This window comes from Pontibacillus litoralis JSM 072002, from assembly GCF_000775615.1.
GTDB classification, from domain to species: domain Bacteria; phylum Bacillota; class Bacilli; order Bacillales; family BH030062; genus Pontibacillus; species Pontibacillus litoralis.
In genome coordinates, this window is the sequence record NZ_AVPG01000021.1 from 1 (window position 1) to 56,815 (window position 56,815).

Annotated in this window: 53 protein-coding genes and 1 pseudogene; 16 read left to right on the forward strand and 38 right to left on the reverse strand. The window is 38.2% G+C overall.

Features of this window, described 5'->3' with window-relative positions:
* Nucleotides 1-152 precede the first annotated feature (152 nt).
* Nucleotides 153-845 carry a DUF3298 domain-containing protein gene (locus tag N784_RS12125; protein WP_036835283.1) on the forward strand — a complete coding sequence of 231 codons (693 nt, stop codon included), beginning with the start codon at nucleotides 153-155 and terminating at the stop codon, nucleotides 843-845.
* Nucleotides 846-915: 70 nt separating this feature from the next.
* Here the strand turns inward: N784_RS12125 and N784_RS12130 are convergent, their stop codons facing one another.
* The 5 genes from N784_RS12130 to N784_RS12150 form a co-directional block, all read right to left on the reverse strand.
* A complete protein-coding gene (locus N784_RS12130; protein WP_036835285.1) occupies nucleotides 916-2,055 on the reverse strand; it encodes a DEAD/DEAH box helicase in 1,140 nt (379 codons plus the stop codon).
* 116 nt (nucleotides 2,056-2,171) lie between these two features.
* Nucleotides 2,172-3,365 carry an ABC transporter permease gene (locus N784_RS12135; RefSeq protein WP_036835288.1) on the reverse strand — a complete coding sequence of 398 codons (1,194 nt, stop codon included), beginning with the start codon at nucleotides 3,363-3,365 and terminating at the stop codon, nucleotides 2,172-2,174.
* Nucleotides 3,362-4,048 (reverse strand): ABC transporter ATP-binding protein, encoded by a 687-nt coding sequence (locus tag N784_RS12140; RefSeq protein ID WP_036835290.1) that lies wholly within the window; start codon nucleotides 4,046-4,048, stop codon nucleotides 3,362-3,364. The genes N784_RS12135 and N784_RS12140 overlap by 4 nt, the downstream gene beginning before the upstream one ends.
* Nucleotides 4,045-5,166 carry an efflux RND transporter periplasmic adaptor subunit gene (locus N784_RS12145; protein WP_036835292.1) on the reverse strand — a complete coding sequence of 374 codons (1,122 nt, stop codon included), beginning with the start codon at nucleotides 5,164-5,166 and terminating at the stop codon, nucleotides 4,045-4,047. Before N784_RS12145 ends, N784_RS12140 begins: the two co-directional genes overlap by 4 nt.
* Entirely contained in the window at nucleotides 5,167-5,847 is a 681-nt protein-coding gene (locus N784_RS12150; RefSeq protein WP_036835294.1) for a YIP1 family protein, read from the reverse strand.
* Between the two features lie 265 nt (nucleotides 5,848-6,112).
* On the opposite strand from N784_RS12150, the gene katA reads away from it, so the two are divergent.
* Both katA and N784_RS12160 read left to right on the forward strand, forming a co-directional pair.
* Nucleotides 6,113-7,555: a catalase KatA gene (gene katA, locus N784_RS12155; protein ID WP_156965251.1), complete on the forward strand. Its 1,443-nt coding sequence runs from the start codon at nucleotides 6,113-6,115 to the stop codon at nucleotides 7,553-7,555.
* Nucleotides 7,556-7,683: 128 nt separating this feature from the next.
* The gene (locus N784_RS12160; protein WP_036835296.1) at nucleotides 7,684-8,004 is read left to right on the forward strand and encodes a hypothetical protein; all 321 of its coding nucleotides are present in this window, start codon (nucleotides 7,684-7,686) and stop codon (nucleotides 8,002-8,004) included.
* A 100-nt stretch (nucleotides 8,005-8,104) separates the two neighbouring features.
* On the opposite strand, the gene N784_RS12165 is transcribed toward N784_RS12160, so the two are convergent.
* From N784_RS12165 to N784_RS12180, 4 genes are all read right to left on the reverse strand, one after another.
* Nucleotides 8,105-8,563 carry a GNAT family N-acetyltransferase gene (locus N784_RS12165; RefSeq protein ID WP_052127298.1) on the reverse strand — a complete coding sequence of 153 codons (459 nt, stop codon included), beginning with the start codon at nucleotides 8,561-8,563 and terminating at the stop codon, nucleotides 8,105-8,107.
* Between the two features lie 131 nt (nucleotides 8,564-8,694).
* Nucleotides 8,695-9,216, reverse strand: a complete 522-nt coding sequence (locus tag N784_RS12170; RefSeq protein WP_036835298.1) for a hypothetical protein — start codon at nucleotides 9,214-9,216, stop codon at nucleotides 8,695-8,697.
* Between the two features lie 156 nt (nucleotides 9,217-9,372).
* Entirely contained in the window at nucleotides 9,373-10,020 is a 648-nt protein-coding gene (locus tag N784_RS12175; protein ID WP_036835299.1) for a putative bacteriocin export ABC transporter, read from the reverse strand.
* A 2-nt stretch (nucleotides 10,021-10,022) separates the two neighbouring features.
* Nucleotides 10,023-12,047: a hypothetical protein gene (locus N784_RS12180; protein WP_036835300.1), complete on the reverse strand. Its 2,025-nt coding sequence runs from the start codon at nucleotides 12,045-12,047 to the stop codon at nucleotides 10,023-10,025.
* Nucleotides 12,048-12,367: 320 nt separating this feature from the next.
* Here N784_RS12180 and N784_RS12185 point away from each other — a divergent pair, with 320 nt between their 5' ends.
* The 3 genes from N784_RS12185 (at nucleotide 12,368) to N784_RS12195 (ending at nucleotide 15,104) form a co-directional block, all read left to right on the forward strand.
* Nucleotides 12,368-13,222, forward strand: coding sequence for a DMT family transporter (locus tag N784_RS12185; RefSeq protein WP_036835303.1), 855 nt, complete (start codon nucleotides 12,368-12,370; stop codon nucleotides 13,220-13,222).
* 119 nt (nucleotides 13,223-13,341) lie between these two features.
* Nucleotides 13,342-13,950 carry a pyroglutamyl-peptidase I gene (locus N784_RS12190; protein WP_036835304.1) on the forward strand — a complete coding sequence of 203 codons (609 nt, stop codon included), beginning with the start codon at nucleotides 13,342-13,344 and terminating at the stop codon, nucleotides 13,948-13,950.
* 104 nt (nucleotides 13,951-14,054) lie between these two features.
* Nucleotides 14,055-15,104 (forward strand): class I fructose-bisphosphate aldolase, encoded by a 1,050-nt coding sequence (locus N784_RS12195; RefSeq protein ID WP_036835306.1) that lies wholly within the window; start codon nucleotides 14,055-14,057, stop codon nucleotides 15,102-15,104.
* A gap of 144 nt (nucleotides 15,105-15,248) precedes the next feature.
* Here the strand turns inward: N784_RS12195 and N784_RS12200 are convergent, their stop codons facing one another.
* Nucleotides 15,249-16,349 carry a DEAD/DEAH box helicase gene (locus tag N784_RS12200; protein WP_052127299.1) on the reverse strand — a complete coding sequence of 367 codons (1,101 nt, stop codon included), beginning with the start codon at nucleotides 16,347-16,349 and terminating at the stop codon, nucleotides 15,249-15,251.
* 154 nt (nucleotides 16,350-16,503) lie between these two features.
* Here N784_RS12200 and metA point away from each other — a divergent pair, with 154 nt between their 5' ends.
* Nucleotides 16,504-17,433 carry a homoserine O-acetyltransferase MetA gene (gene metA / locus N784_RS12205; protein ID WP_036835307.1) on the forward strand — a complete coding sequence of 310 codons (930 nt, stop codon included), beginning with the start codon at nucleotides 16,504-16,506 and terminating at the stop codon, nucleotides 17,431-17,433.
* A gap of 49 nt (nucleotides 17,434-17,482) precedes the next feature.
* Here the strand turns inward: metA and N784_RS12210 are convergent, their stop codons facing one another.
* On the reverse strand, nucleotides 17,483-22,858 hold the full coding sequence (locus N784_RS12210) for a 5'-nucleotidase C-terminal domain-containing protein (RefSeq protein ID WP_052127300.1): 5,376 nt from the start codon (nucleotides 22,856-22,858) through the stop codon (nucleotides 17,483-17,485).
* A 176-nt stretch (nucleotides 22,859-23,034) separates the two neighbouring features.
* Here N784_RS12210 and N784_RS12215 point away from each other — a divergent pair, with 176 nt between their 5' ends.
* Nucleotides 23,035-23,616, forward strand: a complete 582-nt coding sequence (locus tag N784_RS12215; RefSeq protein ID WP_156965249.1) for a class D sortase — start codon at nucleotides 23,035-23,037, stop codon at nucleotides 23,614-23,616.
* A gap of 116 nt (nucleotides 23,617-23,732) precedes the next feature.
* On the opposite strand, the gene N784_RS12220 is transcribed toward N784_RS12215, so the two are convergent.
* Entirely contained in the window at nucleotides 23,733-24,650 is a 918-nt protein-coding gene (locus N784_RS12220; RefSeq protein WP_052127301.1) for an EamA family transporter, read from the reverse strand.
* A 97-nt stretch (nucleotides 24,651-24,747) separates the two neighbouring features.
* The gene (locus N784_RS12225; RefSeq protein WP_036835310.1) at nucleotides 24,748-25,851 is read right to left on the reverse strand and encodes an NAD(P)/FAD-dependent oxidoreductase; all 1,104 of its coding nucleotides are present in this window, start codon (nucleotides 25,849-25,851) and stop codon (nucleotides 24,748-24,750) included.
* A 147-nt stretch (nucleotides 25,852-25,998) separates the two neighbouring features.
* Here N784_RS12225 and N784_RS16670 point away from each other — a divergent pair, with 147 nt between their 5' ends.
* On the forward strand, nucleotides 25,999-26,172 hold the full coding sequence (locus N784_RS16670; RefSeq protein WP_156965250.1) for a hypothetical protein: 174 nt from the start codon (nucleotides 25,999-26,001) through the stop codon (nucleotides 26,170-26,172).
* A 329-nt stretch (nucleotides 26,173-26,501) separates the two neighbouring features.
* Nucleotides 26,502-27,503: a zinc-binding dehydrogenase gene (locus N784_RS12230; RefSeq protein WP_036835311.1), complete on the forward strand. Its 1,002-nt coding sequence runs from the start codon at nucleotides 26,502-26,504 to the stop codon at nucleotides 27,501-27,503.
* Nucleotides 27,504-27,538: 35 nt separating this feature from the next.
* Here N784_RS12230 and N784_RS12235 read toward each other — a convergent pair whose 3' ends face one another.
* The 4 genes from N784_RS12235 to N784_RS12250 form a co-directional block, all read right to left on the reverse strand.
* A complete protein-coding gene (locus tag N784_RS12235) occupies nucleotides 27,539-27,751 on the reverse strand; it encodes a hypothetical protein (RefSeq protein WP_036835314.1) in 213 nt (70 codons plus the stop codon).
* A gap of 160 nt (nucleotides 27,752-27,911) precedes the next feature.
* Nucleotides 27,912-28,814: a hypothetical protein gene (locus tag N784_RS12240; protein ID WP_036835316.1), complete on the reverse strand. Its 903-nt coding sequence runs from the start codon at nucleotides 28,812-28,814 to the stop codon at nucleotides 27,912-27,914.
* A 115-nt stretch (nucleotides 28,815-28,929) separates the two neighbouring features.
* Nucleotides 28,930-29,289 (reverse strand): hypothetical protein, encoded by a 360-nt coding sequence (locus N784_RS12245; protein WP_036835318.1) that lies wholly within the window; start codon nucleotides 29,287-29,289, stop codon nucleotides 28,930-28,932.
* A 503-nt stretch (nucleotides 29,290-29,792) separates the two neighbouring features.
* Complete coding sequence (locus N784_RS12250) at nucleotides 29,793-30,017, reverse strand: DUF3892 domain-containing protein (RefSeq protein ID WP_036835319.1); 225 nt, start codon at nucleotides 30,015-30,017, stop codon at nucleotides 29,793-29,795.
* Between the two features lie 95 nt (nucleotides 30,018-30,112).
* On the opposite strand from N784_RS12250, the gene N784_RS16030 reads away from it, so the two are divergent.
* Nucleotides 30,113-30,853 carry a DUF7662 domain-containing protein gene (locus N784_RS16030; RefSeq protein WP_052127302.1) on the forward strand — a complete coding sequence of 247 codons (741 nt, stop codon included), beginning with the start codon at nucleotides 30,113-30,115 and terminating at the stop codon, nucleotides 30,851-30,853.
* A gap of 59 nt (nucleotides 30,854-30,912) precedes the next feature.
* Here the strand turns inward: N784_RS16030 and N784_RS12260 are convergent, their stop codons facing one another.
* On the reverse strand, nucleotides 30,913-31,887 hold the full coding sequence (locus N784_RS12260) for a sodium:calcium antiporter (RefSeq protein WP_036835320.1): 975 nt from the start codon (nucleotides 31,885-31,887) through the stop codon (nucleotides 30,913-30,915).
* Between the two features lie 405 nt (nucleotides 31,888-32,292).
* Here N784_RS12260 and N784_RS12265 point away from each other — a divergent pair, with 405 nt between their 5' ends.
* From N784_RS12265 to N784_RS16365, 3 genes and pseudogenes are all read left to right on the forward strand, one after another.
* Nucleotides 32,293-33,351, forward strand: coding sequence for an NAD(P)/FAD-dependent oxidoreductase (locus N784_RS12265; protein ID WP_036835321.1), 1,059 nt, complete (start codon nucleotides 32,293-32,295; stop codon nucleotides 33,349-33,351).
* A gap of 137 nt (nucleotides 33,352-33,488) precedes the next feature.
* A complete protein-coding gene (locus N784_RS12270; protein WP_036835323.1) occupies nucleotides 33,489-33,674 on the forward strand; it encodes a 2-hydroxymuconate tautomerase in 186 nt (61 codons plus the stop codon).
* A gap of 434 nt (nucleotides 33,675-34,108) precedes the next feature.
* Nucleotides 34,109-34,192, forward strand: a pseudogene (locus tag N784_RS16365) (YjcZ family sporulation protein); the annotation flags it as partial.
* A 127-nt stretch (nucleotides 34,193-34,319) separates the two neighbouring features.
* On the opposite strand, the gene N784_RS12275 reads toward N784_RS16365, so the two are convergent.
* From N784_RS12275 to trhO, 15 genes are all read right to left on the reverse strand, one after another.
* A complete protein-coding gene (locus N784_RS12275; protein ID WP_036835325.1) occupies nucleotides 34,320-35,147 on the reverse strand; it encodes an aldo/keto reductase in 828 nt (275 codons plus the stop codon).
* Nucleotides 35,148-35,243: 96 nt separating this feature from the next.
* Nucleotides 35,244-35,678: a DUF5392 family protein gene (locus N784_RS12280; RefSeq protein ID WP_036835332.1), complete on the reverse strand. Its 435-nt coding sequence runs from the start codon at nucleotides 35,676-35,678 to the stop codon at nucleotides 35,244-35,246.
* Between the two features lie 380 nt (nucleotides 35,679-36,058).
* Complete coding sequence (locus N784_RS12285) at nucleotides 36,059-36,277, reverse strand: hypothetical protein (RefSeq protein WP_036835333.1); 219 nt, start codon at nucleotides 36,275-36,277, stop codon at nucleotides 36,059-36,061.
* A 134-nt stretch (nucleotides 36,278-36,411) separates the two neighbouring features.
* The gene (locus tag N784_RS12290; RefSeq protein ID WP_036835334.1) at nucleotides 36,412-36,879 is read right to left on the reverse strand and encodes a flavin reductase family protein; all 468 of its coding nucleotides are present in this window, start codon (nucleotides 36,877-36,879) and stop codon (nucleotides 36,412-36,414) included.
* A 141-nt stretch (nucleotides 36,880-37,020) separates the two neighbouring features.
* Nucleotides 37,021-37,386 carry a VOC family protein gene (locus N784_RS12295; RefSeq protein ID WP_036835336.1) on the reverse strand — a complete coding sequence of 122 codons (366 nt, stop codon included), beginning with the start codon at nucleotides 37,384-37,386 and terminating at the stop codon, nucleotides 37,021-37,023.
* 63 nt (nucleotides 37,387-37,449) lie between these two features.
* Nucleotides 37,450-37,881 (reverse strand): ferritin-like domain-containing protein, encoded by a 432-nt coding sequence (locus N784_RS12300; RefSeq protein ID WP_036835337.1) that lies wholly within the window; start codon nucleotides 37,879-37,881, stop codon nucleotides 37,450-37,452.
* Between the two features lie 87 nt (nucleotides 37,882-37,968).
* Nucleotides 37,969-38,679, reverse strand: a complete 711-nt coding sequence (locus tag N784_RS12305; RefSeq protein ID WP_036835348.1) for a LutC/YkgG family protein — start codon at nucleotides 38,677-38,679, stop codon at nucleotides 37,969-37,971.
* On the reverse strand, nucleotides 38,679-40,106 hold the full coding sequence (locus N784_RS12310) for a LutB/LldF family L-lactate oxidation iron-sulfur protein (protein WP_036835351.1): 1,428 nt from the start codon (nucleotides 40,104-40,106) through the stop codon (nucleotides 38,679-38,681). Before N784_RS12310 ends, N784_RS12305 begins: the two co-directional genes overlap by 1 nt.
* Nucleotides 40,107-40,121: 15 nt before the next feature.
* Nucleotides 40,122-40,838, reverse strand: a complete 717-nt coding sequence (locus tag N784_RS12315) for a (Fe-S)-binding protein (protein WP_036835353.1) — start codon at nucleotides 40,836-40,838, stop codon at nucleotides 40,122-40,124.
* A gap of 99 nt (nucleotides 40,839-40,937) precedes the next feature.
* On the reverse strand, nucleotides 40,938-41,645 hold the full coding sequence (locus tag N784_RS12320; RefSeq protein ID WP_036835359.1) for a FadR/GntR family transcriptional regulator: 708 nt from the start codon (nucleotides 41,643-41,645) through the stop codon (nucleotides 40,938-40,940).
* 82 nt (nucleotides 41,646-41,727) lie between these two features.
* The gene (locus tag N784_RS12325) at nucleotides 41,728-43,314 is read right to left on the reverse strand and encodes an L-lactate permease (protein ID WP_036835361.1); all 1,587 of its coding nucleotides are present in this window, start codon (nucleotides 43,312-43,314) and stop codon (nucleotides 41,728-41,730) included.
* Nucleotides 43,315-43,632: 318 nt separating this feature from the next.
* A complete protein-coding gene (locus N784_RS12330) occupies nucleotides 43,633-45,159 on the reverse strand; it encodes an AbgT family transporter (RefSeq protein ID WP_036835364.1) in 1,527 nt (508 codons plus the stop codon).
* Nucleotides 45,160-45,563: 404 nt separating this feature from the next.
* Nucleotides 45,564-46,532, reverse strand: a complete 969-nt coding sequence (gene dapF / locus N784_RS12335) for a diaminopimelate epimerase (RefSeq protein ID WP_036835366.1) — start codon at nucleotides 46,530-46,532, stop codon at nucleotides 45,564-45,566.
* 108 nt (nucleotides 46,533-46,640) lie between these two features.
* Nucleotides 46,641-47,198: a GNAT family N-acetyltransferase gene (locus N784_RS12340; protein WP_036835368.1), complete on the reverse strand. Its 558-nt coding sequence runs from the start codon at nucleotides 47,196-47,198 to the stop codon at nucleotides 46,641-46,643.
* Between the two features lie 180 nt (nucleotides 47,199-47,378).
* Nucleotides 47,379-48,344, reverse strand: a complete 966-nt coding sequence (gene trhO / locus N784_RS12345; protein WP_036835370.1) for an oxygen-dependent tRNA uridine(34) hydroxylase TrhO — start codon at nucleotides 48,342-48,344, stop codon at nucleotides 47,379-47,381.
* A gap of 188 nt (nucleotides 48,345-48,532) precedes the next feature.
* Here trhO and ytzI point away from each other — a divergent pair, with 188 nt between their 5' ends.
* On the forward strand, nucleotides 48,533-48,676 hold the full coding sequence (gene ytzI, locus N784_RS16370; RefSeq protein ID WP_198134426.1) for a YtzI protein: 144 nt from the start codon (nucleotides 48,533-48,535) through the stop codon (nucleotides 48,674-48,676).
* Nucleotides 48,677-48,697: 21 nt separating this feature from the next.
* On the opposite strand, the gene N784_RS12350 is transcribed toward ytzI, so the two are convergent.
* The 5 genes from N784_RS12350 to N784_RS12370 all read right to left on the reverse strand — a co-directional run bounded on the left by N784_RS12350 (nucleotide 48,698) and on the right by N784_RS12370 (nucleotide 54,329).
* Nucleotides 48,698-49,657 carry an ABC transporter ATP-binding protein gene (locus N784_RS12350; RefSeq protein WP_036835373.1) on the reverse strand — a complete coding sequence of 320 codons (960 nt, stop codon included), beginning with the start codon at nucleotides 49,655-49,657 and terminating at the stop codon, nucleotides 48,698-48,700.
* An 18-nt stretch (nucleotides 49,658-49,675) separates the two neighbouring features.
* Nucleotides 49,676-50,665 carry an ABC transporter ATP-binding protein gene (locus N784_RS12355; RefSeq protein WP_036835375.1) on the reverse strand — a complete coding sequence of 330 codons (990 nt, stop codon included), beginning with the start codon at nucleotides 50,663-50,665 and terminating at the stop codon, nucleotides 49,676-49,678.
* Between the two features lie 18 nt (nucleotides 50,666-50,683).
* On the reverse strand, nucleotides 50,684-51,613 hold the full coding sequence (locus N784_RS12360; protein WP_036835377.1) for an ABC transporter permease: 930 nt from the start codon (nucleotides 51,611-51,613) through the stop codon (nucleotides 50,684-50,686).
* Complete coding sequence (locus tag N784_RS12365) at nucleotides 51,613-52,542, reverse strand: ABC transporter permease (protein ID WP_036835379.1); 930 nt, start codon at nucleotides 52,540-52,542, stop codon at nucleotides 51,613-51,615. Before N784_RS12365 ends, N784_RS12360 begins: the two co-directional genes overlap by 1 nt.
* A gap of 80 nt (nucleotides 52,543-52,622) precedes the next feature.
* On the reverse strand, nucleotides 52,623-54,329 hold the full coding sequence (locus N784_RS12370; RefSeq protein ID WP_036835381.1) for a peptide ABC transporter substrate-binding protein: 1,707 nt from the start codon (nucleotides 54,327-54,329) through the stop codon (nucleotides 52,623-52,625).
* 213 nt (nucleotides 54,330-54,542) lie between these two features.
* On the opposite strand from N784_RS12370, the gene N784_RS12375 reads away from it, so the two are divergent.
* Nucleotides 54,543-56,726: an FUSC family protein gene (locus tag N784_RS12375; RefSeq protein ID WP_036835383.1), complete on the forward strand. Its 2,184-nt coding sequence runs from the start codon at nucleotides 54,543-54,545 to the stop codon at nucleotides 56,724-56,726.
* The last annotated feature ends 89 nt before the right edge of the window (nucleotides 56,727-56,815 follow it).

Consider the following 56,815-nt stretch of genomic DNA (forward strand, 5'->3'; position numbering starts at 1 on the left):
CAAGTTTCCGCCCATGCAGGGCGCACATCCAAAAAACACCTTCAAGATTTTGGAGGTGTTTTTTGGTATTATAATTTTTTATATAGTCGGTTCATAATATATAAACAGTAAACAAATACTACAACGTAACAAATGAAAAAAGGGTGAAGGCAATGATTTTAGCAATGGTATTATCCGTATTAGTTTCTTCTGTTCATATCCCTATAGAAAAGGCAGTCACGATTGAGAAAAACACGTTACAACAAAAAGAGGATTGGTATGATATCAAGGTTGAATATCCGATCATGACCTCTAATGAATACGGAACTTACGCTTCACAAATGAATACCATGTTTCACAACAAAGCGAAAGAGCACATGGAAGGTAGCATCCAACATGCAGAAGTGTATCGCTATTTAGCTCAAAAACGAGATGCTCCATTACAATACCAATATACATACGACATCACCTACAACGAGAAACCACTCGTAAGCATCCTGTATACACATTATGAATTATCAAGTGGACCGAAAGACTTCTCTTATCATTATGCCAAGACGTTTCATATGCAAGAAGGTAAAGAACTCAAGCTAGATGACTTCTTTGTGCCTTCTTCCACGTTCCGAACGTTTTTAACAAAGTATGTAAAAAGCGAACTTAACAAACAAACAGACACCGTTTACTTTGAACAATTAGAATCTAGGCCTAAATTTTATTTAGATAAAAATGATCTCGTCTTATTCGCCCTGCCTGGTGATTACGTTCCGCCTGAAGAACATGCCCCGCACATTAGAATTCCATACGAACAGCTCCGGCCATATTTGAAAGAGCAATACAAGAGCATCTTCCTTTCCTCCATGTACTAACACAACGAAGTCGTAAAAGAAGCTGTCTGAACAATGTAAAGCTAGACTACTTCAAGACAGCTATCTATTTCTATTCTTTTACATCTATTAAAGCACCTTTATACATGTTCGTTTGTTGCAATGGAGCGTGCATCGTTTTGGTGTGCTTTTTCAACTGTTTTTCTTCACCTTTTGCTATAATGGCTAATACAGTACCCTCATTAGATCCTAAGCGCCCTGTACGTCCGGAGCGGTGAACAAATGTCGCTAAGTCATCAGGGATATCCATATGAATGACATGGGTAATACCCGAGATATCAAGTCCTCTTCCCGCCACATCAGTCGCTAATAACACATTCACGTGTCCATCACGGAAATCGTTTATTGCTTGCGTGCGATCTTGCTTTTTCGTATCACCATGTAAAACCGCTATATTCACCTTTCGATATGCTAACTTTTCCGCTAACACTTGTAGGTTACCAACATCTCGAACAAATACTAACGCTTTGCCGTTAATGGCGTGCAACACTTTGCGAAGGGTTGCTTCTTTTTCCCGCACTTCACACAGGATGTAACGATGCTCTACTTCTGGTTGATTGTCTTCTTCCCTCTTTACTTGAACCATCTGTGGCTCAACCATTAATTCACGGGCTTTCTCCACAACTGAGTCAGATAATGTTGCCGAAAATAAAAGTAGTTGACGATCTCGTAACGTGCTTTTTACAATTTGTTCAATCGTTTGTTGGTGCTCAGGAACGAGTAATTGATCCCCTTCGTCTAAAACGATGGTTTGTATTTCATGCATTTTTAGTTTCTTTTGTTTAATTAACTCCAACAAGCGCCCAGGTGTACCGATTATAATGTGTGGCTTTTTCTTAAGCTTTTCGATTTGTCGTTTGACATTTGCTCCCCCAATTAAAGTTGTGCTTTTTATCGAGGTTCCTTCTGCCCACTTTTGTACTTCTTGATGAATTTGCATCGCTAACTCATGAGATGATGCTAGAATGACTGCTTGAGCTTGCTTTTTGTCTACATCAATCTTTTGTAATATTGGCATAAGGTACGCTAACGTTTTGCCACTTCCTGTCGGTGCTTCTGCCATTACATCATGTCCTGCTATAATATACGGTATTACTTCTCGTTGAATTGCAGTTGGTTCTTTAAACCCGGCCTTGTCCCAAACGGCTTGGATAAATGATGGGAGGGTATTGTAAAAGGTTTCATGTGACATAGTGAATTATTTCCTTTCTTCCGTTAAATAAATGATGTCCTTAAGTATACCTTATTTACGGAACAAAAAAAATGCCCTTAACCAAGTGTTTCACTTGATCAAGAACACTTTCTTATTTATTCATATCGCAAAGATTCGATAGGGTCTAATTTGGACGCTTTGTTTGCAGGTAATAGTCCGAATATAATACCAATTACCATCGAGAATAGTAATCCGCCTACTACCACTTGCCATGAAATGAGAGATGGCCAACCAGCAATAGCTGATACAATAGATGCTATCCCCCAGCCAATGAGAATACCTAATATACCACCTACTAGCGTTAGTGTGATTGACTCAATTAGAAATTGAATTAATACTTGGTGTCTTGTCGCCCCTAACGCCATTCGAATACCGATTTCTCTCGTTCGTTCTGTAACGGATACGAGCATAATATTCATTACACCAATTCCACCAACAAATAACGATATACCAGCAACGCTTCCAATAATTAACGTCATAATCTGTGTAACCTTACCGATTCCCTCTGCCATTTCTTCAATGTTAAACACTTGGTAGGATTCTTCGGTATTGTGTGCGTTATTCAGTAAAGTTGTTGCTTGTTCACCGGCTGATTCAATATTTTCTGTATCATCAATTTGCAATGTAATTTGGGTAATGTCATTTGATCCATAAATCGTTTTCCACGTATTAAATGGAATGAACATTTGTACCGCTCCAAAATCAAACATACTTGAAGGTGGTTCAAGTACCCCTATTATTTCTACAGGCTGCGCACCAATCCGTACAATTTTACCAAGTGCAGATTCTCCATCTAATAGCTCTTCTTCCATTGACTGACTTACGATGGCGACTCTACGCCCGCCGATAAAGTCAGCAGACGACAAGCCTCGACCGTCCTGTACATGTAGCCCATTTACATCGACATATGCTTGATTAATACCAGAAACAGAAGTATCTAACGTTTGGTCACGATACCTTACAGTAGAGCTTTGCGAGCTAGATGTGACAATATTACTTACCTCAGGTATAGTTTCTAACAAGCGCAAATCCTCTTGGTTAAACGCCGCTTCATTCCAAATATTTGGGTTGGACTGCATTTCCTCTTCCGACGGTTGATAGAATACCTCCACTGTATTACCAGGTCCAGCAATTTGCGACTTTAACATCGCTTCCCCGCCTTGCCCAATCGCGACAACAATAATTACAGCTGCAACGCCAATAATAATTCCTAACATCGTAAGGATCGATCGCATTTTGTGAGCCATTAAAGAAGAAAGGGCCATTTTTATATTTTCCATAAAGCTCATCGAACAGCCCCCCTCACTTCTTCGTCCACAATTAACCCGTCTCGAACGAGTATGGTTTTGCTCGCATATGCCGCTATTTCTGGTTCATGCGTAACTAATATAATGGTCGTTCCCTCTTGATTAAGCATAGAGAAGATGTCCATAATAGCATCACTCGTCTTCGTATCTAATGCACCAGTTGGCTCATCAGCTAAAATTAACTGCGGTTGATTCACTAACGACCGTGCGATTGCCACGCGTTGCTTCTGTCCTCCTGATAACTCGCTAGGAAGGTGATCAACTCTGTCTTCCAGCTCTACCTTCCGCAACGCTTCAAAAGCCCGTTCTTCTCTTTCCTTCTTCTTTACACCGGCATAGATCATCGGTAACTCGACATTTTTTTTGGCTGTTAATCGTGGAAGCAATTGAAATTGTTGAAATACAAACCCAATGGATTCGTTTCTTACTTTGGCTAAATCCATTTCTTTATATTGAGCAATATCCTGGTTTTCCAAATAATAAGCGCCAGAAGTTGGTTTATCCAGACAACCAATTATATTCATTAACGTTGATTTACCAGATCCAGATGGGCCCATAATAGCACTAAAATCACCCTTATGAATTGTTAAGTCAATGCCCTTTAATACATCTAGTTGTTCAGATCCCGTCATATAACTTTTCTTTATTTGTTCTAGTCGGATCATTGGATCGTCACTTCCATCCCATCTACCGCATTGTCTGGTAACTGTTCGGCGACTTTATCTTCTTTCGTTACTCCTTCTACTACTTCCATTTTGTCGCCTGTTGTTAATCCAACTTCTACTTTCTTTTTCTTCAAGACGTTGTTATCAATAATAAACACAAAGTAGTCTTCTCCATCTTGTTGAATGGCGGTAATAGGAAGTGTATTTGTCTTTTTGGCATTTGTTTCAATCTCCATTGTCAATTGAAACCCAGGCTTTACATTCATTTTTTTGCTCGTTACGTTCACTTCAACAGGATACTGTACCGCTTGACTTTCGTTCCCTAACCCTTCTGCTTGTTGCTTAGGTAGCGTACCAATGCTCGCCACTTCTCCTTGCCATTTCTTTTCTGGATAAGCATCTGACGTAAGGATAACGCTTTGCCCTTCTTTCACTTCAATCGTGTCATATTCAGACAAAGTGCCTTCTACAACGAAATCAGACATATCCCCGACATATACAATTGGCTGAGAACTTTCACCGGAAATAAACGACTCTGGTTCATTTCTTTGTAAAACGGTTCCATTCACATCGCTTGTCACCGTTAACTCATTTGTTCTTTTTTCGAGCATATCTTTTTGCAATAATTGCTGTTCTAACTCGCTATTGGCTGTGCGCTTCTCTAAATCTAATTGTTCCCGTTGTTCTTCTATTTGCTTTTCTGCTTCTTTTTCCCCTACTTGCTTCTGTAAATCTTTCTTCGTATCCTCAAGACGCTCCACCTGCTTATCAATATGATTAATACGGTAATAACTGTTATTGATCGCCGTTTGATTTTGCTGCTTCTCTAAATCTAATTGCTCATTCTCATACTCAACGAGAACGTCACCTTTTTTTACTTTATCTCCTTGTTGCACTGGAATAGATTTTACTTCTCCTTGTTCAGGTGAGGGATAGACGACGTGCTTAGACCCTAGCTTAAGTGTGCCAGGAATAATGATATCAGATGATAACGTTTCTTTTTTTATTTTGGTAACTTTCACGCTTGGAGCTACTGCACTAGCTTGACGATAAACTCCAATTCCAATTGTTGCAACAATTAGTATCACAACCCCAGCTATAATAAAGCTTTTTTTCATCTATAATGCCCCCAGTAAATAGCCTAAATTGCCAATTAATAACCCAATTACATAAATTACGATTGCCGTTGTATAAGCAACACCTTTCGATAACCCGGCCACTTTATGAAGACCTAAGCCAACTAAAAGCATTTGCCATATAGCAAATAATTCAATACTGTTTAACAACATATTGTCAGAGTTTAACACACCGGCAAGACTCGTCATTAAGAAAAGGGAATTCCCACCAATCGCCATAACTATACCGTAGTTTAACAACGCACCAATTGCCCCAATAAAAATAATAAATGTATTCATAGAAAATAGTTGCTTAAAAGTAACAGAAGAACCGGCTATTTTTGTTACGATTAAGTGAAGGACTGAATAAATAAATACCATGAGAACAGCTGTAACGATTCCCCAAATAACCATAAAAATTCGGGTGAATAACAGCATCCCCTCCCATTCAGCTTCCGAAATCCCTTCTGTACCTTGCGTTCCCATAAGAACTTGAATGTCCATCGATATAGCTGCCATGGACATACTTACCAAAAACATAAGACTTACTATAATAAGCGGGACAAGGATACGTGGGTTTTGTTTCATTCGTTCGAATTGCTGTCCTGGATTTAATATCATTCCAAATAAAGACGGCTTCCTTTCCTTTGTAACATTTGTGTTCGTTTCCACATTCGATTCCATTCCATCACTTCCCCTTCTTTTGATTTATTTCCATTACAAATACGAAGCATCTGTCCAATAGGTTTCAAGAATATACGAAACATTTTAAAGTTTACCATGAGACGGATAAGGGAATGGAACATATACACCATGCAAATCACTATATTTAATATTAAATTAAAATTATTTTAATTAAGCATTGATTTTTATTCATTCTCTATTTATAATAATTATTGTTAGATATTATTTATTATGAGGTGATTCTATGAAACAACAAAAACAATACATGACAAACCAAGCTGGCGCACCAGTTGGAGATAATCAAAATTCAATTACTGCAGGATCAAGAGGTCCGACATTAATACAAGATGTTCATTTATTAGAAAAGCTGGCCCATTTTAATCGCGAGCGTATTCCAGAACGCGTCGTTCATGCGAAAGGCGCAGGTGCTCATGGCTATTTTGAAGTAACGAATGATGTAACAGCATATACGAAAGCAGCATTCTTATCTGAAGTTGGCAAACGCACTCCTATGTTTGCACGCTTCTCAACAGTTGCAGGGGAAAAAGGTTCCGCTGATTCTGTTCGTGATCCACGTGGCTTCGCCTTAAAATTTTATACAGAAGAAGGAAACTATGATTTAGTAGGAAATAATACACCCGTTTTCTTCGTTCGTGATGCCATTAAGTTTCCTGATTTCATTCATACGCAAAAACGAAATCCAGCAACAAATTTAAAGGATCCGAATGCAGTATGGGACTTCTTCTCCCTATCACCTGAATCATTGCATCAAGTAACCATTTTGCATTCAGACCGCGGCATTCCTGCTACATTCCGTCACATGAACGGCTATGGTAGCCATACATTTAAATGGACAAACGCTCAAGGAGAATCGTTCTGGGTAAAATACCATTTTAAAACAGAACAAGGCATTAAGAATATGGATGAAGCAACTGGGCAGAAATTGGCTGGGGAAAATCCTGATCACGCAACAGAAGATTTATATGTATCTATTGATAATGGCGACTTCCCTACCTGGAAACTATACGTACAAATCATGCCGCTTGAAGACGCAGATACGTATCGTTTTGACCCATTTGATGTAACGAAAGTATGGTCTCATAAAGACTATCCGTTAGTAGAAGTTGGTCGTATGGTACTTGATCGAAATCCAGACAACTACTTTGCTGAAGTAGAACAAGCTGCTTTCTCTCCTGGCACTTTAGTACCTGGTATCGACGTTTCACCTGATAAAATGTTACAAGGAAGATTATTCGCTTATTCCGATGCCCACCGTTACCGCGTAGGAGCAAATCACGAAATGCTTCCAATCAACAGGCCGCGTGCAGATGTAGAAGTACGAAACTATCAACGCGACGGTGCAATGCGCTTTGATCAAAATGGTGGCGGTTCGGTAAATTATGAGCCTAATAGCTTTAACGGACCACAAGCAACACCAGAAAATAAACAAGCAGCTTACCCTGTTTCAGGAATAGCTGACAGTGTAGCGTATGATCACCATGATCACTTCACACAAGCTGGGGACTTGTATCGCCTTATGCCAGAAGATGAAAAAACAAGATTAATTGACAATATTGTAGGATCTATGAAAGGTGTTGCTAGTGACGAAATTAAGTTACGTCAAATTGAGCACTTCTACAAAGCAGATCCTGAATACGGACAACGTGTCGCCGACGGTTTAGGTTTATCTGTACCAGCAAATGCATAATTAGCATAAAAAAGCAAGAGCCTCATTCTTTTCATAAACGAAGAATGAGGCTTTTTTTGTATGGAACGTAGGATCAATGGTATAATATACATTCCATTATGGACATTACATAGACTGAAGGTGATGAAATGAAAAAAATCGTCCGTAACAGTTTCATTGGAGTTTTAATAGTCGTGGGACTTATTTTTTATTTCGATGGAAAACACGTTCATACGAAACAACTGCAAGGCGTTGAAATTCAAGAGAAACACGAAAACCAACATAACGGCAAAGTTCAGTATACGATTGTAGCAGGGAATGAAGAATTAATTGTCGATCATCAAGCAACGTGGGACTTGATTGAAGAAGGCGAAGTGTACAACATTGAATATGAATACGCAAAAAGTATTGACCCAACTGTTCTTTCTATTGTTGACGAATCACAGTCGTTAAAAGGAAGTGGGCATTAAATTTGAGTTTTAGTATGAATGACGAAAATAAAACCGCACGAGATCGGTTCCTATAACCGATGTCATGCGGTTTTTTCATACAAGAGTTTTGCCCCTTTTTTCACGTTTCTTCTACAAAGGACGTCTCATACACTAAAACACCTTTTATTTCACAGACAAATGTAAAGCCAAGAGAACGCCAAAATATTTCCGCCCTCTTATTTGTCGGTAATATCCCTAAACGTAAAGCACGCATTCCTTTGTCTTGTATCTGTTGACGAAATGTCAAGTAAGCTTGCGTACCAAACATATACCCTTGATAATCACGATGAATCATTAGTAGCCCGAGCCACGGATAGCCATCATTCGGATTATTGTCCATATAATTTATGATGCCAATGTAAGTGTCATCTAATTTAACAAACAAACTAGTCGTGTCGTGATGAAGCAACTCTTCTTCTATTTGTTCAGATGTTCGATAGCTCTCTCCATGCTCTACCTCTATATATTCTGGATTAGAGTTCCATATTTCTTCTGCAATATACAAAGTATCATGCGCTACTCGTTCGAAATGAATCACGGCCTATTCCCCTTTTCATCAAAAAAACCCGACATCAAGCGTCAGGCTTTGTTTATCCTTTCTCTAACATGAATATACCGTAATATCGACGGACAATCCATTCTTTTCATCTCATGAAATTTCTATTTATACTAAGAAGACTTGATGGATATATGTTCTTCATTTGGCCAGAATAAAAGCCTTTGTCCCGTTGATAAAATGATTGCTTCTATAACGTCCGGTACTCTTTGGAACATTTGCTTCGAGCACTCGACTACTTTACGTTGAAATTGTTGAAGTTGCACACCAGCACATTCCACGAAATACTTCTGCACGCTAAATAATGCATCAGACTGTTGAATGACGACATGATCTAATATGACTTCTTCTCCAGTATCTTCATCAAATTTATTCCAAAAAGCACAATACCATGCCTCTTTATTCGTAAGTTGTTCGTATGTAAGTTGCTGCATTAAATGATCCATAACTTGAGCTAATTTAATATAATAACACCCATGAGAAAATACGTGTTCATTTAGTTGTTCTTGTTTGTTGTTAATTATTTCAAGCGTTGCAAGCATACTTCGCTCCGTCTGTGGAAGATAGTACAAATCTTGAATGACATCATCAACGAAACGCTGGAGATCTCGTTTCCAATCGAATTGATGCTCCATTACATTCCCTCCTTGTATGTCTAGATACAACCATTATAATTGAAAATGATTATCAAAGTCAATGATTGGCAAATAAAGAAAGGTCTATCTCATTGCCGAACCCATCAAAAAACGTATTCGTCTAACAAAATTAGGGACGAATACGTTCACACACACTTAATGCAATTCATGCAAGCTTATTACTCGAGTAAAGTAGTCTAAAATCGCTCGATTATGTGTCACAACCACAATCGTTTTACCTTGCTGATGTAACTGCTGCAAATAATCTAGTATCATTTTTTCGTTGTCATCATCTAGGCTAGCTGTTGGTTCATCAGCTAAAATCAAATCACTTTCCTGTAAAATGAGTCTTATAACCGCAATACGTTGTTGTTCCCCGCCACTTAACTGATAGACGTACTTATCTTTTAAATGACATAAATTAAACTGCTTTAACAAGTTATCAATTTGCTCTAGCTTCTCTTTTTTCGATAATTTCTTGTATTCAAGCGCCAATTGTAAATTCCATTTAACGGATTCATCTTCAACTAAACCGTAATTTTGAAACAAATAACCGATTTTCTCTCTTCTTAATAACATACTAGTTTTGGAGTGAATAGGAGGGTTTTTCTCATTAAATAACCACAAATCCCCTTCATCTTTCTTCGTAATTAACCCTATAATATTAAGTAATGTCGTTTTTCCACTTCCGCTGTCACCAGTAATGGCTACCATTTCGCCTGCTTCTATCTGTAAATAAACATTAGATAAAATGGCTTCTTTATTAAAATATTTACATACTTGTTCAAGCTTAATAACAGACATAATTATCCACATTTAACTATTTTGTGAATATGACGTTTTATAACGACGTTGTATAGCAACAATAGAATAAAGAAATCTATGACTAGAATAAAAATATAAAACAGCACGTTAAATTCTATGAATAAAGTTATTAAAGAACCACTCAGTAATAGCACATACGTAACGAGATGGGATTTAAACGTTTTAAACATGCTGTACCCGTATACATATTGATATGCGTACCGTCTACTGTTCGTAGTGACATCAACATAATTCGAAATATACATAATGAATAGTAGTGTAAATAGAAAAAGAATGGTAAAAACCAAAGAATGGTACATAATAAATTCCGCATTATGTATGCTCGTCATAAATGGCGTTAATAACGTACCGACATGAACAAGTTCGGTTAGATTATACTCTCCTAATATATTAATCAATGCTTCCCTTTCTTCTAATTTAAAGATAAGATCTCCATTATTTAATACATTATAATAATATAAGCTATCAAAATCCCCTGTATCTATTATTATAATCGGATCTTTTAACCTAATTTTCGAACCATCATATTCCATGTCTTTCCCTAACATTTCAAACTCATGGTTATTTTCTGTATAAATAATCTGCAATTCATCTATCTTATTTGAATTAGCTGTTGGTATACCGTTCCATTTGTTATATTGCAACATATCATTGTAGCGCTCGGTATATATTTCTTGTATCTTTGCGTGTTGTGATTGATACTTCATTGGAACTAATATCGTGGGCTTTTTTAATGAAATATTGTTTAGGTCATTACCATCTTCATCACGTAGATGCAGGAAATCTTGCACATACCGTTCGTTAACGACTATATAGTTTTCCTCTATATTAGAATAGATATCCTCTATACCATCACCTGAGTAAGAAGAAATCGCTAATGCATCAATTAGATGAGTAACACGATGTACATATAGTTGTCCAAGCTCATCAAAATATTGATAGACTTGCTTAATGCCGTCACCATATGCTTCCAGTTGTTGTGGATTATTCATAGCTTTATCATCTGCATCAGCGTTATATCCTGCCGCAGTAAAATAATGTTCCAGTTTTTTATATTCCTCTAACTGTCGAGTCTTTTCTTGATAATCTTCATAGTTTGCGAAAAACAACGATACAGACACCGTAATCGCTAACATCAGAAGAATTTTCACCATATAGAGAAAATAATTCAGTCGATTCGAGTACACGTTGTTTTTAATCATTGAATGAATGTCAATAAATCTTAAACTAATTTGCGTACATAGTAACATCACAACATTTAGGACAACCATACAAATTAAAAAAGCAAAAAGCAAATAAATATAGCGTGAAACGAAATGGTCCGTGTACAAGTAATATAGACCATGAATACTAATAGTAGTAACAACGATCATTAATTCCATTGTTAGAAATTGTTTTAACGAAGCACGTACCATCTTCCCGTTAGAATAACCTAGCACTTTTTTTATGGCATTAACCTTTATTCGAGTAAACGTGTAAATAAACAAAACTAACTGAGAAATAATAAGGAGAATGCCGAAATTCAATGCGTTATATAGAATAATCTGTTTATAATTAATCATACTTTGATACGGTTTAATACTAATGCCAACTTGGTTAGCGATTTGATCTAACACCTTAGAGTCAAGGTCCGTATAAAACACTCCATTACTGTCCACAAATTCTTCGTTTGTTAACGGAAAATACCGAAATGTTTTATTAGCTGCAATGGCTTTTGGCTGTTCTATACTTGCTACTTCCGAATGGTACACATCATAGACAATATGTTGATCCGAAACTGGTGTTTTAATTAATTGCAATTGGCAATCATTTTCACCAAAACACTCCTCACTAACTTGTTCATAAATCGCCAGCAAATGATCAGACGAAGCATCTTCAGCTATGTACCCATCAAGAGAAGAATCCCCCAAATGATTCAATTCAAAGATTGCATAGATTGATTGGTTAAATATATAGGACAGCAGCATTAGTTGTCCTAATAAAAAAATAAATAATAGTTTTTTCATACGTACCACCCACGTATTATTTGAATAAATTTACTGAGAAGAATACTGCGCAGATTACGTACCTCTGTTTTTGTTGTACTCCATAAATATTCCTACATTTCATCCTTCTCCCAAAATAAATAATAACACACTAAAAAAAGGATTTAAAACACCAAAAAAAAGAATTATTTAGAAATAATTAATAGTAAATACCAAATGAGAGTTAATTTAATAAAACGTAACCATATTCGTTGACAAGCAACTCGCAATGCTTTATTGTATCAATTTAGTTTCTATTTCTAATAATAAACTAGAGTTTTTCAAAAAGTTGGAGGTCCATCATGAACAACACGACGAAAGGCATACTATTATTGTTAGCATCAGCGTTCGGATTCGCGATGATGTCGATGTTTATAAAGCTATCTGGCGACTTGCCTACTGTGCAAAAGACGCTATTTCGTAATCTAGTAACAGCTATCATTGCACTAGGGTTTGTATTAAAAAATCAAGAACGTATTTTTGGTGAAAAAAAGAACCAAAAGTATTTACTGCTTCGTTCGTTGTTAGGTACGTTCGGTATCGTTCTGAACTTTTATGCTATTGATCACTTAGTGCTATCTGATGCGGATATGTTAAACAAACTTAGTCCATTTTTATTAATTATATTCTCAGCTATATTCCTAAAGGAGAAGGCGAGAAAATTCCAAGTTGTCGCTGTATTCATTGCCTTTATTGGAACATTATTTGTAATTAAGCCTTCTTTCTCTGTAGAGGTAATTCCTTATGCTGCTGGCTTAACATCAGCAGTATTCGCAGCAGGAGCCTATACCGTATTACGTTTCCTTGGAGATAAGGAACAATTTTATACGATTGTATTTTACTTCTCCTTCTTCTCAACTGTTGTACTATTACCGTTTGTTCTATTTATGTACGAACCAATGTCACTACAACAAACGATTTATTTATTACTAGCAGGATCCTTTGCGACCATCGGACAATTCGGGATTACTGTCGCCTATAAATATGCACCTGCCAAGGAAATTTCGATTTATTTTTATTCTACTATTATCTATACATCCATCATAAGCATGGTCGTGTTCGGACAATTCCCAGACATGTATAGCATAATCGGTTACTTCATTATTTTTGGAGCATCTTTTTATATGTATATCCAAAATAAAAAACAAATGAGCTAAGCAAAAGTAGCATTCGTCCATTCGAATGCTACTTTTTCTATTGTGGCTTAGAAATTGTTACTCCTCGCATGTATCCTAAAATGTGCGTATGATAGAGGTATAGGAGAGGAGTTTTTACCATGAAGTTATTGTTAACAGGATTTGAGCCTTTTTTGAATTATTCCATCAATCCGACCGTGACGATTGTAGAGAACTTACATGAGCAAAAACTAGAAGATTTTTCAGTAGAGGGCCGGCTTTTCCCTGTTGAATTTCGGGAGGCGCATCAACAAATGATTAGCGCTATTCAAGAGATGCAACCGGATGTTGTTTTATCCCTTGGGCTTGCGGCAGGTCGAAATAAAATAACCCCCGAACGGATTGCAATTAATTGTCAAGATGGAGATGCAGATAATAGTGGTTTTAAACCTGTAAACCAGCCGATTATTCCAGGTGGAGATGCGGGTATTTTCAGCACGCTTCCAACTACAGAAATCGTTCAGACTCTTACAAACGCTGGTTTTCCAGCTGCTATCTCCAATACTGCAGGTACATATGTATGCAATACGGTAATGTACGCTGCGTTACGTCACATCCAGGAGTACTCATTACCAATCCAAGCAGGGTTTATTCACATTCCTGCTTCCCATGAACTGGCGATTGAACATGGTAATCTCCCAAGTTGGTCACAGGAAGACTTAATAGACGGTGTAAAACATTGTATACAAGCTTTAACAAAAAATTCATAACCTTTTCACTAAACCATGTAGCCATTATTTGCTATAATACAATTAGACATCACGATTTCCCATCATGAGCAGAAAAATCTGTACATATGAGGAGGAAATGAATCATGAAGTCTGTAACCGAAATGCTTGGCCAAGAAGCGGAATATCTACTGGAGCATAGGTCAAATACGATTCCGAAAGAAAGGCTATACGCCCCTAGTCCTAATTTTGTCGATGAGGTGTACAAATCAACTGATCGTTCACCTGTCGTGCTTCGTAACTTACAAACGTTATTTAATCATGGGTATTTAGGTGGCAGTGGTTACTTATCTATCCTTCCTGTCGACCAAGGGATCGAACATTCCGCAGGTGCTTCTTTTGCTCCCAATCCGTTGTATTTTGATCCAGCTAACATTGTGAAACTCGCCATGGAAGCAAATTGTAATGCTGTTGCTTCTACACTAGGCGTCCTTGGTGCAGTAGCTAGAGATTACGCTCACAAAATTCCATTTATCGTGAAATTAAATCATAACGAATTATTATCGTATCCAAATAGCCATGACCAAATTATGTTTGCTTCTGTACAACAAGCATATGACATGGGGGCAATTGCTGTCGGAGCAACCATTTATTTCGGTTCAGAAGATAGTGACCGACAAATTCAAGAAGTTGCGCATTGCTTTCAACACGCTCATGAGCTAGGAATGGCAACGATACTTTGGGCATATCTTCGCAACCCTGCTTTTAAAACGCACGAAAAAGACTACCATTTGGCAGCCGATTTAACAGGACAAGCGATTCATCTAAGTGCAACACTACAAGCGGATATCGTCAAACAAAAACTCCCAACGACAAATGGCGGATATACAGCACTGCAATTTGGCAAGACGCACGAAAACGTATATACGAACCTAACGAGTGACCACCCCATTGACTTAACACGCTATCAAGTCGCCAATTCCTTTATGGGACGAGCTGGTCTCATTAACTCCGGTGGAGGCTCAGCAGATAATGATTTGAAAGAAGCAGTAAGAACCGCCGTTATCAACAAACGCGCCGGGGGGATGGGGCTTATAATGGGACGAAAAGCATTTCAAAAACCGATAGAAGAAGGCATTGAAATCATTCGTGCTGTCCAAGAAGTGTATGCTAATAAACATATTACATTAGCCTAACATAAACGAGGTTAGGACATAACCTAGCAAAAATTAAAAAAGCGCATGAAATCAAATTTAAAAACCTTGATTTCATGCGCTTTCTATTTTGGGAAAATCAGAAATTTCATTAATACCTTAACTTCTGTCCCAGCGTCGCTTCCCTTATAACCTCGTTCTAGGAAGTTTCTTGTTGATACCACGCTCAATCATCGTAAGCATCTGCATATCTTTTGCTGCAACAAACGTAACTGCCACACCATCTTCACCAGCACGGCCTGTTCTTCCAATTCGGTGTATGTAGCTTTCCACATCTTGGGGAATATCATAATTATACACGTGCGTCACACCTTCAACATCTAGCCCTCTAGCAGCTACATCGGTCGCAATTAACAATTGGACCTTTGCCTCTCGAAAAGCGTCCATAACCTTCTCCCGTTTTTTCTGCGAAAGATCCCCGTGCAACTCATCTACTAAATACCCTTGCGCTTTCAAATCACCGTACAATCTACTTACACGTCGTTTCGTTCTGCAGAAAATAATCGCTAAAAATGGACGATTATCTTTTAACACTTTACGTAAGGCATCTTGTTTTTGCCGATCGGTTGTTTCGACTACATACTGCTCAATTTCTTCTACCGTTGTTGTAGTTGATTGAATGTGTACTTTGTGAGGATGACGCATATGCTTATAGGCTAATTTATTTACTTCTGAAGCCATTGTTGCCGAGAATAATGCCGTTTGTCTCGTAGATGGTGTTTGTTGAATAATCGCTTCTACCTCGTTTAGAAAGCCAATATGCAGCATTTGATCTGCTTCATCTAACACAAGCATGGAAACATGAGATAAATCCAACGTTCCTCGACGAATATGATCCAATAATCGGCCCGGTGTCCCAACCACAATATTGATCTTTTGCTTCATTTTTTTCAATTGTTGTTGTACATCTTGCCCACCATATACTGCAAGCATATTGTTCTGGTTAGATAGTTGCTTTAATTCGGCCGTTAATTGAATAGCTAACTCTCTCGTTGGTGCTACAATTAACGCCTGGATAACATTTTCCTCAGGATTAACTTTCTCTAGCATGGGCAATAAAAAGCTAAACGTCTTCCCCGAACCAGTTTGTGCTTGCGCAATTACATCTTTGTCTTCTAGCAATAAGGGAATCACTTCTTGTTGAATCGGTGTTGGTTGCGTAACCCCTTGCTTCTTTAACGTTGTAATGGAATGTTCCTTCAATGAAAACTTTGTAAAATCTTGCATATTTATTCCTCTTTCCGTTCCTATTTTCTAAACGCCTTCTCCATTGTACCATTCTATATTCCAAAAAAGAAAAACTCCCTTCTTCATTAAATGTCACAATTATCTGTTATAATGTTCATTATAGAATGCAAGGTATAAAAGGAGGAAACTGGGAGTGCCAATCAATATTCCAAAAGAACTACCTGCACGAGACATTTTAGAAAGAGAAAATATCTTCTTAATGGAGGATGAACGAGCAAACACACAAGACATACGACCGTTGAAAATCCTCATTTTAAATTTAATGCCGGAAAAAGAAAAAGCAGAACGGCAATTGCTACGATTGTTAAGCAACTCCCCATTACAAGTAAATGTGGAATTCATGCACACAGCATCCTATGAATCAAAAAACGTCAGCAAATCACACTTAAGCCAATTTTACAAAACTTTTTCCGAAGTACATCATCAACGTTACGATGGCATGATTATTACCGGTGCCCCAGTAGAGACACTCCCATTTGAGGAAGTAAGTTATTGGAATGAGCTGACCTCCATTATGAAGTGGAGCAAATCGAATGTTACATCTACTTTACACATTTGTTGGGGAGCACAAGCCGCCTTGTATTACCATTATGGAATTGATAAATTTGCACTTCCTGACAAATTATCTGGTGTATTTCCTCATTTCACCCAAGATGCACAACCAGTAAAGTTAACGCGAGGTCTTGATGATACTTTTTTAGCTCCTCATTCACGTTATACCGGTGTATCAGTGGAAGCGATTGAAAAAAATGAGCACTTAACGCTACTAGCAGAATCTAATCAAGCCGGACCTTTACTCATCATGTCAAATGACGAAAAAAATATTATGATTACTGGTCACATTGAATATGAAGCAACAACATTAGCAGAGGAATATCAACGGGACGTAACGAGAGGAATCAACCCTAATCTTCCTATCAATTACTTCCCTAATAATAATCCGAACAACAAGCCACTTCATCGTTGGAGATCCCAAGCATATCTCCTCTTCTCTAACTGGCTAAATTATTACGTTTATCAAGAAACACCGTTTGAATGGTCTACTACTAATGATACGAATTAAAACACATACAAAAGCCTTCCGCTACTTGAGCGTGAAGGCTTTTGTACCTCTATTTTGCTAATTTTCTTCTACGAATGACGAGTAATACGCCACCTAATACAAGTGCTATTACTCCAATTGTAAGTATGTTAAACGTGGAAGTAGCTGTATTTGGTAATTCATATGGGTCATCCGATGGTGCTGGTAAAGTTTCTATGTCCTCTGATTCATCGCTTGATTCCGTTCCATTTGGATTATCGTTCTTATTTCCATTTTCATTGTCTTGATTGTCGTTGTTTCCTTCACCCTTGTTGTCACTGTTATCTGGATCATCTGATTCGTCTAGTTCAAATACAGTAAATGTACTGAGGTGACTTGTCTTAGCAACGACTTTCTTTCCTTTTAACTTAGAGCCAGGAACAACTTCCCAATGACCTGCTTGTTCATTAAAGTAGAACATATGAACATTCTTTTTATCGTCTATTTGACCTTTGTTCACATGAAATGTTAATGTGACAGGTTTGTCAAATACATGTACCTTTTCACCATTTTCATCGATAATCGTAAAGTCATATACAGCACTTTTTGCTTCTTTCATATCCTTTAAACGCTTCACTTGAATTGTCACCTTTCCAGCAGGAAGGTTGCTGGCTGGAATATGAACCGTTACATCATCATTTACGATTTGAACAGCTTGGTTATTCTCCTTAAGCAGAGCAACTTGCTCGGCAGTTAGTTCTATGTCAGCTGCTTTTTCTACTCCTAAGTCTAATATAATATCTTTGTTCGGATTCGTCTGTGCTAAATCTTTATTCGTAATCGATGCTTTTCCATTTATAACGGAAAGTTCAATCACATTAGTCTTTTCTTTGTTATCTTCACCATCTCCGCCGTCATTAGGAGTAGGTGCTTCTACGATACGTCCTTCTTCTTGTGGTTCAATTATTTTTTGTTGCTGAATATAAGTGATTACTGATTCATCAAGAGCAGAGAAATCTCCTTGTACATCATACTTTGTAAGTGACGTATATTGATCGCCACCTGCCACTAAGAAATCGTTCGTTGCTAACGTGTATATTGCTTCGATTTCCATTGGTTCACCAGCAATATTAATGGAATGTACTCGTTCACCTACTGGTTTTGCTGGGTCAATAGCAAATGACATTCCGCCAACATGTGGGAATCCACCACTTGTTTCTGGATAAGCTTTCACACCATTTTCTAATGCTGCTTTTAAATCTTCTCCTGTAACATTAATTGTTTGAATATAGTTGCCAAAAGGAAGAACTGTAATGACCTCTCCTTTTGTCATTACACCTTGATCAATAGAAGCGCGAATGGCTCCTCCATTCATTAAAGAAACATCAGCACCCGTTTCCGCAAGCATGGCGTCCGTAATTAAGTTACCTAGATTCGTTTCACCTGTACGTACATGCTCACGTTCCCCATTCAATTCAACTTTCGTTTCCCCAATCTCTTCCGATAATTCTTCTTCTTGGCTAGCTTCAATTTCTTCAATAACCGCTTCAACTGCAGGATCAGGCTTAATGTCAGCCGCTTGTTCTTTCGTAATACGTGATGCTTCACGACGAATTAAGTCATTGTTCTCATCAAATGAAAGTTCCACTACACCAAGGTTTTTTAAATATTCCCCAGCACTTACAATTAACGTACCACTTTCATTCATGTCATCCACTGTATGACTGTGCCCGTCCACAATAACATCAATTCCTTCTGTTCCTCTTGCAACTTTCAAACTTGTGTCCGTACTAGAAGGATCTGTTCCTAAATGCGTAAGCGCAATAATTACATCAACATTTTTCTTTTCAAGCTCGGCAACCATTTCATTTGCTACTTTTGTAGGGTCTTCAAATGTAATGCCCTCTACGTTTTTCGGATGTGTTTTGTAGTGTGTCTCTGGTGTCGTTAATCCGAAAATACCAAACGAAACACCATCTACTTCTTGAATTACGTATGGATCTAAAATTGGTTCCCCAGTTGCATCATCAATGGCATTTGCACTTAACACAGGGAAATGAGACATCTCGTTCAATTCAAGTAAACGCTCATATCCGTAGTTAAAGTCATGATTTCCTGCCGCCATTGTGTCATAACCAATTGTGTTCATAATTTCTACAATACTCTCTCCTTCTACTAACGTGGAAAAAGTCTTTCCATGGAACGTATCACCAGCATCTAACAATAGTGTGTTCTCATTTTCTTCTTCAAATTGTTGAATTAACGTCGATAGTTTCGCAAACCCCATACCATCGTATTTACCTTCATACACGCGAGAGTGAGAGTCATTAGTGTGTAAAATATTGATTGTCTTCTCTCCATCTCCATTATTTGCATGTGCTAAATCAATTTGTGCTAGCAATGGATCATGATCACTTGCACGACCGTGTTCTTCCATAAAAGGGGCATTCGCATGAACAATGTCTAACTTCGCTTGATCCGCTAAATTATTCGATACTAAAATGTGATCTAACGCTTGAGAATTCCCGCGATAGTTATAAGTCCAACGCTCCGTTTCTGGTAACGTATAAGCTAGATTCGTTAGCTCAGACCCTTGTAATGTTTGTACAGGTTTCGAGAATTCAAAATCATTCATATCACCAAGTACAACGATGTTTTCTTTAGGATTGTCTGCTTGAATATTATTTACAAATTTATTTACTTCTGTCACTAATTTCAATCGTTCTGCTTCACTACCTAAATGTGGTGGTTGGGCTTTTCCAAATAAAGGTGTGTCACCAAATTTAGAATTAAAGTGAGCGTTAACGACAATCACTTCTTGCTCATTAAATACAAACTCTGCCGCTAAAGGTTTACGTGTGTCTGTAAAAGTAGAAGGGGCAATGCGTCCAGGGTTTTTCGATAAATCGCCGTTTTTATACTCTACTGCCTCTGTTGCAGTGCCTTTCTCGGCTTCTTTCAATGTGACACGATCTGGATTGTACAAGTAACCAACACGAATATTCGCTCCTGGTTTTCCACCATCTGCATTATTAACAGGGGCAACATCTGTATATTTATATGTTGGTCCACCTGCTGCAACAATCGCATCTACTAAACGTTGATAAGATTGATCCGCTTCCGTTGTCCCATCATTCTTATCACCATTATTATCCTGAACTTCTTGCAAGGCGATAACATCAGGAGATTGTAGATTATTCGCAATCGACGTTGCTAATTTGTTGACTTTAGCTGATTCTGATGTTGCTGAGAAGTTCTGAATGTTATAAGCTGCAACCGTTAATTGCTCCTCTTCTTGATCTATGGTCGTAATTTCTGGCGTGAATGCTCCATCTTCTTTGGGTGGCAACACTTCATTCGTATCACGATAGATTTTGTAATTCTGATAATCGTAACTCATGACACCTGTAATAGAACCGTTGAAGAAGTCACCAATTTTTGCTGTATAGTTTCCTACTTGCACATACATAATTTCTGGATTTGGGTCATCTTCTGATAGCTTATACCCACCAGCTTCTGTTACAAGTTGATCCGCTCCATTATGAACAACAACTGGTAGTTCACCATACTTCTGTGGACCTACAATAGTTGGTTGGTCAATTTGAACGTGCATTGCTTCTAAGCTTTCATAGAAATCAATCGCATCTTGCTTAGGGTCAAATTGTTCAAAAGCGTCGTTATCAATAATTTTGTCAGGGATAACGCGACCATTTTTCCCTAATACAACTGGTTTCGGTAAGGATTGATCTTTCGCTTTTACTTCAATTGTAGATGCATCAATTTCTGTCATCGTTAAGTCTGTATCGAAACGATCACTATAGCCATCTAATACATATTCTTTCACTTCTCCATCTACAACAATGAAGTCACCAACTTGTAAGCCGTGATTTCTCTCATAAACAAGAATACCTTCAGATGTGTTCTCGTTATCATCGGGATTCACTTCTTGCATATAGACGTTACTTCCGTCAATATGCGTAACAATACCATCTACACCTTGAACAGTTTTCCCTTCATAAGGAGATGTATGGCTTGTCCCTTGAATATCATGAATTTCTACATTATTCAAGTCTTTTCCAATTTCGTACGTAAAAGTAGATACATCACTTTTTGTAAATCCGTCTTTAACAGCCAATGCTTTCATTGTTATAGCTTCGTTTACTTCAATTGGTTGTGTGTATTCTTGAGATGAGGTAGATGGTTCTGTTCCATCGGTTGTGTAGTAAATCGTTGCGTCTTTCGTTGAAGTTGTTAATTCTACTTTCGTGCCTTTTTGTACTAAACCTGCTTTCGGTGTTGCGTTTACTTCGCTTACAACGGTTTTGTCCCCAACCATGTCACTCTTGTTTCTCGGTTGTAGCTTGTACTCGCCATAATGAAAATTAACTACTCCCATTACGATATCATACGATTGACCTGTTTCGACTAAATCAGAATAAATGACAAACGTACCATTCGCATCTGCTGCTGTATGGTTCCCATGCTCATCTGTAGAATCAATTGTTACATCATGAAGTTGAACGAGCTCTCCCTCTACCTCTTCTGTCATTTCATCAGATGTAACAACTGGCGGAACTGGAACACCACTATTCGCTTTAACAATTTCTACATTACTTGTATCAGCAGCGATTTGTGCCATATCATAGTATTGAGACGTTATCCCTTGTACTTGAATTTCATCACCAATGTTTACTTTATTATCAAGATTCTCAGCCCTTACAATAATTCCAGCCGATTCATCTTGTATGTAAACATTCGCTTTTCCACCTTTGACAAAAACAGCTGTGACTGTTCCAGTTGTTTTCACTTCTTCTCCTGAAGTGTTACGAATTTCAGCAATTGTTTTAGGTTCTACTTCTGGTGGTTCAACTGGGTCAGTAGGATCTGTCGTGCTGTCACCGTGCTTTCCTAAATTTTCGAAATAATCCTTAGTTTGTTGATCCCATTCTTCTATCGTGAACGTTGGTGATCCTTTCATTACAGTCGATTTGCGTACGAGTGTCGTATCTTTTCCATACTCGGATCGTTCACCAACTGTTCCCAACGAATCAATCACTTGATTGTTATCCTTAAGTACAATCGCATCGTCACCGTTAAAGTTCACGACACTAGATTGTAAGTCAGTATTTGCCTTAATCGCATCATCTGCTTGTTGATGAGCGATTACATATACACTACCCGCTTCAAGTGTTCCTTCTAACGTAACAGCGTTTGTACTTGCGGTATTACCGTTTGAATATAATTCTACTGCATAATTGCTTAAATCTACTGCTTGTTCCGTCCCATTGTATAATTCAATAGCCTTATTGAAACTAGACCCTTCCACATACTCGGAAATAAATACGGATGTTTCTTGCGATTCCTCTTCTGCTGCATAGGCTACAGGTGTTGTTACCATCGATGAGAACGTTAACATAAAAGCCATCACAACAGGAAGTACTTTGTTTAACAACTTTCTTCCATTCATTTTCTTTCCTCCTATATAGTGGTATTGTCATACATTTCTAAAGATAAAGGCGAAATATGTAGGGAGTGTTAAATTCATGTAAAAAAACAAATTATTTGGTATATGAGAAGAAAGAATGGAAAATGACATCCTTTACCTGTACAATGAAGGTAAAAATGATAAGGAGACGCATGTTTATGAAAAAGTTATCCTACTTGTTTATTATTGTCGGAGTAGCATTCGTTTCTTATGCGCTCATAGAATTATACAATACGCACGCACAAACGAATCAGTCCTTAGAAGAAGCGCAACAATATATAGATGCCGGTTCTAATCCAGCTACTCAACTTGATGATGATCGCTTTATTCCTGATCAAGGGGCGTCTGTCGGGTTATTGTCTATCCCTAAGTTAAATGCAGAATTACCGATTATAGAAGGCACGGATCCAAATGACTTAGCCAAAGGTGTCGGACACTACAAAGGAAGCTACTATCCAGAAGAAAACGGCCAAATCGTATTGTCAGGACATCGTGACACGGTATTCCGTCAAATAGGAGAGTTAGATCTCGGGGATACATTTGAGGTTGAACTTCCATATGGCACATACACGTATGAAATGGTCGAAACAGAAATAGTCCCTGCCGATGATGAAAGCGTGATTACATTACAAGATCAGGAAGAAGAATTAATCGTTACGACGTGTTACCCATTCTCCTACATTGGTGACGCGCCAGACCGTTACATTATGTATGCAAAGCGTATCGATGAATCAAAATAAAATTGCCACTACATAAAGATAGCTTCTTCTTTTGAACAGTATTCATTTATCTAAAAAAACCCTTCCAATCCGTTCTAAACTTAGAACTAGATTAAAGGGCTTTTTATCTTTTTCTTTTAGGCTTCTTTATACTGCACTTTTTTTGAGTGTCTCCTCTTCACATTCGGGATAACGATGGCAACTAAGATGAGAAGAACCCCTATCCACTGTAACCATGATACGCTTTCTTGTAGCACTAACATCGAAGATAATACAGCGACCGGGAGTTCTGCTGATCCTAGTATACTTCCAAGTGTTGACCCGATATTCGGCATGCCATAAGCAAACAAAAATGGCGGGATGAATACTCCGAAGAAACCTAACAATATTCCTTTCCATCCTAGTGCAACGAAAGAATTTAGTTCAATGCTGACCAATTGCGGGATAAAGATGAGAACAACTGTCACCAAGCTCCCTGACACCATATAAAAACTACGCTGAACAGGCGATAACTGAGTTGAAACCTTTGCATTCGACATAATAAATAAAGAAAAACAAATGGCAGCAAGTATACCAAATATAAATCCACGCCAATCAAGCGAGGTCATTAACTGTTCCCACGATCCGCCGCTACCTAAAGCCGTTCCTAAAAATAAGATGGCGATTGAAAAAACAGTTACTCTCTCTGGTAACCTTTTATGGATAACACTGTCTAATACAATCCCGATCCAAACGAATTGAAATAATAGAATAATGGCAATCGACGCATCAATGGTCACTAATGACTGATAATAAAACACTCCTACTAATCCAGTTGGCACACCAGCTACCATTAAAGTCACTTTTTCTTTTATTGAAATGCGATTAACCTGTTTTGCAAGTAATAATAACACGAATAAAATAACCCACCCGACGAAAAACTGACCAACCGTAGCGACTGCCGGACTAATTCCTTCCGCATACGCCAGTTTAACAATTGTGGACAATAAGCCATAAGAACAAGAGCCAATTAAAACGGCAAATATATATTTTAACTTTTTTCGATCTGTTTCCATGAGTTCATTCTCCTATTACAGCGTTTAAGCAATATTCTTTTTATTAACTATTAAGTCCCACTTCTATCAACTAACCACCTTTTTTGTTAGTTGACCTTTAACCTCTAGCGTATAACGACATATCGATTTCAGTAGGTAATTCCAGGATAGAATGCGCTAATTCCTTTCCTAAAAACGGGCCAGCTGTTAAGCCAGAAGCACCTAATCCATTGGCTACGTATAGGTTATCTATGTTCGGAACAGGGTAAGCTACTGGCGTTGATTGAGGAATAAACGGTCTAAACCCTACTTTCGTTTGCACATACATGCACGAAGCAAAACCTGGTGCAACTTTTAATGCTTTGTTCATAATCTCATGAACTCCCCTTATCGTAACACGAGTGTCTTGTACGAGATGTTCCGCCGTTGCTCCAATCACGATTTTACCACCGGCAAACGTTAAAAAATATTGCCCGAATGGTGGCATAACGACCGGCCAATCTTTCGTCTCTATATTATTGGGTATATGTAAATGAACAATCTGGGCTTTTTCATAGGAAATAGGAATATGTACATCGATTGGTTCTAACAATTGCTTTCCCCAAGCTCCAGCTGCAACAATTACAGCATCAGCATAAATTGTCTCCCCATGAACGCTTGCACCGACTAGCCTATTCCCCTTCTTTACTAAAGTAGCCTCCCCTTTGATATATGTGGCTCCATTTTTTACTGCGGCACGAATGAGAGCATCTCTTAACGCCGCACCATTTACGCGAGCACCACCACTAATGTGCACAGCTCCATACTCTGGAGCCAATAACGGGAATAGCTCATTCGTTTCTTCTATATTGAGCTTCGTAATCTCTCCCATTTCCGGATTACGCTCTTTTCTTTCTAATGCCACCTTCATTTTGTTGTTAAGCATCTCTTCTTTTGAAAAAATATTTATCGCACCAACTTGGGCATAGCCTGTTTCGGTTTCCCCGTCTTCTTTCAACATTTCTACTAGCGAAGGATAGTAGGCAGCACCACCTGTTACAAGACGATACCAATCATTATTACGCCGTTTCGTTAGCCAAGGACATACAATCCCAGCCGCTGCTTCCGTTGCTTGTCCAACATGTTCCCTGTCCACAATAACGACTTTAGCACCCTGTTTCGTTAAATGGTAGGCGGTAGATGCACCTAGAATGCCGGCCCCTATTATGACATACTTATTCATGATTTACACCTGCTTACTTTGATTTTCCGATGCTTGCTATCTCATTATTGTACTAGACGTACGTGCATCTTACAATTCATATAAAAAAACGATTCATTCGAATACTTTCTTCCATTTCTTCATACGTATCAATAAGAGGTGAGTCTAATGGATATGGTCTTATATGTCTTATTTACACTCATGATACTGATCGCTGTAGCCGTCAAACTAGCAAACCGTTCAGGAAGTCATCGCAATAATGGATTTGTCCCTTACGATGAATCTGAACATACACAACAAACAGATGAATCTGATGATGGTGAGGAAGGGGGTGGTGATTGATACGCCGCCCCTTTTTTAATATATAGAAGGATGCGACGAGTCATCACGACGGTTGTTACGATTATATATGGTGTACATAGCCGATAGCCGAATCGTTTCCGAACGACGCCCTCCTTTAAAGAAGCAGCCAGAACAACTTCTAAGAATTTAGCTTGTATCAAATGTTCAAATAACGATTCCACTCTCCCAATAGTTTCAAAACCTATACAATCGAACAATAGTAAAAGCATTCGCTTAGAAATTCTCTTGAACAATTCAATCGCATTAAATGACAGAAAAATAAAAAAACAGTTACAATAGATATAATCTTGTAAAAAGGGAGCGATGACATGAAAGCATTTGTTCATGAAAGTGCAAAAGGTTTAGCAGGAACAGGCGTGAAACAAGTAGAAGCGCCAGTCCCTAAAGCGAATGAAGTACGAATAAAATTAAATTATGCAGGAATTAATCATCGAGATTTATTTATTGTAGAACAGCATGATCCATCAAAGCCTCCACTTATTATTGGTTCAGATGGGGCTGGTGTAATTGATGCTATCGGCAAGGACGTTTCCAACATTCACATAGGCGATGAAGTCGTGATAAACGCTGCACTTGGCTGGCAAACGAAAAGTGATGCTCCACCAGCTACCTTTCAAATAATAGGTTCCCCAAATCACGGTACATTTGCTGAATACATTACCGTACCTGCTTCGAGTGTTGAGCCAAAACCAGAACACCTCACGTGGGAAGAAGCTGGCGTCCTACCTCTTGCAGCTTTAACGGCTTATCGAGCGTTATTCACAAGAGCTAAAGCGAAAGCAGGAGACACAATTCTGTTACCGGGTGTAGGAAGTGGTGCCGTCACCTTCTTGCTACTATTCGCTAACGCTATCGGAGCTCGAACCATCGTCACATCACGCTCTCCTTACAAACGAGAGAAAGCATTACAATTAGGGGCAGACATCACCATCGATAGTAGTCTGGATTGGGATAAACAGCTTCAAGGGGAACAAGTAGATATCGTTATTGAAACAGTAGGAGCAGCCACTTTCAACAAATCTCTTAACCAACTACGACCAGGTGGTACCATGGTCACATTTGGTGCATCAGCAGGAGATCACATTAATTTAAATATACGACACTTTTTCTACGGCCAGTATAATTTGCTTGGCTCCACAATGGGAAGTCACGACGAATTTAAAGAAATGCTAGCCTTTGTGAACAAACATAAAATTAAGCCAGTAATCGATCAAGTATTTCCTTTACATGAAGCAAAAAAGGCACTGACTCGAATAGAAGAAGCCGAACAATTCGGGAAAATTGCTATTGAAATATGTAAAAGCGAGTAGAAGAGAGCATAAACTCTCTCCTACCCTTCTCTACATTAAGTCCAATCGATCGCCTGAATTTCTTTACAATCAATTTGTTGTAAGCCACCGCCATTTAAGAAAAATGCTAAACCTGTGTTAGGATCGATACTTACAAAGTGAGTAACTTCAATTGTGACACCATCTACAACTACTTTGTCTACTGGATAATAAGGTGGTAATCCAGATAATACCTCACAAAAATAGTTTGAATGATTATAATCTCCCATGTCTATTCCTCCTCTAAATTTTTTCGCCTGAGCTCAGGCTACACTTCAATATATTGAGGAGGGATTATTTATGTATAATTAGAAAACCTATTATTCTTTAAAATAGATAGATTCCTATAAAAAATGGAGAAGCAACCTATTAAACACAAACAGGTTGCTTTCACCACTTCACCCCATGAACACTATGATAATCTACCGTAATTAACTTCTCTCCGTTGCGAAAATGAGCAACACCTAGATTCGGTAATATTTTTACGAAATTCGAAACATGAACCTCTTTTCCCCCTAAATATAAAGTATCAACGGGATAATTCGGAGGAAGTTTAGTAAGCATTTCACTAATAGGACTGACATAACTAAATAAAGCTTGAATTTCTTCATGTGGATGTTTTTTTACTTCCTCCGTTTTCTTCCTCTCTTCTTTTTCCTGTAACAGCTCTTCTTGTATGTGATTCACTTCGCCCATCACTATTTCTTGTTGCTGCTCTTGCTCACGGAGATGATTTTCTAATTTTTCTTGCATCTTTTCTTGTAAGAGGAGCTGGTTCGCTACTTCTCTTCGTTTCACTTCTTGCTTGTGAAGCTGCTCTTCCAATTCCTCATGCCTCTGCTCTTGCTCTTGTATACGTTGTATCATTTTGTAATGCTGTTGAATATTTTCTATTAACTGTCTATCTAATGTCGTTTGAGCTTTTTTTTGTTGGTTGATTTGTTGAGTCATCAACTCACTGCGCTCCTCATATTCATTCATCTTCACATGAATATCATCGACTTGCGCGTTTAAAAAAACAAATTGCTGCTTCATTGTTCTTAGTACATCTTGATATTTATCTTCCATTTTACCAACCTGCGATTCTAAACCGTTTAAATAACAAAGTAATTGTGACGTAATTTCTTGCTGACATGTTTTCCATTGTTGCAACGCTTGTATCCCCTCTTCTAATTCGTTGCATTTAGTTAACAAAGGATTGGTCCGAAAAAATGTTTGATTGGTCTTATGACAAATCGACAGGTTCATAAATGGTTGTGGGTATATGTCGAGCTTCCTCATACACGCCTTCATTTTTCTATCCTCCTATATAGACATATCACCATTATCATATGTATAGACGGTCGTATAGTGTCTGTATGAAATGAATAAAAAAAGACCAAGTTCTATTATAAGAACGAGGCCTTTCTCATTGAAAGTCGTATTCTAATTTTTGTTTCAACACGCGTAATACTAATTCTTCAAATAATTCCATCCATACGACAAGACCGCTACCTTTTTGTAAACAATTAAAGTACGTACTCCCGTATATCACAGACAAATTGGAAGGGGCGATGCCTAACTTGTATTCGTCCCATTTCTCTTGAATCCAAATCCATATTTCTAAATCATCTTTCTTCCAATCCATCTTCATAAACTCATATAACGCGACAGCCTGCAATGGTTCAAGTTCTCTCGGCTGACGTAACTCATTGGGATCCCCCCATTGAGCTAATTCCATCAGTTCTACATCAAACTGCTCCCCTAAATATTGTATAAAAGAGATCATCTTCCTACCTCCTGTTAGAAGCCATCACATTCGTCCTCTCTTCTCGATAAAAAAGAAAACGAACAAGACATAAATAAGTCCTTAATATGGATTAAATCATATTTTTTACTTGAACGAAATGGTTTTATGTATATTTTTAATTAGCCTTAACATTTTTCTTTTAAGGAAAGACATCAAAAAACAGACAAAAGACTCTGCCTCATCGATAGAGACAGAGTCAATAGGAGGAAAAATGAAAACGAAAGAACCTTAACAACTAGTTGACATTTCCGCAAATAGACGATGGGAATGCGTTGTGTCACATCGCCTGACAAGAGTATACATCCACCCTACAACAAACACAGCTTATCATGAACAATGCAAAGGCTACATAATTCATAACCTCTCCCCTCTCATCAAGTTCAAACCTGTTGCTGGGGTGTGTTATTACAATCTTATGACACCGCGTGCAAAAATATACTACATGAAATCCAGAAAGCGTTGATCCACTTTCTGGATTTCAATCAAAACAAAGGCAGATTAGATAAATTGTTGGACGAGTCTCCATCAGGCTCACTGCGCAAATGATCCGCTCCATCTTTTCCTTTAATTAAATCTACATGTGCAAGTTGCCCGTCACGAGCCATTTGCTGTGCTTCTTTATAATCCACAACTTGCCCGTTTGACAACTTCATCTTAATAATACTTCCTTGCCCATTTTTCCGTACAGCTACAATATGATTTGCCATCTTATCTCCTCCTCTTGCTGTTAAGTTTCCCAATCTTTATCAACATATGTATGGCACCTATATGGTACAATCCATAGAAAAGGGGGAGTTAGAAAATGGGCTATCAGCTTGAACGTATTCCTTTTGAACTCATCACGACTTTAGAACCTTTAAAAAATGAACAAGGACGTGTGATTGAATACATACCTACAATTACGGAAGATAAAAAAATCACAAAAGCCGTACACCCTTATCGCCAAGGCCCTTACTGCACGTTTACTATTCCACCAAATGAAAGGAGCGGTGTATATGCCCTTGTCATAAACGATAGAATCTCTTATATTGCAGACACTATGAACTTAAGTCGTGACATCAATGAAGGCTTCGGATCTATCCCAAAAGATGCGTACCTCTCTGATACGCATGAAATAAACGCCAAACTGTTGCAGGAATTTTATCAAGGAGCTTCCGTTCAATTGCTTTTCCACGAAACGTACCACACTCCTCTCCTAACTCACTTTCTCCAAAAGCGCTTTAAACCATCATGGAATTGTCCACACGAGTTAGATTGGTACGATAATATACATTCGAACATTTCTTTCCCTTCACATACTACAGGGAAATACGGGCGAATCTTTGATTATTTAAATAGAATTGATACTGCATATGAATGGCTGACATTTACTGAAATAGAAGCCATTCTTCAACAACCACTACCTCATTCCGCATATATACTTTCTTCATGGTGGGGTAATAACGTGCAACATACACAAGCGAAATCATGGATCCGTGCACATTACCGTGTGAAAAAGTGCATATTAGGACGTTATGTTCTTTTTGAAAAAAAGTCAAACTAAGTACTAGGAACATTACAAAAGCCTTAAGGAAAAGATAGATTTCCTCAAGGCTTTTATATTTAAAACATGAGAAACGATACGACAAAGTACATTGCCGTGACGATAATGGAAGGAAGGGCGTACCTCCATACATGATCGATTTCTTTCTTTCTCAATAAATTATAAATAACAAACAATGTCATTACCATCCCGAGAATAGCTGTATAACTATTCGTTACATCGACATCCTTTAATATAGCATCCTCGCGATACAATGCGTCTGTTATGGCTAGTATTTGCAAATTAAACAAATTACTACCTAGTATGGACCCTAACGCAATACTATAGTTAAACATTTTTATCGCTGCCATTACGGCTACTAATTCTGGTAGTGATGTCGCCGCTGCAATCAAAAAGTTACCTACGAAGCTTGCATTTAATCCTGAAATCTTCGCCAATTGATCACCAGATATAGATAACACACTACCTGCGATAAATACAACTAACGCAGCTATGATAAATCCGATAATCGCCGTACGCTTGGAGTAATCCTTCTCAAGCACGTCTTCCTCTTGTTCTACCTCTTTTTCTCCACTTTGAGAACTAGTAAAACGCACGTACATAATATACAACAGCACAATAACAATCATTTCGACTCCAATATTGAAAACAGTGTAAGAGCCTGGAATAAGAAGGGCAAGCACAATAATCCCTGCAAACAGTAATCCGACAATTGCAGTTGACAAATTCTCCCTTACATCAACATGATGATACAATTTTCTTCTTCGATAGAAAATATCCATCACAGCAATAATTAACAAGTTAAATACGTTACTTCCTAACATGTTCCCTACTGCAATATCGGTATTATCAATATATACAGCCGTTAAACTCGTTGTTAATTCTGGCAATGAAGTCGCTCCAGCAATTAAAAAAGTACCAACAACAGCCCCACTTAACGATGATTTCCTACTAATTACGTCACCGAACGTATTTAAATAAACGGCAGCAACGACAACAATAACTGCTGAGACCAAAAACGACAAATAAACCATAAATATCCCCTTTCCACCAGTTTAAAAACCCCTAGCACGAATATTGTACCAAGGTCTTGCAAACTGAAACCTACATTTCAGCCCGATGAACCAGGTAAACTTACTACCGTGTTGACGATTCATCAGCCGGTGAAACGGTCGCTACTCCCCTTGAAATAGAATTCCCATATGTATGCTAGAAAAAATGATAAGACTACCATAATGTAGTTTACTATATACTAAGCGTACATAAAAGTTATAACTATGTAAATAAGTCAAATTGTACGATATTTTTTTAATAATAACTATCATTTTGTGCCACCAAATCCTTTTTAACTTTTTAAAATTTTTCGTGTTTTTCCTTTCATAATCTTGGATAAATGATACAATGTAGTGGGGATTGATACATAATAAGAGGTGATTTGTATGAACCGTATCGTGATTTTAGGTGGCGGTTATGGAGGGTTAAAGATTGCTCAACAACTACTACCACACATTGATGATGAGACAATGATTACATTAATTGACCGAAATCCTTATCATTCTATGAAGACAGAATTTTACGCTTTGGCAGCTGGAACAATTGCAGAAAAAGATATAAGAGCTAGCTTTCCAAAGCATGAACAACTAACTGTAATTGCGGATGAAATAGTACAAATTAATTTGGAACAACAGGCTGTGTTTCTACGTCATGCCGAGAAGCAATATTATGATTATCTAATTCTTGGATTAGGATCAGAGGATAATTTCCATGGTATTGACGGTGCAAGTGAGCATACGTACAAAATTTCAACAATCAACAGAGCTCGTCAAACCTATGAAGCAGTTAATAACATGAAGAATTATGGAACCGCTACCATTGTTGGTGGTGGTCTTAGTGGCGTTGAAATGGCGTCCGAACTTCGTGAAAGTAGACCTGATTTGAATGTACGGTTACTTGATCGTGGTCCAAGTATTTTACGCACTTTCCCAGAATCCATTCAACAACATGCTATAGAGTGGTTTGATGAACATGACGTAGAGCTCGTTTATGAATCACAAGTAGATTATGTCGAGCCAGACATTTTATGTAATGCAGGTACGTGTTTGTTAAGTGATGCTACCATTTGGACAGCTGGCATTAAACCAAGTAAAATAATTGAAAAACTTGAAGTAGAAAAAGACAAAGCTGGTAGAATTATCGTAAATGACTATCACCAAATTCCAACCTACCCTAACATATACGTTAGTGGGGATTGCGCTAGTTTATATTTGCCTCCTAGTGCACAATTAGCCCAACAACAAGGGAAACAAATTGCAGACGTGCTTATCAGTACGTTAAAAGGACGAACTCCGAAGAAGCCTAGCAAAATTGTAATTAAAGGGACGTTAGGATCTTTAGGTAAACAAGATGGGTTTGGATTAACATTCTCTTCTCCTTTAAAGGGCATCTTACCTCGTGTTATAAAAACCGGCGTACTATGGTATCACAAATTCCAAAATTAACGACACCCAAAAACTGGCATATATTCCATGCAAGATGCCAGTTTTTCATTCCATAATCCGTTAGCAAACCGTTGTTAACTACTGTATAATTAAGAAGCAACATTTCCTACATAATATAACGAAGGAGCGAATGAGATATGCCATACGTAACAGTTAAAATGCTTGAAGGTAGAACAGACGAACAGAAAAAAGCACTCGTAGAAAAGGTTACAGAAGCAGTATCTGAAACGAGCGGAGCACCTAAAGAGAAAGTAGTCGTGTTTCTGGAAGATATGCCTAAGAATCACTATGCTGTGGGCGGAAAACGACTAAGCGATCAATAACATTAATAAATAGGAGTTCGTCGCTTTCTATCCTTATGAGATGTGGTGAACTCCTTCTTCAACTTAAATCTCCAACGTGCCCCTCGACTTCAAAACTTGTTGTAATTTCTATCTTTTTCCGCTCCGCAAACGACAACTCGTTCAGCTTTAACGATGAGTTATCCCTCTCTATCGTCTTCCCATGACATTTACCACCCACTTTTCTATTAAACGTAATAATTGGTTTAAATTATTTATGGAAATAAAACTAGACGCTTTGCTCATCTTATGAAAAAGTCGTGTTTTCACCTATACATTTTTTGTAATGACATAATAAAATGTGACAAAGAGAGTGCAATACCGTCTTCATTCTCTTGATCAAATATGAATGGAGAAAGGAGTAATCGATGATGGGCTTTGGATACGGTGGATTCGGCTATGGCTGTGGTGGTGGCTACGGGTATGGTGGCAGTAGTTTCGTGCTAATTGTCGTGTTATTTATTTTGCTTATTATTGTTGGAGCAACGTGCTTTTACTAATAGGAACTAGCGTCTTACCCCTGCCTTCGGGGTGAGATTTTCTTTCTTTCTTGATGATTCATAAATATGGAACTTGCTCTTCACAAAAAAAGTCACCTGGAGTCACAGGTGCTTTCTTCTTGTTCCTTTAGAAATCGAAATGATCTGGATGTGGTCCAACACGATGGTCTTCATTTAATGCAGAGATGCTAGCTACTTCTTCCTCGGTTAAAGTAAAATCATATACATCAGCATTTTCATGAATACGATGAGTCTTCGTAGATTTCGGAATTGTAACAATACCTATTTGTAAGTCCCAACGAATGACAATTTGAGCAGGTGATTTTTCATATTTTTGTGCGAGTTCTTTTATTAGTGGCTCTTGTAAAATTTCCCCTTGCATTAAAGGACTCCAAGCCTCTACAATAATATTTTGTTCTTGACAATAGGAACGTACTTGTTGCTGTGTTAGCTTCGGATGTAGTTCAATTTGATTGACCATCGGCTTTACCGAAGCATCATTTACAATATCCTCTAAATGATGGACTTGAAAGTTACTAACCCCAATTGCACGAATTTTACCTTCTTGATATAACCTCTCTAAAGCTCGCCACGAATCTTTATATTTCCCTTCTACAGGCCAGTGGATTAAATACAAATCAAGGTACTCAAGCCCTAGCTTATCCATAGTCGTTTCAAAAGCTTGTAATGCAGACTCATACCCTTGATCCGCATTCCATAACTTAGAGGTCACAAATAATTCTTCACGCGCTATACCTGATTCGCGGATAGCTTGCCCTACCCCTTCTTCATTTTGATACACTGCTGCTGTATCAATGCTTCTATAACCGTGTGCTAACGCAGTCTTCACAGAATGAATCACTTCCTCCCCATCCTCAACTTTAAACACACCTAGTCCAAGACGTGGCATTTGCACACCATTATGTAAGGAAATTGTATCTTGTAAATGGCTCATATATTTACTCCTCCTTCTCTTACTTATCCCAACAATATCACGAAAACTTAAATAATTTCAAAGAATAAACCCTCTAGTGTCTAGAGGGTTTAACCATTATCCATATAAAGCTTTATTCTTTACTTCCTCTTCTTCCGTTAAAAAACTGTAGAAAAGGTTAAGGGCTAACGTATTTTGCTGCTTTACATCTTTTATATAATGATCGATGCGTTGTTCGGATAGGGTGCGACTATTTTTCATACGCCCCATAATATACTCGTTGCCCTTTTGATTAATCTCTTGCTTATACACCTTTTTCTCCTTATTTAAAGCCATACCAAACGCACCAACAAAAGCTAGTATGATTAAAGATAAAGTGGTTGGAGTACTCTCTCCATAGAACATGACCGAAATCAAGTTAAATATGGCAAAACTAATAAGCAGTACTGACCCAAATGTATATTTACTAACTTTTTTCAATAGTGGTTGAATCGTTTCATTCATCTTCTCTAATTCAATTTCCATATATTTTGGCAAGTTCATAAAATTCATAATAACCGTTCCCCCTTATTTTGGAACATTTATTCTTCTTATTCATTGTATTCCTTATTTAGCAGCTTCATAAACGTTTTTCTTCGATTAACGCTACCTATAACTATATCGTCCCTCACCCTTTTCCACTTATTTCCCTTGTTGTTACAACTATTAAAAAACGACCTACACTAACGTATAAGTCGTAAAAAAACAAAAAATGACCTATACCAACGGAAGGTAAGGTCTTGCTAACAACACTCGTTGCCACTAAAGCCGAGAGGAATCCTCTGTAATGACGACTTTAATGTTAAAGCTACTCCCCTTAAAGGAATATGCTATTTGATTCTATTATATAATGCGAGTGGAATATAGTCAATTTATAAGCTTGGTTATTTTGCCTATCTGTTGTATTGAAATGGTCCTGCTTGATGATATCTTTTTTGAAACTCGATGAAAGGCTCTCCTTTTCTTTTACGCTTTCGAATTTGTTCCTCTGTTTCTCCTTCCCACTTTTGCACTTTTGCGTGCGGTTTAGTCTTCCAGTGATCTTTCCATTTTACCGATCCAATAACAATGATGAAGATAGCAACGGACACAATTGGTACAAAAAGGCCCATACAGCATCCCCCTTTTTGCACCATTATATGTGGCTATGCAGTAAATGACAACGAAAAATAATAGACAATAATTGACATGGAGATGGTCTTTTACGTCCTTTCCATACATATTGCGAAATGAAAGCACCAATCACTTATTCCGCAATTTGAACGGTTCCGTATTTACCAGAGAAATATGCCAGTGGAGCTTGGTCGGATAGTTGTATATTACTAACTTCTCCAATAAATAACGTGTGATCACCTGCAACGTGGTTTGCATATTGCGAGCAAACAATATTGACTACTGCATCTTTCAAGATTGGAAGTTGCTCAAATCGGTCAAAAGCTACACTCTGATCCTCTTTTCTTTTCCCAGCAAAGTATGTTGACAAGTGTTGTTGAGCTTCAGATAAAATAGTAACTGCAAAGGAATCAGACTGCTTTAAATAGTCATGCATACGCGCTTTATGAGCAACAGATACGACGATGAGTTTTGGATCAAGTGATACAGACATGAAAGCATTTGCTGTCATCCCGTGTACCTCTCCATTTACTTCTGTTGTGATGACGGTTACTCCAGTAGCAAATTTGCTCATAGCTGTTTTAAATAAGCGATCATCCATCCACTATCCCTCCAAAATAATAAATGTTGACTTGCTCTTCAAATGGGTTTCTATACGATTCCCTTTAATTAAATTAAATTATCTGTTTTTTTAGTGTAGCACGTATGGCGTAACTATGCATCGCGAATGCTCAAGCAGGAGTTACTTTATTTTCTCTATCATTTCCACCCTATTGCCAAATGGATCGCGAAATTCAAAACGCTCATAAGAAGGTATAGGAATAGCATCTGTTATCTTAATGGTATGTTGCTCCAGGTTTTCTCGCCACCACTGTATATCTTCCACTTCATATGCGATGTGAGCCTTCGTAGAATATCGATCAAATCCAGTCTCCGTTCCAATGTGTACTTCTCTATCCCCTACTTGTAGCCAGAAGCCCCCTCGACCTTGAAGAGATGGTGGCTTTGTTAATTCCGTTAAGCCAAGAATCCCACAATAAAATTGCCTTGCAGCTTCCTCTTTCCCTATAGGAATAGTTATTTGTACGTGATGCATCCCCTTGATCATTTAATCTCCTCCCCTTTGTACATACAGCATATCAGTAAATTTTTTATAGTTCTACTTATTGCATCACCTATGTTTCATTTGATTTAATATCTCCACATGTTTACGGTTCATGTCTATTATTTCTTTAATGATTCTGCGGCTCTCTTTGTCTAATTTACCGGCGACCATTTCTTCAGACATCTCTATTCCATATTTAGTTTCCCCTTTTAGAGCACTACGAACGATTTCATCTGTATCATCCGGAATTTGAAACCGGCCAATAAATCCAGTCACAGCACCAACGAATCCTTCATCATCTACAGGTTTACCCCCAAGGTTTTGAATATGCTCTGCTACTTGTTCTGCGTTTCGTTTATGCTGTTGTTGAATCGCTTGGAATTCTTTCCGCACATAATGATCATTTACCTTTTGTATGTAGTCCTCATATGCGTGTATTCCCATATACTGCCCTTGTAAAAACTTATTCAGCGTTTTCAATATGTTTGTTTTTTCCATGCGCGCTATCCCTCCTTTTTCTTAGTATGAATACAAACAAACCCCTCTATACAAAAAAAGGCACCTTGAAAAAGTGCCTTTTTTATATTACATATCTTCAACCACTATATATGTTGCTTTCACCGGTCCATGTACACCAACAATTAAATTCATTTCAATATCCGCGCTATTACTTGGTCCTGTTATAAAGCTGACACAAGAAGATACATCATGCCCTTCTTGGTTCGCTTCATGAATATGTTTCCCTGCGCCGGACATACGGGGAACAATCGTACTCTTCGGGATAACGGCAATGTACGTTTGAGGGAGCAAACTAATAGAACGACCATTACCCTTATTGTTAAACAATGTTACGGTTCCTGACTCTGCAAGCGTAATATCACTAAAGGTAATACCGACATCTGCTTTTTCAGCGATAGCAATGTTTTCTTTTCCTTTAGAAACATCCCATACATGCACGTCTTTGCCTTGTTCCTTTAAACTTGCATAATAGGACGATAAACCGAATTGTTCATTGCGCTCATCTTTTGCTGCTACAATGGATTGTCCGTTATAGTCCTCCAGTGCTGCTGTCAATGTTGCATTCAAGTTCTCCAACGTTGTCCGCTTCATAACTGTATGGATTTTCTCACATTGTTCTTCTAGACGGTTGACTAGCTCATCTTGGCTCTGCCCCGCAAATACGCGCCACTGTGGTTGCACACTATACGTTGGACGCTCAACAGGTTCTGTCAGGCGATTTCTTCCTAGTTTACTCGCAACATTATTTAAAAATGCTTCTCGATTTTGGATGCTCATTATTTATTGCCTCCCTTTTCACGTGACTTAAACCAAGCTCGGAAAGATTGTTTACTTGGTGCAGGGAAGTCTCGAACGTCTGTCCAACCTTTTAAAGGTCCTGGGCCATTTGTGATTTTCTCATCTTTAGTCCAAGGTTTTAAAGCTGTACGAGCCATTTTTGCACTTAACTTATAAGCTGCTGGATGGGACCCCCATTTAGCGAATCCTTCCATCATCAACTTTTCCGAAGCTGGTGCTTTATTTTCCTTTTCCACAATAATTTCACGGTGACGAATTAAATGCTCGTGAAGTGGAATTCTTACCGGACATGCTTCCGTACATGCAGCACATAATGTCGACGCATATGGCAACTCTTTATGATTGTCATAACCATCCAATAAAGGTGTTAAAACGGCACCAATTGGACCGGGATAGATAGAACCATATGAATGACCACCAACATGACGGTAAACAGGACATACGTTAATACAAGCAGCACAACGAATACAATGTAAGGCAGACTGGAATTCCGTACCAAGAATATTCGAACGGCCGTTATCGACAATGACTAAATGATAATCTTCAGGTCCATCGACTTCTTCCTCTAAACGAGTACCTGTTATCGCCGTCACATAACTAGTTAACTTCTGACCTACTGCTGCACGCGTTAACAAACTAACAACAATGTCCAGATCTTCCCAAGTTGGTACAATACGTTCCATACCCATTACAGAGATTTGAGTATCTGGTAAAGACGTTGCTAAGCGCGCGTTACCTTCGTTCGTGACAAGGGTGACTGCACCAGACTCTGCAACAGCGAAGTTACACCCTGTAATCCCTACATCCGCTGTTAAAAAGTCTTCCCGTAATTGCTCGCGAGCAAATGCCGCTAACTCTTCGGGCTTGCTCGATTTATCATACCCTTTTTTCTCCGCAAACGTATCACGAATTTGTTCTTTATTTTTATGCAGTGCTGGTGTAACGATATGGGATGGTGGATCATGGTCGTCTAATTGCAGTATCCATTCTCCTAAATCCGTTTCAATTACTTCTGCACCAGCTTGTTCAATGGCTGCATTTAAGCCAATTTCTTCTGTAACCATTGACTTAGACTTTACAATTTTCTTTGCGTTCTTTTGCTTAATAACGTTTTGTACATATTCATTTGCTTCTTCGGCTGTCTGAGCAAAGAATACTTTACCTCCACGTTTTACTACTTGATCACTTAACTGTTGGAGGTAATAGTCAAGGTTTGTTAGCGTGTGAGAACGTATTTCTTCTCCCAATACACGCCAGTCTTCCCAATCACCTAACTCTTCTGCTGCCGTTAATCGACCTGTTCGCATGCGGCCTTGTGCAGAAGATACAGCACCTCTCATAAAATCATTCGATATACCTTCTTGAATACGCTCTTTAAATGGTGCGTTACCGATTTTAATTCCCATTATAGTCCTCCTTCCTTAAATGCTATTAAGTACTTTCGTAATATGAATCGCTTCTACAGGTTTACCATCACGACTTAATCTACCACCGATATTCATCATACAACCCATATCAGCACCAATTAAGTACTCTGCTCCTGTTTCCGTAACGTGCTCTGACTTCTCTTTCACCATTTGCTCAGAAATTGCAGAGTTCTTTACAGCAAATGTCCCACCAAATCCACAACAGTCTTCGCACATAGGTAATTCAACAAATTCTAATCCTTTTACATTGTTCAATAATCTATATGGTGCATCTTTCACCCCTAATAAGCGTGTCATATGACAAGAGCGATGATAGGTTACTTTTGCATTAAATGTTGCACCGACATCTTCTATCCCTAACACATCCACCAAAAATTGTGTGATTTCATACGATTTATTTGCAAGCTCCTGAGCCGGTTTTGCAAATTCTGGATCATCCTTGAATAAATGCGCATACTCATGTAACATGGCTACACAAGAACCAGACGGCCCAACAACGTATTCTGAATACTGAAACGCACGAATCATTTGCTTCATTGACTCTTTCGCTTTCGTTACGTGCCCACTATTGTATGCTGGTTGCCCACAGCAAGTTTGCGCTTCTGGAAAATCTACTTCACATCCGAAACGTTCTAAAATTTCTACGGTATCTTTTCCTACGTCTGATGCCATTACGTCACAAAGACACGTAATAAACAAAGATACTTTCATGATAATATCCCCCTCTACATAATAAACAGGTCATCTGATGAATTCGATAAAAGACATACCCTCTATCATTATAGAGAGTATATCTTTATCTTCTATGACCTACTGTACATAATCTGCTAACGCTGATTCGACTCCTGTTAAATGGTTAAGCATTAATTTTTGGGCAAGTTGGTCATCGCATTGTTCGATTGCGTAATAGATTGTCCAATGCTCTTCTAATAAAGTTAGCATATTTTGCTCAGAAAAAAGCCATAGTCGTCTCGTTTCTCGCATTGCTTCCTTCATAATCTCTGAAACACTTTGCATTAGGTTGTATAGCATATGATTATGGCTAGCTTTTGCAATAGCTAGATGAAACTCTAGGTCGGCTTTCTCGCCAAGATCACCATTGCCTCCAGCTCGTTCCATTTCATATAGCGCCTGCTTCATAGAAAGTAAATCTTCTTTAGTATGATTGTTTACAGCAGATTCTACAACCCCAATTTCTAAAATTTTTCGGACCTCTAGCAATTCTTTTACATTTTCTCGCTTCATTAAGAAAGCAACAGACAATGGGACAGAAAACCTTGAAGCGTCAAACTGCTTCACAAATGTCCCTTCTCCTTGCCTCATTTCTAGCACACCCATTGCTCGCAGTGCACTTAGTGCTTCTCTAATCGCAGATCGGCCAACGTTAAAGTTCTTTGCTAAACGTTCAACGGACTCCAGCTTATCCCCAGGTTGTAAAGAACCATTTTTGAGCATAGCTAACAAAGAATCAGCTACTTCTTCATATATCTTCTTTGCTTGAATTTGTTTATACTCCACAGCTTCTTCCTCCAGCCTATCCATACACATGAATCGTTGTTAACAAGAATTCAATTCCCTTCAACGTTCTATTATACACTACTTAAAAGATCATGAGTAGAATAAAGCCACCAATTCCTGCTAAAACTCCGTACAATAATGCTGGTCCTATTGTTTTGCGAATAATGTCTCCCTCTTTACCAGTCAAACCAACAACAGCTGTGGCAGCTACAACGTTGTGCACACAAATCATATTACCTGCAGAAGAGCCCATAATCTGTGACGCTAATACAACATCGGTATTCATCCCTGTTTGTGCCGCAATACTGTATTGAACTGGTGAGAATGTTAACGTTGATACTGTTGCACTACCTGTAATGAAAGAACCTAATTCACCTAAAAACGGTGCAACAAATATCCACATAGATCCAAATCCAGCTGCAAGTGTTTCTGCAATATGTTGTGGCATACTGACTAAATCATTCGCATTTAATCCCGAATTCGTAAAGACTTGTACTAATGCAAGTGTAGAAACAAGTGCTAAGCCAGCATTTTTCATTCCACCTAACGTTTGCTTAGAAGCTTTTGTGAAATTACGAATCGATTTACGTTGAATAAATACGGCTAATATAGCTGAACCAACTAAAATCGTACCTGGTGAATATAATACTTGCCACGCAGAATCAATTCCTTCAATGCCTAAAATGCCATTCCAAGAAAGGTCCACATATTTTAAAGTGAATGCTTTAACAGGTTCTATAATACGTGTTGCAAGCAGAAGAACAACAACGATTAAGTAAGGAGACCAAGCTGTAAATAAGCCCATTTCAGACTTCTCTGTTTCTTCCTGATATCCTTCCTTCAGTGCATCGACCCACTTATCCTCTGGAATAAGAAATCCTCGTTTTGCCGTTAACGTTGCCACAATTAAACCAGTTAATGCAGCTAATATGGAAACGAATTCAGGCCCAAATAAATAAGCGTACGCAAAAGCAGATACTGAATACGTTGCACCGATAAGTAGTGTCCATGGCAATAATTGAAAAGCTTCTTTCATTCCTTTATTCTTACCAAAGAAAAACGTTAGAACAAATACTAATATGAAAGGTACAAACGTTGCACCGATTAAATCGATTAATGTAATCTTTACTCCTACACTTTGGAACAATGCCTCATTTGCTCCTGGAACGTTACTTAAACCGACTTGAACTGGTGTCCCTACAGCTCCAAATGATACAGCAGAACTATCCGCAATTAAGGCAATTGCAGCAGCTGCCATTGGTGTAAAACCTAATGCAACCATCAATGGACCTGTTACAGCTGCAGGCGTACCAAATCCCGCGGCACCTTCAATTAATGATCCAAATAGAAATGCAACAATGACGACTTGCACGCGCATATCGCTCGAAATACTACGGAACCCTTGATTAATTCTGTTTACAGCTCCTGTATTACGTAATGTATCTAATAAAACCATTGCTCCAAATAAAATTAATAGTATGGTTAGCGCTTTATGAGAACCTTGCAAAATCGATGCAAATATAACGTTCCCTTCTACTCCCCATACACTAAATGCGAATAAAATAACAATAATCGCACTATAAAACATTCCTTTTACAGCAGGCATTCTTAGTAATACCAAAAAAATGAAAGGTGCAATAATTGCACTCAAAGATGCCAATAATACCATAATGAATTTCCTCCCATTCCCCCGTTGATCATACGATAAAACGCTTTCAACATTTTTCTTTTCATATTTCCTACCATAATATTTTCCGGTCATCTGACGACCGAATCATAAACTATTGTAAACGTTTGCTTTCAACATTTCAACATATATCTAAAAATTGTATTAGAAAACAACAGGAAATGGCTTTATTTATCTTTCTTTTCCCCCACATAAATTGATTTATATGCCGATGAAGATGGTGGAATTTTGATATTAATTCACAAAAAAAAGCTTGTAGAAAGCAACACAATTGCTTCTACAAGCTTTTCTATACATTCATCAAGGATTGTATAAAATCGGAGATCCCGGTCCAAGATCAATACCGAACAACATCCAAACGACTAACATAATTGTCCAACTAATTAAGAAGAAAATGGAGTATGGTACCATAACGGAAATCATCGTACCAATTCCCATATTTTTATCATACTTTTGTGCGAATGCAATAACAATTGCAAAGTACGTCATAAGTGGCGTAATAATATTCGTCGAAGAATCCGCAATACGATAAGCCATTTGCGTTAATTCAGGAGAATATCCTAGCTGCATCATAATCGGAACGAACACTGGTGCCATCATTGCCCATTTGGCTGATGCACTTCCAATAAATAAGTTAATGAAAGCAGATATAGCGATGAACACGATGATTAAAGGAATGCCAGATAAGTTAATGCTTTGAAGGAATTCTGCACCATACACACCTAACACTAGCCCCATATTCGATTCCGTAAAATAAGCTACAAACTGACCTGCAGTGAATGCAAGTACAATAAACATTCCCATAGATGCCATCGTATCAGATAATTGGTTGGCAACATCTTTATCATTCTTAATAGATTTCGTTACCAATCCATATACTAAACCAGGCACAAAGAATATAATTGTAATAACGGGTACAAGTGAACTCATAAATGGTGATTGAATAATTGAACCACCTTCACCACGCATCGGTGCATTTTCTGGCAAGATTAATAGAGATAATATAGCAGCTGTCACTATTGCAGAAACAACCGACCACACAATACCCTTCTTCTCTATAGACGTTAGCTTGTCCATCGTACCTACGTAATCGCCTTTATATTCACCTAAGCGAGGTACAATAATCTTCTCCGTAACCCATGAACCTACAAATGTTAACAAGAATACGGATACAGCAATAAAGTAATAGTTCATTGCGAGGTTCATAGTTTCGGCATATGCTGGATCAATAATTTTGGCCGCTTCGATTGTTAGCTCTCCCAACAATGGGTCTGTTGCAGACAATAATAGGTTAGCACTAAATCCAGCAGATACACTGGCAAATGCTGCTGCCAAACCAGCTAATGGGTGACGACCAAGTGACGCAAATATGACTGCACCAAGTGGTGGTAACACAACATATCCTGCATCTGATGCAACACTAGACATAATACCCGCAAATACTAGTCCTATTGTCACTAGCTTATTAGGCACAGATTGAACAAATCCACGAAGCATTGCACTAATTAGTCCAGAACGCTCGGCAATTCCGATCCCAATCATCGTCAACAACACAATTCCTAACGGAGCAAATCCGATAAAGTTATCTGTCATGCTTGTAAAAATATATTCAATACCATCAGAACTTAATAAGTTTTTAACTTCAACGATTTCGCCTTCGTTACCTGGATGCTCTACTTTAATTCCAAAAGATGAAACAACAGCAGAAAGTACAAGTACTATTCCAGCTAAAATCGCAAACAGCGTAATTGGGTGAGGTAGCTTGTTCCCGACTTTTTCAATCATATCGAGAAAGCTTTTAAAAGCCCCTTTTCGTTGTTTACTCATGAATCTTACCCTCCTGCAAATGATGAAAATAGGTTAAAAAATCGCACAATTATTATTATACCGTTTACAACGAATTTACAAAAGAAGAACTTTCTTTGCAAAAACACGGTTTATGCTAAAAAAAGCCCAATTTATAGGGATATTTCTAAAATAAAATTTTTTCAAAAAAATTTTATTCCCTATCACGAAGAAGATTTATTAAGATAATTTCATAGATTTTCTCTAGTTTTTGGCAATAGAAACGTTCTTTATACTTTCATTGAATGATAACTTCTTTTACAAAAACACACAAAAGTTTAATTTTCTTGCTTTTTAATCATTCCAAATAATTAAATAATTCTGTAATATGTTGTGTCCAATATACACGATAAACCCCAGCACTAAATCTGGAGTTTATGCTATACTTAAATGATTTGACTTTGGGCATATTTTTTCATTTGCTCATAAGCTTCTTGTTCATTTACATAATTTGTCCGAGTTGCTATTTCACTTACACTTCCATTTTGCAAGTCTACGGAAACAGTCGTATCATATTCATATGTAGCATTCCCGCGAAGTTGAATCGTATATTTCCCTTCGCTTTGAGTCACCGTGCATATAACAAAACCACCACGATTAAATACGGTTATTTCCTCATCTAAATTATTTTCTTTTAATAAAACCGTTGTTAACGAAGAGGCAGACATCGCTGTTCCACACGCATTCGTTAACCCTACTCCACGTTCATACGTGCGGACAAAAATTTTATTCCGAGCTAACAATTGTACAAAGCTAACATTCACCCCATTAGGTAATAAAAATTTATTTTCATTTGCTTGCCTTCCTATCAAGTTTAATTGCTCATCTTCTATCCTGTTCACAACAGCTATTAAATGAGGATTCGGAACCGCTACCGCAGTAAATAATAAGTTTTCGGATAATGGATCTAACGGCTGATTTACGTGCTGTGCTTTTGCAATATTTAGTGGTAATGACGCTGGGCGAAGACGAACTGGTTCAATAGCTACTTCAAAGGATGGGATATTTTCAAACATATCGTCCATTTGTTTCACTGATAAATTCGCTTCTTTCGTTTCAATTACGATTTCCGTATTATCCAGCTGTTCACATACGTAACGTCCAACGCACCTGAGTCCATTACCACACATTTCAGCCTCTGATCCATCCGGATTAAACATCCTCATTCGAGCATGCGCTTGATGACTTGGCATCGTGAACAAAATTCCATCTGCACCTATGCTTCCTTCGCGATCACATAGTAACCGCGCTATCTGAACACGTTCATTCTCAGAAAAATGGTACTGGTGCTTCAGTTCATCTATTAACACGAAATCATTACTAGAACCATGACATTTCACAATTTGTATATCCAATTAAACCACTCCTTTATCGTTTACCTATTGTATTATTCTTTATTGTGCTGCTAATTCTAGAGAAATTCAAGAGATTCGAAAAGAGGACCCCAAAACAAATAGGACTCTTTACACTTTATTTAATTCCCACTCTCTTCGTAAAATCCCCATTTTAATCGCATCAAAATATTCATCATTTACCATTCTTGCTTGTCTCACTCTCGCTTCTTCTATCATCCCTATTTTTTTTGCAACTTTTATCATTCTTAAATTTCCTGACCAAGTGGACATTCCTAATCGGTGCAATTTAGTAGATTCGAAAAGAAAATCAATCCAAAGTTTATAAGCTTCCGTGCCATATCCACCATTCCAGTATTTCTTGTCATAAATAACAATACCAGTTTCTAACCAATTAGTATGTTTATCTATCCAATAAGAACTTACACTACCAATTAATTCATCTCCTACAATAATAACTAACGCACCAGCTACTTTTTGAGTAGAAAAATGATTATCTTTCCATTTTTGCATAAATTCTTTCTTTGATATTTTAGGTTCATTTATATATGGGCCATTCCATTTCTTTGCTTCTTGTTCTTCTTCTTCATATTTCCAATAATATAAATTACCAAGATCTTGATCAGTAGCTTCCTTTAATATGATTTTTTCTCCAACAATTTCAATCATTAAAAAGGCACCTCCGATGGATAATTTCTGGTTATTTTAATTATATCAAAGTATGCCCTTATTGGGATTAAAACGAAGTACAATGTAATTATAAAAATAGTGACTCACACGAGTAAAGTCTTGTTCGTGTGAGTCACTATTTGTTTCGTTTACTGGGGGTTATCCCAGCCTCTTTTTCATTTATTTCATTACTGATTGTTCTTGTAAAGCGTGTAGCCTTTCTTGTACTTGCTCTTCTGTTAGTTCGTGCTCGGCAACATAGCGGTTGCGTTCATGGACGCGGCATTCATGAGAACAGCCACGGAGATATTTGTGTTCATTTTCTTCTGAGCACAAAATCTGTTTATTACATGCTGGATTGGCGCAATTGACATACCGTTCACAAGGCTGTCCTGTAAAGTGATCTTTTCCTACGACCACATGCTCCACTTGGTTAATTGGTACACTTATTCTCTCATCGAAAACGTACATTTGTCCATCCCATAGGTCCCCTTTCACTTCTGGGTCTTTGCCGTACGTTGCAATTCCACCATGAAGCTGACCGACATTTTCGAATCCTTCCTTTTTCAACCATCCAGAGAATTTCTCACAACGGATACCACCTGTACAGTATGTTAATATTTCTTTACCTTCTAATTGATCTTTATTTTCACGTATCCAATCTGGTAGCTCACGAAATGTTCTTATATCTGGACGAATAGCGCCACGGAAGTGACCTAAATCGTACTCATAATCGTTTCTCGCATCGATTACCACGGTGTTCTCTTGTTTCATCTTCTCATAAAATTGTTTCGGTTCTAAATATTTACCAGTTAACTCTTTTGGATTAATATCGTCTTCTAGTCTTAAAGTAACAAGCTCTGGACGCGGACGGCAGTGCATTTTCTTAAACGCGTGCCCTTCCGATTCATCAATCTTAAACGGCATATCAGCGAAACGAGCGTCCGCATGCATTGCATTCATATATTGTTGGGCTTGCTCTACCGTACCAGATACAGTTCCATTAATTCCTTCTTGTGCCACAAGGATTCTTCCTTTTAAGCCGATTGTTTTGCACAGCTCTAAATGGTTGCTAGCGAATTGTTCTGGATCTTCTATCGTCACGTATTGATAATAAAGTAACACGCGGTAATTTTTATTTGTCATTGTCTTTTCCACCTTTAATTCATATTTGCAGGATACAAATTAGGTAGTAGAGCTTGGAAAGAATAGCTCACGTAAACCATGATTTCATCCATACTTACAATCAGCTATTATATAATAAGAAGATATACATTTGCAATATTATGGTCTATGATATGGTTTGGTGAGTTTATAGAAAGGGGGGAATAAACTTGACTACTGTTTTTATTATTGGTGTTTTCATTTTTGTTATCGTGTTCGTTTTATCCTTAATTACGATTTCAAAAGGGTATAAATACGATCATACGATTGATCCGATTCCTGATCAGCAAAAAAAAGACAGCCCTTCCTCTTAAGGTTGGGCTTGGCTTCCCTTTTCATTCGTACAAATGACAGGCTACAAAATGATTTGACTGTACTTCTTTCCATTCAGGTACTTTTTCCTGACATTTATCCATCACTCTTGGGCATCGCGTACGAAAAACACAACCACTTGGTGGATGAAGTGGACTCGGAACGTCACCACTCACGACGATACGTTCCCTTTTTTTAAAATTAGGGTCCGGAATCGGGATAGAAGAAAGTAATGCTTGTGTATACGGATGAAGAGGTTTTGCGTGTAATGCTTCACTAGAGGCGAGTTCGATTCTATTACCTAAATACATAACTAAAATGCGATCTGATATATACTTGACCATCGATAAATCATGCGCTATAAACAAATACGTTAATCCCATTCGTTGTTGCAAGCTTTTTAATAAATTAACAATTTGCGCTTGAATGGAAACATCTAGCGCTGAGATTGGTTCATCGCATACGATAAATTTCGGATTCACGGCTAGTGCACGAGCTATTCCTATTCGTTGCCGCTGTCCCCCACTAAATTCATGAGGATACCGATTCCGATGCTCTTCATCTAATCCAACGAGGTCGAGCAATTCAAGCACACGCTCTTTTCTTTTTTTTCCTTTAGCTAAATGGTGAATATCTAATCCCTCCGCTACGATATCTTCTACAGCCATTCGAGGATTTAAAGAGGCATAAGGATCTTGAAATATCATTTGAACTTCCCGCCTTAATTGCTTCAAACGATTTCCTCTCATTTTTAACATGTCTTCTCCTTTGAACACAAGCTCACCGCCGGTTGGTTCATTTAAACGAATCATTGCTCGTCCTACCGTTGATTTCCCACATCCTGATTCTCCAACAAGTCCTACCGTTTCTCCTTCAGAAATATCCAACGAAATGTTATCAACAGCTTTTAACGTTTGATTTTGCACGTTATAATATTTCTTCAATCCCTTCACTTGCATGAACGGTTGTGCATCTATAGTCATCAAGCATTCCTCCTAGCATTATCTTACAACTTGCGCCATCGGATGTCGTAACCAACATGATGAATAATGTTCCCCATTCACATGCTCCAAGGTAGGATGATGATTTTTACAAATACGCATCGCTTGCTCACATCTAGCATAGAAAGGACATCCAGGAGAGGGGTCCATTAAATCAGGCGGAGAACCAATGATTGGACGTAAAGCTTGTGCACGTTGTTGATCTAATCTCGGAATAGATTGTAAAAGCCCTTTCGTATATGGATGCTGGGCATTAGCAAATATTTCTTCAGCAGTTCCTGACTCCACTACTACACCAGCATACATCACAACAACATAGTCACACGTCTCTGCCACCACTCCTAAATCATGTGTGATAAGTAGAATTGAAGTCCCCATTTCCTCTTGCAACTTCTTCAATAACTGGAGAATTTGCGCTTGAATCGTTACATCAAGTGCTGTTGTCGGCTCATCCGCAATCAAAAGTTCAGGCTGGCATGCTAAAGAGATAGCAATCATGACACGTTGACGCATACCACCAGAAAATTCATGAGGATACTGATCAAATCTCTGTTCTGGTTGCGGTATCCCTACCAAATGAAGTAGTTGTATCGCCTCCTCTTTCGCCTCTTTTCCATTAAATGCTCGATGCTTCATCATTCCTTCCGTTATTTGGCGGCCAATCGTTAATGTTGGATTTAAAGAAGTCATCGGATCTTGAAAAATCATCCCCATTTCATTCCCACGTATCCGTTCCATTTGACGCTCTGTTTTCTGTAGTATATCCTCTCCATTAAACAAAATTTCCCCACCTTTATATTCAGCAGGGGGACATGATAATAATTGCATCATCGCTTTGGCGGTGACGCTTTTTCCACACCCTGATTCTCCAACGATTGCCACCGTACTTCCTCGAGGGACAGAGAAAGATACTCCCCGAACGGCTTGCACCTCTCCCCCATACGTATGGAACGAAACGGCTAAGTTTTTCACTTCTATAATAGTACTCAAATTCTATCCCCCTATCATTTATTGACGTAATTTCGGGTCTAACGCATCTCGAAGTCCATCCCCGAACACGTTAAATGCAAACATCGTTAAAGAAATCAATATAGCAGGAAAGAACAGCTGATAGAAGTTTCCTACTAAAATACTATCTAGCGCATCATTTGCCATTGTTCCCCAACTCGCTTGTGGAGCAGGAATTCCTAATCCAAGAAAACTTAACGTTGCCTCCGCAAAAATCGCCGTCGGAACGGTTAAGGTTACATTGACGAGAATCGGTCCTAACGTGTTCGGTATCATATGTTTATGAAGCTTCCATTTCATAGTTGCCCCTAGAGCTTCTGAAGCTTGGACATACTCTTGTTGTTTCAACTGCAACACTTGTCCTCTTACTAAGCGAGCCATAGGGATCCAACCGGTAATTGTCATCGCTAAAATAATCGTCCATAACCCTTGCTCTAGCACAACCATTAATAAAATTACTAACAATAAATAAGGAATGGCATAAAGCGTTTCAGCAATTCTCATCATGGCGTTATCTGTACGCTCATTTGAGATGCCTGAAATTCCTCCATAAACAATACCTACGATAAAATCGATGAGCGCTGCCATCAATCCGATAAATAAAGAAATACGCGCTCCATACCACACTCTTGTAAAAATATCTCTTCCCAATTGGTCGGTTCCAAACCAGTGATCGACGTTCGGTTCAAGGTTCTTCTTCGTAAAATCTTGCTCGTAATACGTATAGCTATTTAAATAAGGACCAATAATGGCGAGAATCGTTAAGGCGAGAATCGCAATCAATCCAAACATCGCCAGTTTATTCTCCTTTAAGCGGCGCCACACATCCTCCCAATAAGAAACGCTCGGACGATTGATTTTCTCTGCTTCTGTAAAGTTGTCATGAACTTTCTCAAACATGTCTTGGGTAAGGTGTCGTTTCTCGCTCATCATTCGCCCTCCCCAGTAATTTTTATTCTAGGGTCGATGAATGTATAGGCGATATCCACGAGAAACACTAGGAAAATTAATATCGCCGCATAGAAAATGGTTGACCCTAATATAACCGGATAATCCCGGTTAAAAATGCCAATAACAAACATTTCCCCCATCCCAGGAATACCGAATATTTTCTCTATAATAAAGCTTCCTGTTACGAGGTTAGTCGTAATAATACCAAGGACGGTGACGACAGGTAATAGTGCATTTCGAAAAGCATGCTGCAAAATAACCATATGCCGGGAGAGCCCCTTTGCTTTCGCTGTATACATATAATCTTGTCCTAATACTTCAAGCATGCTTGACCTCATTAATCGAGCAATGTAAGCCATTGGCATCATTGCTAGGGAAATTGATGGTAAAATCGTATGGGACCAAGATTCCCAAGTAGCTACCGGTAGCAACCGCCATTCTACTGCGACATAATTAATGAGAAACGTTGCTAATATAAAACTAGGAACAGAAATACCAATGATAGATAACACCATGGCCAAATAGTCAGGCCAGCGGTTACGGTTTAATGAAGCAATGACGCCAAAGATGAGACCGAAGCAAACAGCAATGATCAGTGCTTGAATTCCTAAATGCAGCGATACGGGAAATCCGTTAACAATATAATCATTCACTGTAATTGTTTTAGACTTTAAAGACGGCCCGAAATCAAATTGGGCTAATTGTTTCAAGTAAATGACGTACTGGACAGCAAGTGGTTCATCTAAGTGATAATATTGCTGTAAATTATTATATACTGCTTCTGGCATCGTACCTTCCTTTGCAAATGGATTACCAGGTATGCTATGCATTAATAGAAAGGTAATAGTAATGACGACCCACAACGTAACGACAGCCCAGACCAGACGTTTGAATATATAGTTCAACAAGTTTATCCACTCCATTCGATGGACATCAGAACACGTTAATGGAAATCCTGCCACCTGTAATGGCAGCAGGATTTATCGCTTTATTTTTCAATATTTGCGTAATGGAACTGGCTATATTTATTAATAGGTGTGTACATATTCTTTACATACGGTTTAACCGTGTATGGCTTGGTGTAGAAGTATATCGGCATTACTGGCATTTCGTCCATTAATATTTGTTCCGCTTTATGCATTGCGTCCATTCTTTCAGCAGGATCCATCGTCGTTTTAGCCGTTTGAATCAACGTATCATATTCTTCATTACTCCAATTGGCATCGTTGTAAGGTCCATCCGTTACCCAAAGATCCATAAAGGTCATTGGATCCACATAATCTCCTACCCAGCCTGCACGGGAAATGAGAAAGTCTCCTGCTTTTTCACGGTCAAGCTTGACTTGAAATTCCACATTTTCTAACTTCGATTGTATTCCTAAGTTTTTTCGCCACATTTCTTGAATAGCAGCCGCAATTGCTTGGTGACCTTCATCCGTGTTATACAAAATGGTCACTTTATCCATGGAATCTATTCCTTCCTCCGCAAGCCCTTCTTCTAGTAGCTGTTTCGCCTGCTCTACATCCATTTCAAAAAGCTCGCCACCATTATCACGGAAGTCTCCGTCTACGTCATTAATGCCACCTGGCACTACTCCATACGCTGGCGTTTGGCCACCTTGAGCAACAAACTCGACTAACTGTTCTCGATCTATAGCCATCGACAATGCTTTACGAACTTTCGCATTATTAAATGGTTTCTTTTCCGTATTAAAATTGTAGTAGTATGTTGCTAAATCGGACGCGATATTAAATTCTGGATCATCAGCACTACTTAACTCCCCAACAACGTCTTGAGGTAAAGGATATACGTAATCAAGCTCTCCATTTCGGTACATTTGCCACGTAGTGGAAGCTTCCTCAATCATCACAAAATGGATACCGTCTAAATGGACGAGATCCTTATCATAGTAATTATCATTTTTCTCTAGCATGATGTTCTCTTTATGATTCCATTCCGTTAACTTAAAGGCACCATTGGATACGTACCCTTCCGCCTCCTGGAACCACGTAGCATTGTCTTCTTGCACCTTTTTATTTATTGGATAATACGTATAGAACGACGTTAAGTCTAAAAAGTACGGTGTCGGCTTCTCTAACGTTACTTTCAATGTCTGGTCATCTAATACCTCAACCCCAACTTGACCTTTCAATTGTTGCAATTCATCCTCGCTCATATTGTCTATATCGGCTGAATTATAAGCTTCTGCCCCTTTTAAATAATACAATTGATACGCATAAGTTGAACCGACATTAGGATCTAACGCATGTAACCACGCATATGCGAAATCATGGGCAGTAACAGGGTCACCATTCGACCATTGCACATCCCCCTTTAAGAAGAAGGTCCATTCCATCCCATCTTCACTAGTCTCCCACTTTTCCGCCATACCTGGTTCAATTTCGCCATCGGCATTTTTCTTCGTCAATCCTTCAAAAAGGTGCGTTAGCGGCCAGGAATCGTGTGTCCCTTCTGCTAAGCCTGGGTGAAGTGCACCAGGTTCGCTCGAGTTGTTTAATCGCAGTATTTTGTCCTCTGCATCTTCTTTTGTCGTCTCCCCTCCATTTTCTTCTTCTCCACTACTTGTGCTAGTTGAGTCGTCCTCCCCTACATTATCCGTACTCCCATCAAAGCAACCTGCTAGTCCAATTACAAGCATCATCAGACCAATTACAACAATAAAACGCTTATTCATGAGCAACCCCCTTCATTAACTGAGCAATCTAAGAGAAAGATAGACGAATAGCTTTCTCCTTTTTCAATGTATGGGATAGTTTTTGATTTATGAGGATTTTTTTGTGACACTAAATTAAAAATACTATCGAAATAAACGTGTCAAAAAAGATAGAAAATTATTGATAATATTTTGTGGTTGGTAACTTGATTTCAGATGCAGTATGATAAGTATATGAAATCAACAACACTTATATATCAACTTATACAACATTATTGGGCAAGATTATCGGCATCGGATCCAGGCATGCCGAGATTGGCAGAAGCACTAAAAACCGTTTTTAGTGCACTCTTAGCCGTAGCAACCACTTCCGTTTTAATAAATTTTTTTGATATCGGAGAGTACACTGTACAGGTAAATGTTTTTTCTGGGATCATTGCTGTCGTTTGTATTCATATCATTGCAGAAGAACCGGTCGATAAAAGGAAAGTAACCTTCTTTTCCATGGGAGCGGTTAGTTTTATTACGTTTACCTTAGGAAGTTATTTAAACCAATTTATGCTTATGCCAGACATTGCTATCTTAATCACAGTATTCTTAGCTTTTTATTTATCAAAATACAATACAATCTATTTTTCTATTTGTCTCATGGCTTTTTTCTCCATATACTATGCGGTTATTCTTCGCGTTGAATTTGAGATGGTACCATGGTTCTACATATCCATCGTCAACGGGTTGGTATATGCTTTTCTCATTGAATTTATCTTATTAAAGGACCAACCAGATAAATCGTTAAAGCGAAGCATGCGTTCATTCCATATTCAAACGAACTTAATTCTTAACCTTGTAAAGCAATTAGTGACTTCACCAAACTTAACGTCTAGGCAGGTGAAAACATTAGAGAAGAACTTAACCAAGGTGAATGAATATGCTCGTCATATATCTGGGCAACTTAGTAACACAGACCCATCTACCGTATGGAAAGGATTAACCGCAAGAGAGCTAAGACTATACGTCTATGATGCGGATATGTTAATGAATACTTTGTTGACAACCGTACATAAATTACGCGAGATTCAGCAATTTGAAAAAAGCACATTCCAAAACGCTTTACTCGAAGTTATCGATGCCATACGTGATGTGAAAGTGCTACGGGACAATGACGCACAAAGCCAATTAAAACGAGCAGAGAAAGCACTACAGGTGTTGCGACAAGAAATTAAAGAAGAGTCTATAGGAAAGGAGAATGAAGAATGGCTCTATCTCGTTCGGCGTATTGAAACGATTACGAATCACGTCATTGAGGGGGCTTATGACTTACACCGTGAACGTCAGGAACACCTTAAGCAAGTTGAAACGTATCAAGAAACGAAAGAAGAAGTGTCACATGGCATCGACCTGAACACCAAGAAAGCCATTAAAGCATTGATAGCAGGGACTATTTCTATTTATCTAGGTTATACACTTACACCTGGGTATCCGTATTGGATCTTGCTTACTTCTTTCATTATATTCATGGGAACAGAATCTGTCGGAAAAACATTCAAAAAAGCGAATCAACGCATACTTGGCACAATATTAGGGTCTATTATCGGCTTCGGTATCGCAGATCAAATTTCAAGCCAACTACTTGAAATAACCATCATTTTTGTTTGTATATTTATGGCGTTTTACATTTATCCTGTATCTTATTCATTTATGATTTTCTGGATTACCGTAATTATTGCTATCCTATATGATTTATTATTAGGCGGCATTACCGTCAAAATTATGGGCGTGCGTATTATCGATACCTTTATTGGCTCCTATATTGGCTTTCTAACAGCAACCTTTATCTTTCCAACAAAAACAAAAGATAAAGTTACAGATTACATGAAGGAATTTATTGATGAACTAGAAGCATATATGAGCTCATACATGGATCAACTAGCGGATGTTTCTAATCCGGATGATTTCGCAGAGAGGAGTTTTAACCTAGATCAAAAACTAGACTCTATTCGGCAAGAAAAAAACAACATGAACAAGCGTTCTGGGCGACTCGGTCGCGGAGGGGTTGAACATTGGTACACTGTTTTAGCAGCCATTAATTATTACGCGAAACAATTACATGCCACTCGCCACCCTTTACCAGAAATGACCGAAGAGATTCATCAAACCTTAACGCACTCCCATCATTATGTCACACAAAATATAAGAAGCTTAAAGCAGTTACTAAACGGAAACACAACTATTACTATATGGCAACTGGAAGAAGATCGTAAATTAATTGAACAATTCACAGATGAAGGGGAATCGATTTTTCAACGTTTATTTGTTTACAAGTTATATCACGTTTGGTATATCAACAACTCCATCGTTACGCTAGCTAAAGAATTAGGTGCTAACATCGAACTATCTTCCAAGCAAAAACAAGAGTGATGACTAATGAGGCCACTGAAAAACTTACATTTTTATATTCCCAAGGTCTCCAAAATCTAAAAAAGGCACCATTTCGTTCTTTTTTGAAC

What these genes read in the sequence shown, in the direction of transcription:
- N784_RS12125 (WP_036835283.1), top strand. Translation starts at nt 153, where the DNA reads ATGATTTTAGCAATGGTATTATCCGTATTAGTTTCTTCTGTTCATATC.
- N784_RS12130 (WP_036835285.1), bottom strand. Translation starts at nt 2,055, where the DNA reads ATGTCACATGAAACCTTTTACAATACCCTCCCATCATTTATCCAAGCC.
- N784_RS12135 (WP_036835288.1), bottom strand. Translation starts at nt 3,365, where the DNA reads ATGAGCTTTATGGAAAATATAAAAATGGCCCTTTCTTCTTTAATGGCT.
- N784_RS12140 (WP_036835290.1), bottom strand. Translation starts at nt 4,048, where the DNA reads ATGATCCGACTAGAACAAATAAAGAAAAGTTATATGACGGGATCTGAA.
- N784_RS12145 (WP_036835292.1), bottom strand. Translation starts at nt 5,166, where the DNA reads ATGAAAAAAAGCTTTATTATAGCTGGGGTTGTGATACTAATTGTTGCA.
- N784_RS12150 (WP_036835294.1), bottom strand. Translation starts at nt 5,847, where the DNA reads ATGGAATCGAATGTGGAAACGAACACAAATGTTACAAAGGAAAGGAAG.
- katA (WP_156965251.1), top strand. Translation starts at nt 6,113, where the DNA reads ATGACAAACCAAGCTGGCGCACCAGTTGGAGATAATCAAAATTCAATT.
- N784_RS12160 (WP_036835296.1), top strand. Translation starts at nt 7,684, where the DNA reads ATGAAAAAAATCGTCCGTAACAGTTTCATTGGAGTTTTAATAGTCGTG.
- N784_RS12170 (WP_036835298.1), bottom strand. Translation starts at nt 9,216, where the DNA reads ATGGAGCATCAATTCGATTGGAAACGAGATCTCCAGCGTTTCGTTGAT.
- N784_RS12175 (WP_036835299.1), bottom strand. Translation starts at nt 10,020, where the DNA reads ATGTCTGTTATTAAGCTTGAACAAGTATGTAAATATTTTAATAAAGAA.
- N784_RS12180 (WP_036835300.1), bottom strand. Translation starts at nt 12,047, where the DNA reads ATGAAAAAACTATTATTTATTTTTTTATTAGGACAACTAATGCTGCTG.
- N784_RS12185 (WP_036835303.1), top strand. Translation starts at nt 12,368, where the DNA reads ATGAACAACACGACGAAAGGCATACTATTATTGTTAGCATCAGCGTTC.
- N784_RS12190 (WP_036835304.1), top strand. Translation starts at nt 13,342, where the DNA reads ATGAAGTTATTGTTAACAGGATTTGAGCCTTTTTTGAATTATTCCATC.
- N784_RS12195 (WP_036835306.1), top strand. Translation starts at nt 14,055, where the DNA reads ATGAAGTCTGTAACCGAAATGCTTGGCCAAGAAGCGGAATATCTACTG.
- N784_RS12200 (WP_052127299.1), bottom strand. Translation starts at nt 16,349, where the DNA reads ATGCAAGATTTTACAAAGTTTTCATTGAAGGAACATTCCATTACAACG.
- N784_RS12210 (WP_052127300.1), bottom strand. Translation starts at nt 22,858, where the DNA reads ATGAATGGAAGAAAGTTGTTAAACAAAGTACTTCCTGTTGTGATGGCT.
- N784_RS12215 (WP_156965249.1), top strand. Translation starts at nt 23,035, where the DNA reads ATGAAAAAGTTATCCTACTTGTTTATTATTGTCGGAGTAGCATTCGTT.
- N784_RS12220 (WP_052127301.1), bottom strand. Translation starts at nt 24,650, where the DNA reads ATGGAAACAGATCGAAAAAAGTTAAAATATATATTTGCCGTTTTAATT.
- N784_RS12225 (WP_036835310.1), bottom strand. Translation starts at nt 25,851, where the DNA reads ATGAATAAGTATGTCATAATAGGGGCCGGCATTCTAGGTGCATCTACC.
- N784_RS16670 (WP_156965250.1), top strand. Translation starts at nt 25,999, where the DNA reads ATGGATATGGTCTTATATGTCTTATTTACACTCATGATACTGATCGCT.
- N784_RS12230 (WP_036835311.1), top strand. Translation starts at nt 26,502, where the DNA reads ATGAAAGCATTTGTTCATGAAAGTGCAAAAGGTTTAGCAGGAACAGGC.
- N784_RS12235 (WP_036835314.1), bottom strand. Translation starts at nt 27,751, where the DNA reads ATGGGAGATTATAATCATTCAAACTATTTTTGTGAGGTATTATCTGGA.
- N784_RS12240 (WP_036835316.1), bottom strand. Translation starts at nt 28,814, where the DNA reads ATGAAGGCGTGTATGAGGAAGCTCGACATATACCCACAACCATTTATG.
- N784_RS12245 (WP_036835318.1), bottom strand. Translation starts at nt 29,289, where the DNA reads ATGATCTCTTTTATACAATATTTAGGGGAGCAGTTTGATGTAGAACTG.
- N784_RS12250 (WP_036835319.1), bottom strand. Translation starts at nt 30,017, where the DNA reads ATGGCAAATCATATTGTAGCTGTACGGAAAAATGGGCAAGGAAGTATT.
- N784_RS16030 (WP_052127302.1), top strand. Translation starts at nt 30,113, where the DNA reads ATGGGCTATCAGCTTGAACGTATTCCTTTTGAACTCATCACGACTTTA.
- N784_RS12260 (WP_036835320.1), bottom strand. Translation starts at nt 31,887, where the DNA reads ATGGTTTATTTGTCGTTTTTGGTCTCAGCAGTTATTGTTGTCGTTGCT.
- N784_RS12265 (WP_036835321.1), top strand. Translation starts at nt 32,293, where the DNA reads ATGAACCGTATCGTGATTTTAGGTGGCGGTTATGGAGGGTTAAAGATT.
- N784_RS12270 (WP_036835323.1), top strand. Translation starts at nt 33,489, where the DNA reads ATGCCATACGTAACAGTTAAAATGCTTGAAGGTAGAACAGACGAACAG.
- N784_RS12275 (WP_036835325.1), bottom strand. Translation starts at nt 35,147, where the DNA reads ATGAGCCATTTACAAGATACAATTTCCTTACATAATGGTGTGCAAATG.
- N784_RS12280 (WP_036835332.1), bottom strand. Translation starts at nt 35,678, where the DNA reads ATGAATTTTATGAACTTGCCAAAATATATGGAAATTGAATTAGAGAAG.
- N784_RS12285 (WP_036835333.1), bottom strand. Translation starts at nt 36,277, where the DNA reads ATGGGCCTTTTTGTACCAATTGTGTCCGTTGCTATCTTCATCATTGTT.
- N784_RS12290 (WP_036835334.1), bottom strand. Translation starts at nt 36,879, where the DNA reads ATGGATGATCGCTTATTTAAAACAGCTATGAGCAAATTTGCTACTGGA.
- N784_RS12295 (WP_036835336.1), bottom strand. Translation starts at nt 37,386, where the DNA reads ATGATCAAGGGGATGCATCACGTACAAATAACTATTCCTATAGGGAAA.
- N784_RS12300 (WP_036835337.1), bottom strand. Translation starts at nt 37,881, where the DNA reads ATGGAAAAAACAAACATATTGAAAACGCTGAATAAGTTTTTACAAGGG.
- N784_RS12305 (WP_036835348.1), bottom strand. Translation starts at nt 38,679, where the DNA reads ATGAGCATCCAAAATCGAGAAGCATTTTTAAATAATGTTGCGAGTAAA.
- N784_RS12310 (WP_036835351.1), bottom strand. Translation starts at nt 40,106, where the DNA reads ATGGGAATTAAAATCGGTAACGCACCATTTAAAGAGCGTATTCAAGAA.
- N784_RS12315 (WP_036835353.1), bottom strand. Translation starts at nt 40,838, where the DNA reads ATGAAAGTATCTTTGTTTATTACGTGTCTTTGTGACGTAATGGCATCA.
- N784_RS12325 (WP_036835361.1), bottom strand. Translation starts at nt 43,314, where the DNA reads ATGGTATTATTGGCATCTTTGAGTGCAATTATTGCACCTTTCATTTTT.
- N784_RS12330 (WP_036835364.1), bottom strand. Translation starts at nt 45,159, where the DNA reads ATGAGTAAACAACGAAAAGGGGCTTTTAAAAGCTTTCTCGATATGATT.
- N784_RS12340 (WP_036835368.1), bottom strand. Translation starts at nt 47,198, where the DNA reads ATGATTGAAATTGTTGGAGAAAAAATCATATTAAAGGAAGCTACTGAT.
- trhO (WP_036835370.1), bottom strand. Translation starts at nt 48,344, where the DNA reads ATGACAAATAAAAATTACCGCGTGTTACTTTATTATCAATACGTGACG.
- N784_RS12350 (WP_036835373.1), bottom strand. Translation starts at nt 49,657, where the DNA reads ATGACTATAGATGCACAACCGTTCATGCAAGTGAAGGGATTGAAGAAA.
- N784_RS12360 (WP_036835377.1), bottom strand. Translation starts at nt 51,613, where the DNA reads ATGAGCGAGAAACGACACCTTACCCAAGACATGTTTGAGAAAGTTCAT.
- N784_RS12370 (WP_036835381.1), bottom strand. Translation starts at nt 54,329, where the DNA reads ATGAATAAGCGTTTTATTGTTGTAATTGGTCTGATGATGCTTGTAATT.
- N784_RS12375 (WP_036835383.1), top strand. Translation starts at nt 54,543, where the DNA reads ATGAAATCAACAACACTTATATATCAACTTATACAACATTATTGGGCA.